Origin of the sequence: Streptomyces noursei ATCC 11455, assembly GCF_001704275.1 — a bacterium.
Classification (GTDB): Bacteria; Actinomycetota; Actinomycetes; order Streptomycetales; family Streptomycetaceae; genus Streptomyces; species Streptomyces noursei.
This window is the reverse complement of record NZ_CP011533.1, coordinates 570,088-626,125: the sequence shown is the minus strand read 5'-3', so window position 1 is coordinate 626,125 and position 56,038 is coordinate 570,088. Positions and strand designations below refer to the sequence as shown.

Annotated in this window: 52 protein-coding genes and 4 pseudogenes (1 of these 56 cut by a window edge); 20 read left to right on the top strand and 36 right to left on the bottom strand. The window is 71.2% G+C overall.

Going from position 1 to position 56,038, the window contains the following annotated elements; translation table 11 throughout:
* Positions 1–1,009: the 3' portion of an alpha-keto acid decarboxylase family protein gene (locus tag SNOUR_RS02725; RefSeq protein ID WP_067357606.1), read on the top strand. 683 nt of this gene lie to the left of the window's left edge; 1,009 of the gene's 1,692 nt are visible here — the last part of the coding sequence; its start codon lies beyond the left edge, outside the window; its stop codon occupies positions 1,007–1,009.
* Positions 1,010–1,040: 31 nt separating this feature from the next.
* On the opposite strand, the gene SNOUR_RS02720 is transcribed toward SNOUR_RS02725, so the two are convergent.
* Positions 1,041–2,633 (bottom strand): glycosyltransferase family 39 protein, encoded by a 1,593-nt coding sequence (locus SNOUR_RS02720; RefSeq protein WP_312631756.1) that lies wholly within the window; start codon positions 2,631–2,633, stop codon positions 1,041–1,043.
* Positions 2,634–2,953: 320 nt separating this feature from the next.
* Positions 2,954–3,835 (bottom strand): helix-turn-helix transcriptional regulator, encoded by an 882-nt coding sequence (locus SNOUR_RS02715; RefSeq protein ID WP_067343514.1) that lies wholly within the window; start codon positions 3,833–3,835, stop codon positions 2,954–2,956.
* 287 nt (positions 3,836–4,122) lie between these two features.
* Between SNOUR_RS02715 and SNOUR_RS02710 the strand changes: the two genes are divergently transcribed.
* Positions 4,123–4,419, top strand: coding sequence for a putative quinol monooxygenase (locus SNOUR_RS02710; RefSeq protein ID WP_067343512.1), 297 nt, complete (start codon positions 4,123–4,125; stop codon positions 4,417–4,419).
* A gap of 95 nt (positions 4,420–4,514) precedes the next feature.
* Positions 4,515–4,988, top strand: coding sequence for a carboxymuconolactone decarboxylase family protein (locus SNOUR_RS02705; protein WP_067343510.1), 474 nt, complete (start codon positions 4,515–4,517; stop codon positions 4,986–4,988).
* A gap of 187 nt (positions 4,989–5,175) precedes the next feature.
* Here the strand turns inward: SNOUR_RS02705 and SNOUR_RS02700 are convergent, their stop codons facing one another.
* Entirely contained in the window at positions 5,176–6,600 is a 1,425-nt protein-coding gene (locus SNOUR_RS02700; protein WP_079142113.1) for a lamin tail domain-containing protein, read from the bottom strand.
* A gap of 403 nt (positions 6,601–7,003) precedes the next feature.
* Between SNOUR_RS02700 and SNOUR_RS02695 the strand changes: the two genes are divergently transcribed.
* The 4 genes from SNOUR_RS02695 (at position 7,004) to SNOUR_RS02680 (ending at position 12,644) form a co-directional block, all read left to right on the top strand.
* Positions 7,004–7,876 (top strand): protein kinase family protein, encoded by an 873-nt coding sequence (locus tag SNOUR_RS02695; protein WP_067343505.1) that lies wholly within the window; start codon positions 7,004–7,006, stop codon positions 7,874–7,876.
* 4 nt (positions 7,877–7,880) lie between these two features.
* Positions 7,881–10,061 (top strand): serine/threonine-protein kinase, encoded by a 2,181-nt coding sequence (locus tag SNOUR_RS02690; protein WP_067343503.1) that lies wholly within the window; start codon positions 7,881–7,883, stop codon positions 10,059–10,061.
* Between the two features lie 36 nt (positions 10,062–10,097).
* Positions 10,098–12,185 carry a serine/threonine-protein kinase gene (locus SNOUR_RS02685; RefSeq protein WP_067343501.1) on the top strand — a complete coding sequence of 696 codons (2,088 nt, stop codon included), beginning with the start codon at positions 10,098–10,100 and terminating at the stop codon, positions 12,183–12,185.
* A gap of 135 nt (positions 12,186–12,320) precedes the next feature.
* Positions 12,321–12,644, top strand: coding sequence for a hypothetical protein (locus SNOUR_RS02680; RefSeq protein ID WP_067343499.1), 324 nt, complete (start codon positions 12,321–12,323; stop codon positions 12,642–12,644).
* 366 nt (positions 12,645–13,010) lie between these two features.
* On the opposite strand, the pseudogene SNOUR_RS47890 reads toward SNOUR_RS02680, so the two are convergent.
* Both SNOUR_RS47890 and SNOUR_RS02670 read right to left on the bottom strand, forming a co-directional pair.
* Positions 13,011–13,234, bottom strand: a pseudogene (locus SNOUR_RS47890) (IS5/IS1182 family transposase); the annotation flags it as partial.
* A 39-nt stretch (positions 13,235–13,273) separates the two neighbouring features.
* Complete coding sequence (locus SNOUR_RS02670) at positions 13,274–14,125, bottom strand: oxidoreductase (protein ID WP_067343497.1); 852 nt, start codon at positions 14,123–14,125, stop codon at positions 13,274–13,276.
* Between the two features lie 205 nt (positions 14,126–14,330).
* On the opposite strand from SNOUR_RS02670, the gene SNOUR_RS02665 reads away from it, so the two are divergent.
* The gene (locus SNOUR_RS02665) at positions 14,331–15,203 is read left to right on the top strand and encodes a helix-turn-helix domain-containing protein (RefSeq protein WP_067343495.1); all 873 of its coding nucleotides are present in this window, start codon (positions 14,331–14,333) and stop codon (positions 15,201–15,203) included.
* On the opposite strand, the gene SNOUR_RS42420 is transcribed toward SNOUR_RS02665, so the two are convergent.
* Positions 15,200–16,161, bottom strand: a protein-coding gene (locus SNOUR_RS42420; protein WP_376738493.1) for an IS5 family transposase whose coding sequence is annotated in 2 segments (ribosomal slippage) — positions 15,200–15,768 and positions 15,768–16,161 — 963 coding nt in all. Because the reading frame shifts where the segments join, the coding sequence is not laid out codon by codon here. The genes SNOUR_RS02665 and SNOUR_RS42420 overlap by 4 nt on opposite strands.
* Before the next feature lie 126 nt (positions 16,162–16,287).
* Between SNOUR_RS42420 and SNOUR_RS02650 the strand changes: the two genes are divergently transcribed.
* Positions 16,288–16,479, top strand: a complete 192-nt coding sequence (locus SNOUR_RS02650) for a hypothetical protein (protein ID WP_067343492.1) — start codon at positions 16,288–16,290, stop codon at positions 16,477–16,479.
* A 3-nt stretch (positions 16,480–16,482) separates the two neighbouring features.
* Here the strand turns inward: SNOUR_RS02650 and SNOUR_RS02645 are convergent, their stop codons facing one another.
* From SNOUR_RS02645 to SNOUR_RS02635, 3 genes and pseudogenes are all read right to left on the bottom strand, one after another.
* The gene (locus SNOUR_RS02645) at positions 16,483–17,220 is read right to left on the bottom strand and encodes a MerR family transcriptional regulator (protein ID WP_067343490.1); all 738 of its coding nucleotides are present in this window, start codon (positions 17,218–17,220) and stop codon (positions 16,483–16,485) included.
* A 46-nt stretch (positions 17,221–17,266) separates the two neighbouring features.
* Positions 17,267–18,178, bottom strand: coding sequence for an alpha/beta fold hydrolase (locus SNOUR_RS02640; RefSeq protein ID WP_067343488.1), 912 nt, complete (start codon positions 18,176–18,178; stop codon positions 17,267–17,269).
* Positions 18,179–18,305: 127 nt separating this feature from the next.
* Positions 18,306–22,630, bottom strand: a pseudogene (locus tag SNOUR_RS02635) (bifunctional nitrate reductase/sulfite reductase flavoprotein subunit alpha).
* 413 nt (positions 22,631–23,043) lie between these two features.
* On the opposite strand from SNOUR_RS02635, the gene SNOUR_RS02630 reads away from it, so the two are divergent.
* Positions 23,044–23,742, top strand: a complete 699-nt coding sequence (locus tag SNOUR_RS02630; protein WP_067343486.1) for an SDR family oxidoreductase — start codon at positions 23,044–23,046, stop codon at positions 23,740–23,742.
* 148 nt (positions 23,743–23,890) lie between these two features.
* On the opposite strand, the gene SNOUR_RS02625 is transcribed toward SNOUR_RS02630, so the two are convergent.
* Together SNOUR_RS02625 and SNOUR_RS02620 are read right to left on the bottom strand one after the other, a co-directional pair.
* On the bottom strand, positions 23,891–24,370 hold the full coding sequence (locus SNOUR_RS02625) for a hypothetical protein (RefSeq protein WP_067343484.1): 480 nt from the start codon (positions 24,368–24,370) through the stop codon (positions 23,891–23,893).
* Between the two features lie 740 nt (positions 24,371–25,110).
* Complete coding sequence (locus SNOUR_RS02620; protein ID WP_312631754.1) at positions 25,111–26,172, bottom strand: serine hydrolase domain-containing protein; 1,062 nt, start codon at positions 26,170–26,172, stop codon at positions 25,111–25,113.
* 247 nt (positions 26,173–26,419) lie between these two features.
* Here SNOUR_RS02620 and SNOUR_RS42415 point away from each other — a divergent pair.
* The 3 genes and pseudogenes from SNOUR_RS42415 to SNOUR_RS02610 all read left to right on the top strand — a co-directional run.
* Positions 26,420–26,590 (top strand): annotated as a pseudogene (locus SNOUR_RS42415) (integrase core domain-containing protein); the annotation flags it as partial.
* Positions 26,591–26,830: 240 nt separating this feature from the next.
* On the top strand, positions 26,831–27,655 hold the full coding sequence (locus tag SNOUR_RS02615; protein ID WP_067343480.1) for a polysaccharide deacetylase family protein: 825 nt from the start codon (positions 26,831–26,833) through the stop codon (positions 27,653–27,655).
* Positions 27,652–28,578 carry an NmrA family NAD(P)-binding protein gene (locus SNOUR_RS02610; RefSeq protein WP_067343478.1) on the top strand — a complete coding sequence of 309 codons (927 nt, stop codon included), beginning with the start codon at positions 27,652–27,654 and terminating at the stop codon, positions 28,576–28,578. The genes SNOUR_RS02615 and SNOUR_RS02610 overlap by 4 nt, the downstream gene beginning before the upstream one ends.
* 329 nt (positions 28,579–28,907) lie before the next feature.
* Here the strand turns inward: SNOUR_RS02610 and SNOUR_RS02605 are convergent, their stop codons facing one another.
* The 7 genes from SNOUR_RS02605 to SNOUR_RS02570 form a co-directional block, all read right to left on the bottom strand.
* Positions 28,908–29,141: a hypothetical protein gene (locus tag SNOUR_RS02605; protein WP_067343476.1), complete on the bottom strand. Its 234-nt coding sequence runs from the start codon at positions 29,139–29,141 to the stop codon at positions 28,908–28,910.
* An 84-nt stretch (positions 29,142–29,225) separates the two neighbouring features.
* Positions 29,226–29,909, bottom strand: a complete 684-nt coding sequence (locus SNOUR_RS02600) for a DUF998 domain-containing protein (protein WP_067343474.1) — start codon at positions 29,907–29,909, stop codon at positions 29,226–29,228.
* Between the two features lie 246 nt (positions 29,910–30,155).
* Positions 30,156–31,130 carry a polyprenyl synthetase family protein gene (locus tag SNOUR_RS02590; protein ID WP_067343470.1) on the bottom strand — a complete coding sequence of 325 codons (975 nt, stop codon included), beginning with the start codon at positions 31,128–31,130 and terminating at the stop codon, positions 30,156–30,158.
* 16 nt (positions 31,131–31,146) lie between these two features.
* The gene (locus SNOUR_RS02585; protein WP_067343468.1) at positions 31,147–32,043 is read right to left on the bottom strand and encodes a phytoene/squalene synthase family protein; all 897 of its coding nucleotides are present in this window, start codon (positions 32,041–32,043) and stop codon (positions 31,147–31,149) included.
* 53 nt (positions 32,044–32,096) lie between these two features.
* Positions 32,097–32,912: a hypothetical protein gene (locus SNOUR_RS02580; protein ID WP_067343466.1), complete on the bottom strand. Its 816-nt coding sequence runs from the start codon at positions 32,910–32,912 to the stop codon at positions 32,097–32,099.
* The gene (locus tag SNOUR_RS02575; protein WP_067343464.1) at positions 32,909–33,514 is read right to left on the bottom strand and encodes an ATP-binding cassette domain-containing protein; all 606 of its coding nucleotides are present in this window, start codon (positions 33,512–33,514) and stop codon (positions 32,909–32,911) included. The genes SNOUR_RS02580 and SNOUR_RS02575 overlap by 4 nt, the downstream gene beginning before the upstream one ends.
* A 276-nt stretch (positions 33,515–33,790) precedes the next feature.
* Positions 33,791–34,183: a nuclear transport factor 2 family protein gene (locus SNOUR_RS02570; RefSeq protein WP_067343462.1), complete on the bottom strand. Its 393-nt coding sequence runs from the start codon at positions 34,181–34,183 to the stop codon at positions 33,791–33,793.
* Between the two features lie 223 nt (positions 34,184–34,406).
* Between SNOUR_RS02570 and SNOUR_RS02565 the strand changes: the two genes are divergently transcribed.
* The gene (locus SNOUR_RS02565) at positions 34,407–36,332 is read left to right on the top strand and encodes an asparagine synthase-related protein (protein WP_067343460.1); all 1,926 of its coding nucleotides are present in this window, start codon (positions 34,407–34,409) and stop codon (positions 36,330–36,332) included.
* Positions 36,333–36,367: 35 nt separating this feature from the next.
* On the opposite strand, the gene SNOUR_RS02560 is transcribed toward SNOUR_RS02565, so the two are convergent.
* From SNOUR_RS02560 to SNOUR_RS02545, 4 genes are all read right to left on the bottom strand, one after another.
* A complete protein-coding gene (locus SNOUR_RS02560; protein ID WP_067343458.1) occupies positions 36,368–37,330 on the bottom strand; it encodes an NAD(P)H-dependent flavin oxidoreductase in 963 nt (320 codons plus the stop codon).
* A gap of 23 nt (positions 37,331–37,353) precedes the next feature.
* The gene (locus SNOUR_RS02555) at positions 37,354–37,764 is read right to left on the bottom strand and encodes a class I SAM-dependent methyltransferase (RefSeq protein WP_312631753.1); all 411 of its coding nucleotides are present in this window, start codon (positions 37,762–37,764) and stop codon (positions 37,354–37,356) included.
* Between the two features lie 186 nt (positions 37,765–37,950).
* Complete coding sequence (locus SNOUR_RS02550; protein WP_067343456.1) at positions 37,951–38,136, bottom strand: hypothetical protein; 186 nt, start codon at positions 38,134–38,136, stop codon at positions 37,951–37,953.
* Positions 38,137–38,401: 265 nt separating this feature from the next.
* On the bottom strand, positions 38,402–39,655 hold the full coding sequence (locus SNOUR_RS02545; protein WP_067343454.1) for a hypothetical protein: 1,254 nt from the start codon (positions 39,653–39,655) through the stop codon (positions 38,402–38,404).
* Positions 39,656–39,888: 233 nt separating this feature from the next.
* Here SNOUR_RS02545 and SNOUR_RS02540 point away from each other — a divergent pair, with 233 nt between their 5' ends.
* Positions 39,889–41,115: a NucA/NucB deoxyribonuclease domain-containing protein gene (locus SNOUR_RS02540; protein ID WP_067343452.1), complete on the top strand. Its 1,227-nt coding sequence runs from the start codon at positions 39,889–39,891 to the stop codon at positions 41,113–41,115.
* 51 nt (positions 41,116–41,166) lie between these two features.
* Here SNOUR_RS02540 and SNOUR_RS02535 read toward each other — a convergent pair whose 3' ends face one another.
* Complete coding sequence (locus tag SNOUR_RS02535; RefSeq protein WP_067343450.1) at positions 41,167–41,514, bottom strand: asparagine synthase-related protein; 348 nt, start codon at positions 41,512–41,514, stop codon at positions 41,167–41,169.
* Between the two features lie 85 nt (positions 41,515–41,599).
* On the opposite strand from SNOUR_RS02535, the gene SNOUR_RS02530 reads away from it, so the two are divergent.
* On the top strand, positions 41,600–41,893 hold the full coding sequence (locus SNOUR_RS02530) for a hypothetical protein (RefSeq protein ID WP_067343448.1): 294 nt from the start codon (positions 41,600–41,602) through the stop codon (positions 41,891–41,893).
* A gap of 213 nt (positions 41,894–42,106) precedes the next feature.
* Here the strand turns inward: SNOUR_RS02530 and SNOUR_RS02525 are convergent, their stop codons facing one another.
* The 4 genes and pseudogenes from SNOUR_RS02525 to SNOUR_RS02510 form a co-directional block, all read right to left on the bottom strand.
* Positions 42,107–43,669, bottom strand: a complete 1,563-nt coding sequence (locus SNOUR_RS02525) for an FAD-dependent monooxygenase (RefSeq protein ID WP_067343447.1) — start codon at positions 43,667–43,669, stop codon at positions 42,107–42,109.
* A 107-nt stretch (positions 43,670–43,776) separates the two neighbouring features.
* Positions 43,777–43,995 (bottom strand): annotated as a pseudogene (locus SNOUR_RS02520) (site-specific integrase); the annotation flags it as partial.
* A gap of 285 nt (positions 43,996–44,280) precedes the next feature.
* Positions 44,281–44,532 carry a GlcG/HbpS family heme-binding protein gene (locus tag SNOUR_RS02515; RefSeq protein WP_079142105.1) on the bottom strand — a complete coding sequence of 84 codons (252 nt, stop codon included), beginning with the start codon at positions 44,530–44,532 and terminating at the stop codon, positions 44,281–44,283.
* Between the two features lie 30 nt (positions 44,533–44,562).
* Positions 44,563–44,853, bottom strand: coding sequence for a zinc-binding dehydrogenase (locus tag SNOUR_RS02510; protein ID WP_312631752.1), 291 nt, complete (start codon positions 44,851–44,853; stop codon positions 44,563–44,565).
* Between SNOUR_RS02510 and SNOUR_RS42410 the strand changes: the two genes are divergently transcribed.
* Together SNOUR_RS42410 and SNOUR_RS02505 are read left to right on the top strand one after the other, a co-directional pair.
* A complete protein-coding gene (locus tag SNOUR_RS42410; protein WP_312631751.1) occupies positions 44,738–45,145 on the top strand; it encodes a winged helix-turn-helix transcriptional regulator in 408 nt (135 codons plus the stop codon). The two genes, SNOUR_RS02510 and SNOUR_RS42410, sit on opposite strands and share 116 nt — an antisense overlap.
* 164 nt (positions 45,146–45,309) lie before the next feature.
* A complete protein-coding gene (locus tag SNOUR_RS02505) occupies positions 45,310–46,515 on the top strand; it encodes an NAD(P)/FAD-dependent oxidoreductase (protein ID WP_067343443.1) in 1,206 nt (401 codons plus the stop codon).
* 166 nt (positions 46,516–46,681) lie between these two features.
* On the opposite strand, the gene SNOUR_RS02500 is transcribed toward SNOUR_RS02505, so the two are convergent.
* The 6 genes from SNOUR_RS02500 to SNOUR_RS02475 form a co-directional block, all read right to left on the bottom strand.
* Complete coding sequence (locus tag SNOUR_RS02500; protein WP_067343441.1) at positions 46,682–47,056, bottom strand: hypothetical protein; 375 nt, start codon at positions 47,054–47,056, stop codon at positions 46,682–46,684.
* A 279-nt stretch (positions 47,057–47,335) separates the two neighbouring features.
* Positions 47,336–47,866 (bottom strand): IclR family transcriptional regulator domain-containing protein, encoded by a 531-nt coding sequence (locus tag SNOUR_RS02495; protein ID WP_067343439.1) that lies wholly within the window; start codon positions 47,864–47,866, stop codon positions 47,336–47,338.
* Between the two features lie 244 nt (positions 47,867–48,110).
* Positions 48,111–49,118, bottom strand: coding sequence for an FUSC family protein (locus SNOUR_RS02490; protein ID WP_159425782.1), 1,008 nt, complete (start codon positions 49,116–49,118; stop codon positions 48,111–48,113).
* A gap of 170 nt (positions 49,119–49,288) precedes the next feature.
* Complete coding sequence (locus SNOUR_RS02485; protein ID WP_067343435.1) at positions 49,289–49,846, bottom strand: MFS transporter; 558 nt, start codon at positions 49,844–49,846, stop codon at positions 49,289–49,291.
* A complete protein-coding gene (locus SNOUR_RS02480) occupies positions 49,846–50,112 on the bottom strand; it encodes an MFS transporter (RefSeq protein ID WP_067343433.1) in 267 nt (88 codons plus the stop codon). The genes SNOUR_RS02485 and SNOUR_RS02480 overlap by 1 nt, the downstream gene beginning before the upstream one ends.
* Before the next feature lie 81 nt (positions 50,113–50,193).
* Positions 50,194–50,844 carry a response regulator transcription factor gene (locus tag SNOUR_RS02475; protein WP_067343431.1) on the bottom strand — a complete coding sequence of 217 codons (651 nt, stop codon included), beginning with the start codon at positions 50,842–50,844 and terminating at the stop codon, positions 50,194–50,196.
* 193 nt (positions 50,845–51,037) lie between these two features.
* Here SNOUR_RS02475 and SNOUR_RS02470 point away from each other — a divergent pair, with 193 nt between their 5' ends.
* Positions 51,038–51,526 carry a universal stress protein gene (locus SNOUR_RS02470; RefSeq protein WP_159425781.1) on the top strand — a complete coding sequence of 163 codons (489 nt, stop codon included), beginning with the start codon at positions 51,038–51,040 and terminating at the stop codon, positions 51,524–51,526.
* A gap of 19 nt (positions 51,527–51,545) precedes the next feature.
* On the opposite strand, the gene SNOUR_RS02465 is transcribed toward SNOUR_RS02470, so the two are convergent.
* From SNOUR_RS02465 to SNOUR_RS02455, 3 genes are all read right to left on the bottom strand, one after another.
* Positions 51,546–52,766, bottom strand: a complete 1,221-nt coding sequence (locus tag SNOUR_RS02465) for a sensor histidine kinase (RefSeq protein WP_174717832.1) — start codon at positions 52,764–52,766, stop codon at positions 51,546–51,548.
* Positions 52,767–52,851: 85 nt separating this feature from the next.
* Positions 52,852–54,030, bottom strand: coding sequence for a PP2C family protein-serine/threonine phosphatase (locus SNOUR_RS02460; RefSeq protein WP_159425780.1), 1,179 nt, complete (start codon positions 54,028–54,030; stop codon positions 52,852–52,854).
* A gap of 182 nt (positions 54,031–54,212) precedes the next feature.
* Positions 54,213–54,674, bottom strand: coding sequence for a universal stress protein (locus SNOUR_RS02455; RefSeq protein WP_067343429.1), 462 nt, complete (start codon positions 54,672–54,674; stop codon positions 54,213–54,215).
* 283 nt (positions 54,675–54,957) lie between these two features.
* Here SNOUR_RS02455 and SNOUR_RS02450 point away from each other — a divergent pair, with 283 nt between their 5' ends.
* The gene (locus tag SNOUR_RS02450; protein WP_067343427.1) at positions 54,958–56,016 is read left to right on the top strand and encodes an MMPL family transporter; all 1,059 of its coding nucleotides are present in this window, start codon (positions 54,958–54,960) and stop codon (positions 56,014–56,016) included.
* The last annotated feature ends 22 nt before the right edge of the window (positions 56,017–56,038 follow it).

The following is a 56,038-nucleotide window of genomic DNA, read 5'->3' as shown; positions in this document are numbered from 1 at the left end:
CGCCGAACTGCTCGCCGCCGCCCCGGTGCGCGCCGCCGTGTACTCCACCGGGAAGGGTCTGGTGGACGAGGGCGCACCGGGCTTCGCGGGTGTCTACACCGGCGAGTTCAGCACCAAGTCGGCGCGGACGGCGGTGGAGGAGGCCGACTGCCTCATCCTGACCGGTGCGCCCGTGACCGACACCGTGACCGGCGGGTTCACCCACCACTTCCCCGCCGGCCGCACCATCGAACTGCGCCCGGGGCGGGCCACCGTCCGTGGCGCGGAGTTCGCGGGCGTGACGATGGCCGATGCCCTCGCGACACTGACCGCACTGGTCCGGGAACTGCGGCTGCCCGAGCCCGCGGGCCACGGCACGTCGGCGGCGCCCACCACGGCACCGGTGGCCGGGCCGAACCGCGGAGCGGCGGACGGCCCGCTCACCCAGGACGCGCTCTGGGCGGCCGTGGGCGCCTTCCTCCCACCGGCCGGCGTGCTCGTCGCCGAGCAGGGCACCGCGTTCTTCGGCGCCCAGGAACTTCCGCTGCCGCGCGACGCGCGCTTCGTCGGGCAGCCGATGTGGGGCTCGATCGGCTACACCCTCCCGGCCACCCTCGGCACCCAACTCGCCGCTCCCGACCGGCGGTCGGTGCTCGTCATCGGCGACGGCTCCCTGCAGCTGACCGCCCAGGAACTGGGCACACTGGCCCGCTACGGTCTGTCGCCCGTGGTCGTCGTCATCAACAACGACGGCTACACCGTCGAGCGCGCCATCCACGGTGCCACCGCGCCGTACAACGACATCGCCGCCTGGGACTACACGGCGCTACCGGCCGCGTTCGGCGCCGGCGACCGCTGCGTCACCCGGCGCGTGACGACCCCCGCGGAGCTGGCGGACGCGTTCCGCCTGGCCACCGACACCCCGGACCGGCTGGTACTGATCGAGGCCGTGCTGCCGCGCGACGACGCGCCCGAGCTGCTCACGGCCCTGGCGGGGAGGTTCGCCGAGCAGAACGACTACGGCAACTGAGCGGAGCGACGCGGCCCCGGGGACGTGCGGGTCACCGGGGCCGCTCGTTGCGTTCGTACGTCGCCACCCGGCGCCCGCCGGCATCGTCGGACGACGTGAGCGTGAAGTGATGGGCGAGGGTGGAGAGTTTGGCCAGGTCCTGGGGTGTTTCGGCCTGGGGGGAGGAGCCGCTGTCGCTGACGACGACGAGGCGTTTGCGGGTCAGCATGGCGGCCTGGATCTCCGCGGGATCGACCTCGACACCGTAGAGGGTCCCCGAGGTGGTGGGGGACTTGGCCAGCGCGAGGTCGTCGAGACCGCCGAACGGCATGGGATCGACGAGCGCCATGTCGCGCCGCTGGGCGGGAAGGAAGACGATGCCGTCGCCCGGGCGGGCCAGCGTGGTGACCTCGCGCGTCGCCGCCCGTACGTCGTCGGTCCGGCTCAGGGGGGTGCGCAGGCTCAACTCCAGGGGGAGCAGCGCGAGGAAGGCGACTGCCACCACTGCGCCGAGCAGGGCTTCGGCGCGAGGCCGTCCGCGGTGGTGGCGGGTCCGGATGCGCGCGGCGACCGTCCGCGCCGACCAGGCAAGGGCGGGGCCGACGAGGAGCGACAACCCGAGGGAGGCGTAGAGCACATAGCGGTCGACGTAGAGCGGCTTGACGAGCCAGGAGGCCAGGAGCAGGCCGAGGTGCGGGACGGCGAGCAGCGGCAGTCCCACCGAGGCCGGCGACAGGCGGGTGCGTTGCCGGTCCGGTGTCGGCGGCACCCGGGTGCACGCCAGGGCGACGATCAACATGGCCGTCACCCCCAGCAGACTCGCGACCGAGGGAGGCTGGATCCAGGCCACCAACCGTGTCTGGCGGCTGCTGGCGACGATGAGCGGCAGCGTCCCGGCCACCACGATCACCGCAGTCACCAACCACCGTGACAGCAGGCGGCGTTGGCCCTCGCGCCTGGTGAGCAGGACGGTGATGCCGTGGGCGGTCAGGGCGAAGAGCGAGAGCCAGTTGAGCAGCGCGGTGGCGAGCATGACCGTCGCGTAGGCGCACCAGAGCCAGAGCCCCGCGGTCCGGTTCCGGTGCTCGTCGCGCCGGGCGGAAGTTCCCACCGGCCCGGCCGGGCCCAGCACACCGGTCAGCAGCCATGTCCCGACCGCCACCCCCGCGGCCACCAGCGCGAAGGAGCGCCCTTCCTGCGTGTACCGCTGCATCACCGGCAGCAGGGCCAGTGCCAGGCCCGCCGCGACGCCCCCCAGGGGGCCGGCGAGCCTGCGTCCCGTCGCCGCGGTGACCGCCGCGGCGACCACACCACCCAGCACCGACGGCAGTCGCAAGGCCGTCAGGTTCGCTCCGAAGACCTCGAAGAGGGCGTGCACCAGCAGGTAGTAGAGGGTATGGACGACGTCCATGTTCGCGATCATGTGCCAGATCTCGGATGCGGACCGCTGGGCAACCTCCCATGTCGCGGCCTCGTCCCGCCATATCGCTCCCTGCCGGTGCAGCCCCCACAGGCCCAGCGCGAGGGCCAGCGAGGCCGGCAGGCCCGGAACCAGCCAGGCCCGCCACCTGTGCGCACCGACGGGTGCCGGGTCGGCTATTCGTCCGGTGGTGGCGGGGGCCAGGGAGGCGGAAGGGACAGACATAACGTGAACTGTACCCGTAATCCCCACAGCGGCTGAGGGAAGTCGCAAGGCTGCGCATTACCGCCGGGATTCCTTACCCGGAACCGCAATTCTCCCGGAGAGTAAGGGGACTGCGCCTGCACTTATTGCCTATGCCCATGTCCATGTCCATGTCGACCTTTCGCGAATTCCTTCGCTTTCGCATTTCTCCCGGCGCCGCCGAGTGGACGGAATGATCAGTAGCGGTGTTTGTGGCGACTCCTGGAAAGGGCGCACCGGGTGAACTCCGCGCGATCGTGGCCGAGGGCGCATGCGAGGAGTTCGAAGGAGAGCGGCCGGTCTCAGCGTTCGGCGCCCATCGGCAGCGTTTCGCGCGCCCAGTTGGCCAGCAGCCGCAGTGCCGTCTCCGACGGGGTTCCCTCGTCGACGGTGTGGGCGATGAGTGCCTGGTCCGGATCGTCGGGCAGCCGCAGCGTCTCGAAACCCAGGTCCAGCTCGCCCACGACGGGATGACGGTAGACGTACCGGCCGTGCGTCTTGTCCTTGAGCCGGTGCTCCGCCCATGCCGCACGGAACTCCGTGCTGCCCGCGGCGAGTTCGTCCAGCAGCTCGGCGGTGTGCGGGTCGTCCGGGTGGCGTCCGGCGTCCAGGCGGAGGTAGGCCGCCACATCGCCGGCCTTGCCGCGCCAGTCGGCGTAGAGGTTGCGCATGCCCTCGTCCAGGAACACCAGGCGGGCCAGATTGCGTTGCCGGGGCGGCAGCGCTCCGAAGTCGGTGATCAGCGCCGCGGCGAGCCGGTTCCAGGCCAGGACGTCGGTGTTCCGGCCGACGATGTACGCCGGGACGTCGGGCGTGGAGTCCAACAGCCGGCGCAACCCCGGCCGCACCTGCTGACGTTGGTCCTGCTCGCCTTCGCCGTCGAAGGCTCCCGTCTCCGGCCAGGGGCGGGCCAGGCGGTAGAGGTGCGCGCGCTCCACCGCGTCCAGGCGCAGGGCCCGGGCGACGGCGTCCAGCACCGCTTCCGAGAAGTGCAGTGTACGACCCTGCTCCAGCCGCACGTAGTGGTCGACGCTCACTCCGGCCAATTGCGCCAGCTCTTCCCGTCGCAGGCCCGGCACCCTGCGGCGTCCTCCGTATGCCGGCAACCCCAGCTCCTCCGGCCGCAGGCGGGCCCGGCGGGAGCGGAGGAACTCACCCAGTTCTGCACGTCGTTCCAATGCCATGCCGAAAGTATCGCCTCTTCGGTGCTCGGTGTCGCGGGCTCAGCCTGGTCGTGCCGTGCCCAGGCACCGGCTGCCACTGGGGAAGCCGCCGCCGGGCGGTCACAGTGGTGTGCGCCGCCGGAGGCCCTCGGTCCGTCACGGGACGGCTGGGTCGGTGCCGGCTCGGTCCGGCCGGCGCCGGCCGACCCGGCGGAGACCGCCGCGGTTCTCACCGGGACGGGCGCCGGCACGGGCCCGGCCCGCCCCTGAAAGCCAACGTTCCCGCACACAGGAGGATCCACAACACCATGTCCCTGACCGTCATCGCCGAATGCCTGGCCGCCCCCGGGTGCGAGGACCGGCTCCGCACCGCACTGGAAGCCATGATCGAACCGTCCGTGGAGGAGCCCGGCTGCCTGGCCTACCACCCCTACGCCGATCCCAACGAACCGGCCCGCATGGTGGTCGTCGAGGAGTGGGCCGATGCACAGGCCCTCGACGCGCACTTCACCACCGCCCACTTCCACCACGTCCGTCAGGTCCTGGAACGGGTCCTCGCCGAGCCGATGACGATACGGAAACTGGTGGCCGCACCCGGCGCCTGAGGCGGGCGGCGGGACCCCTCCGGCCGTCCGTGTCACAGGGCGTCGGGCCATCTCGTCTCCAGGGTGTAGCCATTGACGACCACGAAGGAACAGCCATGAACGCACGACTGAACCTCATCGCCGACCCGACCGCCGGCAAGGCCCTCAAGCACTTCATGGCGGCGGGCAGGACGCTGAAGGACTCGCCGCTGCCGGCCTCGACACAGGAGCTGGTGGCGCTGCGGGTGAGCCAGATCAACGGCTGTGCCTTCTGCATCGACATGCACACCAAGGACGCCGCGGCCGCCGGTGAGTCGTCTGTGCGGCTGAACCTGGTGGTGGCGTGGCGGGAGGCCACGGTCTTCAGCGACGCCGAGCGGGCCGCGCTGGCACTGGCGGAGGAAGGAACCCGGGTCGCGGATGCCGGCGAGGGGGTCAGCGACGAGGTGTGGGAGCTGGCCGCCAAGCACTACGACGAGGAGCAGCTCGCCACCCTGGTGACCCTGGTGTCCTTCATGAACGCGGCGAACCGGCTGAACATCATCAACCAGCAGCCGGCCGGCGACTACCAGGTCGGACAGTTCCACTGAGCGACCGCGGCCGGTGACAGCGGATCGGCCTCGGCGTCGGTATCGGCGTCAGCGTCGGTATCGGCGTTGGCGTCGGCGTCGGCAAGGGGCTCGGGGTTCGGCTGCGGGCCCCGAGCCTCTGCCAACTGTCCAACGGATAGCGGGTGTTTACCCGCTGTCCGGTCATCGGTGTGGGACGCCGTGGGTGTCAGCAGGTGATGCTGCCCTTGCGCAGTGCGTGACCGCCGTCGTTGCTGTCGTCGGCCCAGTACACCGGCTTGGAGCCGCTGACGCAGGCGTCGGCCCCGGAGACGGAGAACCCCTCGTTGTTGAGGTTGGGCATGCCGCTCGGCCGGTCGTAGACGGCCGTGGTGGCGAAGGTGCCGGAGGCGTTGACCTTCATGGTCCGGTGCTGGCCGTCGCAGGTGTCGTCGCAGACCACCCACAGACGCGAGGCCTGCGGCTCCCACTGCAGTTCCATCACGCCTGCCATGCCGCTGTCGATGGACGCGACGCGGGTGTAGGCGCCGGAGTCCTGCAGGACGTACCCGTAGACCTTGCCGGTGCCCTCGACGCCGACGAAGAAGACCCCACCGGTGTGGCCGCCGTACCGGTTCGGGTCGTAGGCCGAGCCGGTCGACTCGTCCTTGAAGCCGGATGAGGTCAGGTAGGTGTCGGGGATCCAGGTGATGCCCTCGAAGCCGAGGTTGGAACCCACCGACGGCAGGTCGGAGGTCAGGTTCCACTCCCTGGTGGCCGCCAGGGTGGTGCCGCTACCGCTGACGTCGTACCTGAGGACGGACAGACGACTGATCCCGGACGCGTCGCCGTTGCGCTCGCTGGCGACGAACACGCCGCCCGGGGAGCCGGCGCCGGTGAGCGTGACGCCCTCACTGTCCGGGGTGCCGGAACCGCCGGAGAAGCGGAGCGACTTGCCGGCCGTCCACCCGTTCGCGGCGTCCGGCTTCCAACCGCCGGAACCGTCCGGGACCAGCCGCCAGAGCTTGCCGGAGTTCTGCGCGCCCCACATCACGTCCTTCTCCTGGTACAGGCCGCTGAGGTCCTGCCCGAAGACGTCGGCGGCGTCCGCGGTCGTGACGGAACTGCCGCCGGGCCAGGCCGCAGGTGTGGTGCCGCCGTTGTCGCCGCCGCAGGCGTTGGCGGTGCCCAGGGTCACCGGGGCCGCGCCGAACGCGCCGGTGCCGTCGGGACAGCGCGACCAGGAGGGGTTGGAGTGGCTGCTGCAGCCGAAGCTGTCGACCAGGATGGTGTCGTCGGGGAGGTAGAGGCGGGCCTTGTCGGCGGAGCCCAGGCCGAACGCGTTGTGCACGTCGAAGGCACGGAACGCGCCGGGGGCCAGCGTCGTGCCGGCGGCGATCGCGTACTTCGAGCCGTCGTTGTCGTCCTTGAGGATCCAGCCCGAGACGTCGACGGCGACGGGGCCCTCGTTGTACAGCTCGATCGAGTCGTTGACGCTGCCGGTGGTCACCACCTCGTTGATGCGGATGTCGTCCGCCGGGGCGGCGTGGGCCGAAGGCGCCAGCACCGTGCCGACGACCAGCGTGGGGCCGGCGACGGCGGCGGAGAGGAAGGCGAGGCGACGGCGCCGACGGGGAGCGGGTACTTCGGGCACGATGTCCGTCCTCCAGAGCGTGGTGACAGGGCGACAAGAGATTTCCGGTGCCTGTCGAACGACTGCCAGCGGGCGGGGGTTGGTCCTGTGAACGCCGGCCGAAATGCGGTGTGCGGACGAACACGCGCCGCTGTGCCCCGGAGTGCGGCGCGGGGGAACACTTCCGGCCGCTCCGTGTCCGCGCGTCGGGACGCCGGAGATGGCCGCGGCGGTCTGTGCGGTGAGCGGTCGGGCCCGTCCTCGCGACGCTCTTCTCGCTCCTCCCGCCGGGCAAAATGCGCACTTCGCACGCCGGGCGGGCGCCGGTGGGCACCCGTCGCCCCGGATGCGGCCCCGATGCCCAGGCGGGTCCGCGCCGTATATAGGCTCATGGCCGAAACGAGCCTGATGGGGGAGAAGCCGAGTGGACAGGCTGCGGCAGGACGATCCTGCGCGGATCGGGGATTTTTTGACGTTGGCCCGTCTCGACGCCGACGGCAGTCGGGGCGTTCCCGAACGTCGCTATCTGGCCCGCAGCGCCGAGGGCGGGCACACCGTGGTGGCGTGCCTGCCGCCGCCCGGCGGCGACCCGGCGCGGTGGGCGGCCGAGGCCCAACAGGCCGCCCGGTTGACCCAGCCCGGGTTCTGGCCGGTCGCCCAGCTCGGCGGGACGGCGGGATTCCCCTGGCACGCCGCGCCCTACCGGCCCGCCCTGCCACTGCCGGCCGTCCTCGCCGCGCACGGCGGCCCGCTGCCGGAACCGCTCGTCCGCACGCTCGGCGGCACCCTGGCCGAAGCTCTGGCCTCGGCCCACGTCCTGGGCATCGTGCACGGCGGCGTGTGCCCGGCGGGCGTGCTGCTGACCGCCTGCGGCCCGCTCCTGGCGTGCTTCGGCGCGACCCGCGCGCACCCGATGACCGACACCTCGTCCGCTCGCCCGACCGGGCCGGACACCGGCTGCCTGGCTCCCGAACTGGCCGCGGGCGGCCCGGTGGAGCGGGCTGCGGACGTCTACGCCCTGGGTGCGGTGCTGGCGTACGCGGCGACCGGGCACACGGTGCCCGAGCGGCAGGAGATCCCCGCCGGCCTGCGGGACATCGTCACCGCGTGCCGCTCGCGCGACCCACAGGGCCGACCCGAACCGGCAAGGGTGCTGGCGGAGTTGCTGCCGGGCGCGGCGTACGGCGGACTGGCCGGCGCCACCGAGCCGCTGTCGCTGCCCGGCCGGGTCGTCGAGGCGCTGTCCCGTCAGTCGGCGGAGGTCCTCGCCGCCGCACTTCCCACCCACGAGCGGTGAGGCCATGATCTCCCCACTTCTGCACGACGACCCGTACACCGTCGGGCCGTTCCGGATCCTCGCCCGCCTCGGCGGAGGCGGCATGGGCACCGTCTACCTGGCCCGTTCGGCAGGCGGCCGCACGGTCGCGGTGAAGACGCTGCACACCCGCCTCGCCGCGGACACCACACTGCGCACCCGTTTCCGGCTGGAGACGGACGCGGCTCGCGTCGTCGGCTCCGAACACGGGGCCCTGGTCGTCGACGCCGACCCCCAGGCACCGACCCCGTGGATGGCGACCGAGTACGTCCTCGGCCCGCCGCTGGACACCGCCGTCGAGGCCGGCGGACCGCTGCCCGAGCCGGCCGTGCGCGCCCTCGGCGCGTCCCTCGCCGCCGGGTTGGAGCAGCTGCACCGGTCCGAGGTGGTGCACCGCGACCTGAAGCCGTCCAACGTGCTGGTGACGGCGCAGGGCCCGCGGATCATCGACTTCGGCATCGCCCGGGCCTTCGGCGACGAACACCTGACGAACGTCGGCAACGCCGTGGGCACGCCCGCGTTCATGTCGCCCGAGCAGGCGGCGGGACTGGAACACGCGGCGGCGGGCGATGTGTTCGCCCTGGCCGGGGTGCTGGTCTTTGCCGCCACCGGCCGCGGCCCGTTCGGCGGCGGGGCCCCCACCGACCTGCTGTACCGCGTCCGGTTCGGCGAGCCGGACCTCGGAGGGGTCCCCGAGTCGCTGCTGCCCCTGCTCGCCCGTTGCCTGGCCAAGGACCCCGCGCAGCGCCCGTCCACCACCGAGCTGCGCACCGCGCTGGGCGGGGCCCCGTACGCCCCGGGCGACCGCGGCGGCTTCGCGGACCTGCTGCCCGACGCGGTGCTGCGGGAGATCTCCCGGCGCAGCGACGAGGTGTGGCACGAGCCGCCGCACCGCCTGCCGCCGCCGGCGCCCGTCGAGGCGCCGCGGGCCGAGGCCGCCCCCGCAGCGGGTGTCTCGCGGCGGCGGCTGCTGGCCGTGGCCGGCGGTGCCCTCCTGGGCGGCGGCCTCCTCGGCGGCGGTGGCTGGGCCCTCTTCGGGGGCTCCGACGACACCGGCGGCGGCACCGCCAAGAAGGACGCCGTCGACCGGCCCAAGCCTCCGGCGCCGCTGTGGAGCGCCCCCCTGTGGTGCCCGGAGACCGGCGGCGAGGTGATGCGGGTGGGCCACAACCTGGCCATGCGCGCGGGCATCGTACTGTGCGGCATCAACGCCGAGTCCGGCCAGTCGACTTGGCAGGCCAACATCGAGGACATCTGGCGCTCGGCCACCGACGGAACCCGGGTGTACGCCCTGCGGGGGTACCAGGAGGCGGCGTCGCTGGCGGTGTGCGAGGTCGCGCAGACCAGCGGAGAACTGGGCAAGCCGCTGGTGGAACTCTCCGCGTTCGCCGGCAAGGAGCAGTACAACCAACTGCTGTGCGTAGTAGACGGCACCGCCTACCTGGTGGCCCGGGCCGCCACCGGCAAGGGTTGGTACCTGGTCGCGGCCGACCTGCGCACCGGCAAGGAACACTGGCGCAGCCCGGTGGACGACCCGCCGGCCGCGAACGTCCCGCCGGCGCTGTTCGGTGGCGTGGTGGGATCCCGGGTGGTGCTGTGCGGCAGCCCGGACAAGGACTCCAAGTTCATCCACCTCTCCGTGCACGGCAAGGCCGACGGCCACCAACTGTGGCAGCTCGCCGAGACGTTCGCGGGCACCCCGCCGACCCGGCTGGTCGCCGACGACCGCAACCTGTACCTGGGCGCGGAGACCCTCACCGCCCGCCGCCTGTCCGACGGCGGGTTGGAGTGGATGTTCGGCAACGGGCGCGACGTCGGCGACAGCGCGGGCGAGGAACGGCGGTACGGCACGCCCACTGTCCAGGACGGAGTGGTCTACTGCACCGAGGGCGACCGGGGTCTGATCTCCGTGGACGCCCTCTCCGGCACGCTCAACTGGCAGGAACAGGGGCTGTCCGGCCGCAAGAGCAAGCGCGAGGTGGCCCCGGCCGTCGGCAAGCAGTACGCCTACTGCGCCGACGACACGGGCGTCCGCGCAGTCGACCTGCGCACCCGCAAGGCCGTCTGGACCTACCAGTCCGAGCCCGTGGTCCTGACCGGCGACCCCGACGGCGGCCGGCTGTACCTCCGCCTGGAGAAGCGGACCATCGCCCTCCCGTTCGCCTGACCCCCGCCCCCTTCTCGATCCAGGAGACGACCACCTGTGAAACCCCTCGGCCAGGGAGACCCGCTGCGCCTGGGCCCCTACCGCCTGCACGGCGTCCTCGGCGAGGGCGGCATGGGCAAGGTGTACTTCGGCGCGGACGCCGCCGGACGCCCCGCCGCGGTGAAGGTGCTGCTGCCGGAGCTCGCCCACGACGGGCACCTGGCCGATCGCTTCCTCCGGGAGGCGCGGACCGCGCAGGCGGTGACCAGCGAGGGCGTGGCGCGCGTCCTGGCCGCCGAGTTGGAGGGCGGCAGGCCGTGGATCGCCACGGAGTTCCTGGCCGGTCCGACGCTGGACGACGCCGTCGAGCGCTTCGGACCGCTGGACGACGCCGCCGTGCGGGAACTGGCCCGGTCGCTGGCCCGAACGCTCCAGGACGTGCACGCCACGGGGCTGGTCCACCGGGACGTCAAACCCCCCAACGTCGTCCTCACCTCGCGCGGCCCGCGCCTGATCGACTTCGGCATCGCCCGTCCCGAACACGGCCTGACCCTCACCCGCACCGGGCAGATCCCGGTCACCCCCGGCTACGGCGCGCCGGAACAGGTCCTGGGACGGCGCGTCGGACCGGCGGCCGACGTCTTCTCCCTCGGCGCGGTCCTCGCCTTCGCCGCGGGCGGCCGGCCGGTGTACACCGGCGCCGAGATCACGGCCGTCCTGTACGAGGTCGTGCACGGGGAACCCGACCTGGAGGCCGTTCCCGAGGGCCTGCGGTACCTCGTCGTGCCCTGCTTCGCCAAGGACCCGGCGGCGCGTCCGCTGCCCAGTCAGGTCGCCGACGCCGCCGCGGCGCCGCGGCAGCCCGAACGGCTCTGGAAGGCCGCTCGGTTGGGCGACGAGATCCGGCAACGGGAGGCCGCAGCACGCCGCCTGATGGCCCGTCCGACCGGCCCCTCGCCCGCCCTCGGGGACGGCACCGCCGGCGGCAACCTCCGCCTCACCCGGCGGCGGCTGCTGCTCGCCGCCGGCGGCGGGGCGCTGCTGGCCGCGGGCGGCGGCGGCACCGCCTGGTGGCTCAGCCGCGGTGACGCCCCGTCCGACCCCTTCGACATCCCGCCGCCGGCGAAGGTGCAGGCGGCGCAGCTCGGCTCCGCCGAAGGCTCCCCGACCCCGCTGTGGGGCCCCGTCGAGGACGTGGCCGACGCCGGGTCACCGGCTCCGCTGCCGATACGCGATGTGGTGGTGTTCGCGGCCTCCGGCGGCGGCATCGCGGCGCGCCGGGTCGTCGACGGCCGGGAGCGGTGGCGGGTCGGCGACGCGAAGGCGGAGGCCGGCTACCTCTCGATCGGGGACCGCCTGGTGGCCACCGCCGACGGTGAGGGGACCCTGCGCACCTGGGTGGCCGCCACCGGATCCCCCCGGTGGACGGTGGACGCCCAGGTGGGCGCCCTCCTGGCCGCGGACGCCCACGCCGTCTACCTGCTGACCTCCGACGGCCGGCTGCGCTGCGTGGGGACCGACGGAAAGGTGCGGTGGACCCAGCAGCCGCCGTTGGCGCTGTCCGGCGGCCACCCCGTCGCGGCCCTCGGCGCCGGCCACCTGGTGCTGTGCACGGAGACCGGCGACATGGCCGCGGTCCGCGCGCAGGACGGTTCCCGTGCCTGGGTCCGCAAGGGACAGGCCGAAGGACCGTTGCGGCCCGCCGTCGACGGCGGAACCGCCTACCTCGGCGGCCGCACTCTGACCGCGGTGCGGATCACCGACGGCCACGAGTTGTGGTCCCAGAACCCGCTACGGCCGCCCAGGCGGGGCACCTACGGTTGGGGCCCGCCCGCGGTGGCCGGCGGGGTGGTCTATGCCTTGGACTGCGACGCGCTGCGGTCGCTGCACTCCGACGGCAGCCAGGCCGCCGACCCGGTGATGATCGGCGGTGTCACCCCGCCGTGGCGACCACCGGTCGTCCAGGGCAACGGCGTCTGGATCGTGGAGAGCGAGGACACCGGGGTGAGCGGCCTGCCGCGCTCCGGAGGCAACCAGCGCCAGACCTACGCCCTCACCGGCGGCCAGTCCCGCTCCATCGCCGCCAGCGGCAACCGCCTCTTCGTCCTCAACCGCACGTCACTGCTGGCGCTGCCGGTGTACTAGGCCGGTGTCCGGCGCATCCCTCCAGGGGGCTCAGCACCGCGGCGCGGTGTCATTCGGCGCTCACCGGTGGCGATGCGCCATGGCGTGCGGTGTGCTGCCAGGGGAAGGACCCGTCCCCGTACCTCTGGAGAGACCGTGACCATCGCCCTCGACAAGCTGACCGAGCCGGCCGTGCGCGCCTTCGTGGGCGCGCTCAACGCCGGCGACCGCGCGGCCTTCGCCGCCGCCCTCACGCCCGGGGCCACCATGTCCGACGACGGCTCGGACCGCGACGTCGCGGACTGGACCGAGCGCGAGATCTTCTCCTCGGGCGGCCACATGGACATCGAGACGCAGACGCACGACGGACTCGGCCTGGTCGCCAACTACCGCAACGACACCTGGGGCGAGATGCGCACCGCCTGGCGCTTCACGGTCGACGGCGGAAAGGTCAGCCGATTCGAAACCGGGCAAGCCTAGCCCGAGGTGTGCCCGGCGAGCCACGGACAACGCCCCGATCGACAGCCCGCATGCACCCGATCTCAACCCGCCTCCCTGGCGCGCATGGATCGTTGAACGCGCGGGACAGCCGTGGCCGTCCAGGACTGCCCCCTCGAAGGAATTCCTGTGCAGCGAGGAGTTCTTAGGGCCGCACACGGCCACCGCGCTGCACCTTCTCACCGTGACGGGCCCGCCCCCGGTCCGAGCAGGCGGTCGAGCTCGGCCGTCGTTGCCTCACGCATGCCGGAGGGCCGGTTGAGGAAACACAGCTGAGTGACGACGGTCCCGGAGCCGACGAGTTGGCGAACCGGATGCAGGAAGCCCGCTCAGCCCGCTGTCTGCTCTGCGCCAGTTGCCGTCGGCCGCGAGGTGGATCTTTGTGGTCGGTCCACCGTGGGACCGGCCGATGGCATGGTCGTCGGGCTCACCGGCCGGGGCCCCTTCTTGCGGGCCCCGGCCGCGTGCCGGTGAGCGCGCACGATCGTGGAGTCCACCGAGACGGCCCAGTCCAGGTCCTCGTCCGCGTCGGCCTGGGCCATGAGCGCGGTGAACACCCGCTCCCAGGTGCCGCGGTGTGAACGGCTCCGCGGGCCCGACAGCGAGTGACCTCAGACGGACCGGCTGACGTCGTCGAAGTCGGTGGAGGCCGACAGCTCGGACCATGCCAGCATGTCGCGTTCGAAGGCGTCGCGTCCGGCCTGGACGAGCCGAAGCGCGTCGGTGCCGAGCAGCAGGCGCGTCGGCGGCTGGTCGGCAGCCACGATGCGAAGCACCGCGGCCGCGGCCTTGTCCGGGTCGCCGGGCTGGTGCCCGCTGCCGTGGATGCGCCGGGCGCGCAGCGGCTCGAACAGCTCGTCGTAGTCGGCGATCACACGGGGTGCGCGGATCATCGAGCGGCCGGCCCAGTCGGTCCGGAAGCTGCCCGGCTCGACGGCGGTGACATGGATGCCGAAATCGGCGACCTCCTTGCCGAGCGTTTCGAGGATGCCCTCCACCGCGAACTTGCTGCCGTGGTAGAAGCTGAGGCCCGGCATGGTGATCAGCCCGCCCATCGAGGTGACGGCGATGATGTGGCCGCAGCGGCGCTCCCGCATGCGCGGCAGCACGGCCTTGATCACCGCCACGGTTCCGTAGACGTTCACCTCGAACTGACGGCGAAGGTCATCCATCGACGACTCCTCGAAGAGGCCGTCATGGCCGTACCCGGCGTTGGCGACGAGTACGTCGACCGGGCCCAGGTCGCGCTCGGTCTCGTCCACGACCGTGTCCACCGCGTCATGGTCGGTCACGTCCAGGATGCGGGCGTGCGCGTCGCCGTCGAGCGCCTCAAAGGCCCGTGCGTCGGCGGGCGTGCGCACCGTGCCCACCACCCGGTGGCCCGCGGCCAACGCCGCGCGCGCGAGTGCGCGGCCCAGGCCGGTGCTGACGCCGGTGATCAGGAATGTCTTGGTGTCCGACACAGGAGTTCCCTTCGTGCGATGCGAACAGGGGCCGGCCGGGGCGATTGGGCCCCGGCCGGTCTGGACGCGTTCCACTTCAGCACCCGAATCGGCTGCTGATCGGTTTGTGGGGGGTCTGCTTCGTCCCGGGGACAGCCGGACCGGGGGACTGCCAGTCCCCCCTTCGCGGGCCGTCGGGGCGATCTCGGGCCCTATCGTGAACGGCATGGACCGCAACACAGCTCTCGGTGAGTTCCTCCGCTCTCGGCGGGCACGAATCACCCCGCGCCAGGCGGGCCTGTCCGACGACGGCGGCTCTCGGCGGGTGCCAGGACTGCGCCGTGAAGAGGTCGCGCAACTGGCGGGCGTGAGCGTCGACTACTACGTACGCCTGGAACGCGGACGCCGACTGAATGTCTCCAAGACCGTGCTGGACGCCATCTCCCGCGCGCTACGCCTCGATCCCGTCGAACGCACCCATCTGTTCCAGCTCGCCAAACCCGCCGCAGGCAGGCCCCGCCGAACGGCGACGCGTCCGCAGCCGGTCCGCCCGGGGCTGCGCGACCTGCTCCGGATCCTCGAGCACACCCCCGCACTCGTGCTGGGGCGGCGACTGGACGTACTCGCGTCCAACCAGATGGCACGTGCGCTGCTCACCGACTTCGATGCGCTGCCGCACCGCGAGCGAAACCTGGTGCGGTTCATGTTCTGCGACGAGACCGCCCGCTCGCTGTACACCCACTGGGACACCCACGCCCAGGACATCGTCGCCTCGCTCCGGCGCGACGCCGGACGCCATCGCCACGATCCACTGCTGGCCGAACTCGTCGGCGAACTCTCGATCAGGGATGAGGACTTCCGTCGCTGGTGGGCCGACCAGAACGTGTATCGGCACACGCATGGCAGCAAACACTTCCACCACCCGATCGTCGGCCCGCTCACCCTCAATTACGAGTCCCTCACCCTGCCCGCCGACCCGGACCAGCGGCTGAGTGTCTACACCGCCGAGGAAGGCTCCAGCTCCGAAGGGGCGCTTCGGCTACTGGCCGCGTGGATACGGCAGCCCGAGACCTCGTACGAGCGGCACGCAGATCATTAGGGCGCTTCTGATGGCTCTTGGACGGTGTCGCGGAGCCAGATGACGATCGCTGCAACGGTCAGGGTGCCGTTGAAGATGTAGTCACGTTTGTCGTACCTGCTGGCCACTGCGCGGTGCTGCTTCCACTTGCTGACGCATCGCTCGACAGCGCTGCGGTGGCGGTACTGGGTCTTGTCGAATGCCGGAGGTCGTCCGCCGGCCTGGCCTTTGCGCCGGCGGTTGGCCCGTTGGTCATCGGGCTGGGCGATGGTCGCCTTGATGCCCCGTCGTCGTAGGTAAGCACGGTTGTCGTAGCTGGAGTACGCCTTGTCACCGCGGACGCGATCCGGCCGGCTACGAGGCCGACCCGACCCGCGCCGTCGGATGCGTAGGCCCTCCAGCACGGGGATGAACATGGGGCTGTCGCCCCGTTGGCCTGGAGAGGTCTGCCAGGTCAACGGGCGGGCCCGGTCATCGGCCAGCAGATGGACTTTGCTGGTCAGTCCGCCTCTTGAACGCCCCAGCGCCTCACGCCCATCGTCTTCCACACGCGCACCGCCCCCTTTTGCGGAAAGTCCCGCGGCGGCCGGCGGCGGGCACCGGCCGCGTGCTGGTGTGCGCGGCAGGACGTGGAGTCGATGTTCACCGCCCACTCCCGCCGGCGCTGCACGCTTTCCTTCTCGACGTCTTTGGCCAGGGTCCCGTCGGGGTCGGTGGCGTCAGCCTCGATCTGTAACTCGGTCAGGATCTGCTGCCAGGTACCGTCAGCTGACCAGCGGCGGTGCCGTTCATAAACGGTCTGCCAGGGGCCATATCGTTCGGGAAGGTCCGGCCAGGGAACGCCGGTACGGGCCCGGAACAGCACCCCGTTGATCACCGTGCGGTGATCGGCCCATTGCCCGCCGGGCTTGCCGTTGGCGGGCAGTAAAGCCTCGATCTTCTGCCACTGCGCGTCCGTGAGCTCATGTCGCCGCACCATAAGACGCAACTGCCCAGCCGGAGCACTGATCCACCACCACCCCGGCAAGAGCCATCAGAAGCGCCCTAGACGCCCGTCGGTCCGCGAGGAGCGGTCGGCCATAGTGGCTGCGTCCCATGGGCCGGGATGGGCGTTACGGAACACCGGCAGACCTTGCGCCCCACCGCCGGTGTCCCGAAACCCTCGTCGAGGGGGAAGGACCTGGACTCGATCGACACGTATGCCGCCTTCACTGCGGACCTCACGCTGTTGTCCGAGGAGCAGGGCAGTACGGACGTGGTCGTCGGCTCCGGCATCGTGACGCGACTCCCGCACTGAGCCTCAGCTGTCGTGCCGGGCGGTTCGGCGCCGCTCTGCGCGGTGGGCGAGCGCATCGAGGATGCGTTGCCATGCCGGCGATGCCTCGGAGATCCGGGAAGAGACCAGCTCCCGGGACCCTGCCCGGTGGCTGTCCCGTTCGTGCTTGATGTGCCATGCGTCCAGGTCGTCGATGAGCCGGTCCAGGCGTGGATCGTGCGGATCCCAGTCGACTGCTTGATCACAGGCGAGGTACAGGCGCGTCGTCTCCGGGTCGTCGAAGCCGGCGTTCTTCTCCCGTATCCGCTGCGGCATGGCGTGCGGGTCCAGTGCCTGCATCAGGATCCATGAGTCGCGCTCCAGCCGCACCCGCAGTTCGCTGACCCCGAGACCGCGCATCCGGTCCAGGATGGCGACCACCTCCGCGGGCAGGAAGAGCCTTTCGCCGGCGGCCAGTTCGGCGATCCTGCGGCGGTACTCGGTGAGCTGGTCGATCTTGCGCTGCAACGCGGCGTCGATGTCGGTGACGGCCGCGTCGAATGCGGCCGGCTGGGCATGCAGCAGCGCGTCGATACGGGCCAGCGGCACCCCCGCGTCGGCGAGGGTCCTGATCCGGATGAGATCCACCGCCGCCTGCGCGCTGTAGCGGCGGTAGCCGGAGGCATCGCGCTCGGGCTCGGGCAACAGCCCGACGTGGTGGTAGTGGCGAACGGTGCGCACGGTCACGCCGGCGGTTGCCGCGAGCTGGCCGATGGTGAGCACCGTCCTCCTCGGGTCCTCGTAAAAAACGTGGTCCGGCCGAGTCTAATCAGGCGCGGGCTCGGGCGACGACATCGCGGATCGCCTGGACCACGGCATCGGGGCGGTCGAAGCAGAGCCGGTGGTGGCTGGTGTCGGAGATGATGCGTTGTTCCCCGTGCGAGACCGCGCTCACCAGGGCCGCGTCCATTCTCATGTGACCCTCGTGCATCTCCCGCAGCGTCCGCTCCGACGTCACCGCCTGTTGGGCGGGGTCGGCGCCGACCACGGTGAGCGCAACCACCGGGACGTCGGGGATGTTCGGCCCGGCCCGCAGTTCGGCGGCGAGTTCGGCCAACTTGGTGCGCTCGGCGATGCCGATGTGGGCCCAGGCGTCACTCACCTTGGCATCGACCAGCGCTTGCCGCAGGCGCTCGGGGTAGTCCGCGAGCAACTCCGCGAACATCTCGCGCAGGGCCGGACGCAGCTGTTCCAACTGCTCCCGACCAGGCGCCATCCGCTCGACCGCGGCCAGCCGCGCCGTGGGCGGCATGAATTCGTCCCAGTCGCGGTGGAAGGCGTCCAACCAGACCAGCCCGGCCACGTCCTGCGGGTACAGCTGCGCGAACCGGTGCGCGTAGAAGCCGCCGAGGGAGTGCGGCACCAGCACGTAGGGGGCGGCGATGTGCTGGGCGTGCAGCAGGTCGTGCAGTTCCGTGGCGACCGCGGCGGCGGTGCGCGGCAGCGGCAGGGGATCGCTGTAGCCCGTGCCGCCGCGGTCGTACACCACGGTGGTGGTGAACTGCGAAACCTGCTGCTGGACACCGAAGTAGTCCAGGCCGACCGCGCTGGCGCCGGGCAGGAACACCACGGCCGGTCCGCCGTTGCCCGACCGCCGCACGAAGACGCGGCGGCCGTCGATCTCCTGGAACCCTCCGATCGGCGGAGCGGGCCGAACCGGGGAAGTGCTGTTGTTCGTCATGCGACCAGCCTTCAACCCTGACGCACGGTCAAGGTCAAGCCCGTCCCCTGCGGTTGGCGTCCCCTGACGGCTGCACCTCGGCTGGAGTCTCCTGGCTGGTGTGCGTCGCGGGTGGACGCGCGGCCGATCAGTAGACGTCGCGGACGTAGCGTTTGTCGGCGGCGAGGCGTCTGACGTAGGCGGTGGCCTCGTCGGCGTCCATGCCGCCGTGCGTGGCGGCGATCTCCTTGAGTGCCTGGTCCACGTCCTTGGCCATGCGGCCGGCGTCGCCGCAGACGGAGAAGTGGGCGCCGTCCTGGAGCCACTGCCACAGGCGGGCGCCGTTCTCACGCATCCGGTCCTGGACGTAGATCTTGTTGCGCTGGTCGCGGGAGAAGGCGAGGTCGAGGCGGTCGAGGTGGCCGGATGCCTGGAACCCCGCCAGTTCCTCGCGGTAGTAGAAGTCGGTGGCCTGGCGCTGTTCGCCGAAGAAGAGCCAGTTGGGGCCGGTGTGACTGCGGGCCCGGCGGTCTTCGAGGAAGCCGACGAAGGGGGCCACGCCGGTTCCCGGGCCGACCATGACCATGGGGGTGGTGGGGTCGGCGGGCGGACGGAAATGCGGTGAGCGCTGCACGAAGACCCGCACCGGGCCGTCGTCGGCACAGTCCGCCAGATAGGTCGAGCAGGTGCCCTTGCGGTCGCGGCCGAGGTCGTTGGTGTAGCGGACGACGGAGACGGTGAGCCGCACCTCGCTGGGGTGGGCCAGGGGACTGGAGGAGATGGAGTACAGGCGGGGCTGCAGGCGCTTGAGCACGGCGGACCATTCCGGGGCGGACGCGCGTACGGGGAACACGCCGACGACGTCGGCTGCCTGGCGACCCCAACTCCACCTTGCCAGGGCGTCCTTGTTGTCGGGCCGCAGCAGCCGCTTCAGGTCCTGGCTGCCGGTGCGCTCCACCACGAACTTGAGCAGGTCGGTGGTGAGGCGGGTGATGTCCAGGCGGGTGCGCAGCGCCTCCTCGAAGGTGAGGCGAGCACCGTCACCGAGCTCGACGGGCTCGTCGGCGTCCGCTCCGGTCAGGGTGAGCCATTCGGCGACGAGGCCGGCACCGTTGACCGGCCACACCCCGAGGGCGTCACCGGCGTCGTAGGCGAGTTCGTGGTCACGGGTGTCGAAGGCGAACTGCCGCACCTCCTTCTGGGAACCGGGCAGGCTCAACAGCCGGTTGCCGATGAGGAGGGTGCTGAACGGCGATGCCTTGGTGTGGCCGACGGGTTCCGGAGCGGGCGGTGCGGAGGCGGCGGTGGGTGTGGTGGCGGTGGGTGTGGTGGCGGCGGTGGGTGTGGTCGTGGGCGCCGCGGTGACGGCGGGGCCGGGAGCGGGCGCCCCGAGCCCGCCCGCGGCCGTGGAGTGACTGTCGTCGGGGGTGGCCAGGGCGGTGACCACCTGTCCGAGCCACTGCTCGGCACTCGCCTCGAAGTCGGGCTCGCAGTCGGTGCGGCCGACGAGGCGGGTGGCCCCGAGCGCGTCGAACCGTTCGTCGAGCCGGCGGCCGTGGCCGCAGAAGTCGTCGTAGGTGGAGTCGCCCAGGGCGAGCACCGCGTACCGGATGCCTTCCAGCGGGCCGATGGTGGGGGCGGACAGCGCCTGCCAGAAGTCGGCGCCGTTGTCGGGGGCGTCGCCGTCGCCGAAGGTACTGGTGATGAGCAACAGATCGGTGTCCGGGACGAGTTGAGCAGGCGTCAGATCCGTCATGGGCAGCAGATCGGGGGTGCGGCCCGCCGCCGTGAGGTGGGCCGCGGCGGTGGTGGCGAACTCCTCGGCGTTGCCGGTCTGCGAGGCCCACAGGATGACCAGTCGCCGGGTCGGTACGGCGGCGTCGGCTGCCGGTGCCGCGGTCCGCGCGGGCCCGGGTTCGGACTCGCGAGTGGCGGGTGCCTGGGCGACGGGCGCGGCGGAGCGGGAGAACATGCCGGCGAGGGCGCCGCCGACCCAGAGCGCGGAACCGGGGGAGAGGGGCGCGTCGGGTGGCAGCACGGGGACATCCCCGTCGGGCGGGTTCAGGGCGAGGCCGGCGAGATAGCCGGAGAGGTAGCGGCGCTCCGGCTCGACCAGTGGTGCGGGGGACAGGTCGGTGATGCCGAACATCCCGGCGAGCGCATGGACGGCGGCGTCCGACCGGGCTGTCGCGCCACCCTGGTCGGGGACGGCATGCACCGGCTCGTCTTCGTGCGGCGCGGCGGCCGGCGTGGCCTCGGGGCGGGTGTCCGACCGTGCCTCCGGAACGGGCGCTGCCGTCTTGGTGAGGGTGACGGCGCAGACCTTGAACTCGGGTTGGAAGGAGATCGGGTCGACGGCGTCGTTGGTGACGGCGTTGATGCTGAGGTACTCGCCGAACAGGTCGTTCCAGTGGAAGGGGGCGAAGCACGTGCCGGGTCGCACCCGGTCGGTGACCACCGCGGGAAGCACGGCACGCCCACGGCGCGAGGCGATCTCCACATGGTCGCCCGCCGCGATCCCGAGCGCCCCGGCGTCCTCGGGGTGTACCTCCACGAACGGACCGGAGTCGAGCTTGGTGAGCTTGGCGACCTTGCCGGTCTTGGTCATGGTGTGGCACTGGTGCTGGAGGCGGCCCGTGGTGAGCATGAACGGGTAGTCGTCATCGGGGAGTTCGGCCGCAGGTAGATGCGGCCGGGCGTAGAACCGGGCGCGTCCGCTCGGGGTGGGGAAGGCCAGCCGGGGGAGCGTGCCGTTCTCGCGTTCCACCAGTGTCTGGCTGACGCCGTCGTTGAGGTAGCGGATCGGGTTGCGGTCCGGGCCGTCCGCGGTCGGCGCCGGCCACTGGACCGGTGTGGTGCGCAGCCGCTCGTAGGTCACCCCGCGCAGGTCCCAGCCGGTCGTGGGATTCCATGCCTGCTTGAGTTCCTCGAACACCTCCTCGGCGGAGGTGTGGCCGAAGCCCTCGACGAATCCCATCTCGCGGGCCACCCTGGCGATCAGCTGCCAGTCGGGCAGTGCCTGTCCGGGCGGGTCGACGACGCCTGGCACCAGGGTGAGGTTCCGCTCGGAGTTGACCATGACGCCGTCGGACTCCGCCCACAGCGTCGCGGGCAGGACGACATCGGCGTACGCGTTGGTCTCGGTCTCGGCGAAGACGTCCTGCGTGATGACGAGTTCGGCGGCCTCCAGACCGGCGATGACGGTCTTGCGGTTGGCGACCGAGGCGACCGGGTTGGTGCAGATGATCCAACATGCCTTGATGGCGCCGGCGGCCAGTTCCTGGAACATCTCGACGGTGCCGCGCCCGACGTCGGTACGCAGCGAGCCCTCGGGGATCTGCCACAGGCGCTCGACGAAGGCCCGCTCGGAGTCGACGAGCACGGACCGCTGACCGGGCAGCCCGGGCCCCATGTACCCATCTCCCGGCCGCCCATGGCGTTGGGTTGGCCGGTCAGCGAGAACGGTCCCGATCCCGGGCGGCAGATGGCGCCGGTCGCCAGGTGCAGGTTGACCAGGGCGTTGGTGTTCCAGGTGCCGTGGGTGGACTGGTTCAGGCCCATGGTCCAGCAGCTCATCCAGTCACCGGCCTCGCCGATCCACTGCGCGGCCCGGCGGATGTCGTTCTCGGCGAGGCCGGTGATCTCCGCTACCCGTTCGGGCGGGTAGTCCGCGAGGAAGGCGGGTATCTCCTCCCACCCCTCGGTGAACTCGGCGATGAACTCCTCGTCGGTGTGGCCGTTCGCCACCAGCAGGTGCAACAGGCCGTTCAGCAGGGCGAGGTCGGTGCCGGGCCTGATCTGCAGGAAGAGGTCGGCCTTCTCGGCGGTGGCGTTGCGGCGCGGGTCGACGACGACCCATTTGGCGCCTGCCTTGACCCGGTCCATCATGCGCAGGAAGAGGATCGGATGGCAGTCGGCCATGTTCGCGCCGATGACGAAGAACACGTCCGCGCGATCGAAGTCCTGATACGAGCCGGGTGGGCCGTCCGCGCCCAGCGACAGCTTGTATCCGGAGCCTGCCGAGGCCATGCACAGGCGGGAGTTCGACTCGATCTGGTTGGTGCGCACGAAGCCCTTGGCCAGCTTGTTCGCCAGGTACTGCGCCTCCAGGGACATCTGCCCGGACACGTAGAAGGACAACGCGTCCGGCCCGTGCTCGTCCAGGATCGCCCGCAGTCGCCCGGCGACCGACGCGATGGCCTCGTCCACCTCCGTCTCGACGGGCTGGGCGCCGCGCTCGGCACGCACCAGCGCCTTCGCCAGACGCCCCGGCGCGGCCATCATGTCCGCGCTGGTCGCCCCCTTCGTGCACAGGCGGCCGGAGTTGGTGGGATGCGCCTTGTCCCCGGACGCCCTGGCCACGCGGCGCCGGCCGTCGGCCGGGTACCGCACCACGTCCAGGACGATCCCGCAGCCGACCCCGCAGTACGAGCAGACCGTGCGGACACTGCCGTCCTTCGAGCCAGATGCCACCGAAACCCCACTCCGCGGTGCGTGTACCTTCCCGAGCCAGAACCGCCCCACCGGCGGCGGGCACGACCTACGACCAGCACCGTAGGGAGGGCGAATTTCCGGCCCGTCACATGACTGGAGCGCCCGAGGTTACGCCTCCCGCACACGCCGCAACCGCACGATGTGAGGCATGTGGTCCCGTCCACGGCGGCGCGCCTCGCACCGGCAAAGGGCCGGGCCCCGTACCAGGCACCAGTCACGCGGGGCCCGTACCAGGCACGGGGCCGGGTCCGACGACGGGACGCGCCCTAGCCAACTCCTGATCCACAGTCAGGAGCGGAGCCGTCGGAGAAAGCCGGGAGCGAGCGTCGAAGATCGCTGGGTATAGTGCAGGCGCTTTGCCCCGATGACCCCGTCGCCGAGGAGGCCGTCCCATGGAACCCGTCACGCTGATCACCGGTGGCTCGACCGGAATCGGCGCCGCCACCGCACGCGCCCTGCTCAAGCAGGGCCACCGCGTGGCCGTTACCGGACGCGACGTGGGCAAGCTGGCCGCCTTCGCCGCCACCGCGGGGGCGGGCGAGCGGCTGCTGACGATCACCGGCGACGCCGGCGAAGCAGATGACGTCGCCGCCGCCGTCCGCCAAGTGCTGGACACCTGGGGTCGGCTGGAAAACGTCATAGCCAACGCTGGTTTCTCCCTGCCCGGCAACCTGGAGACCCACGCCTCTGAGGACATGCGCGCCATGATCCTCACCAACGTCCTGGGCCCCGCCCTGCTGATCCAGGAGACCCTGCCCCACCTGAGGACATCCAAGGGCCGAATCGTGATCATCGGCTCGGTCGCCGGCGTCCGCCACACCCCCGGCAACCTCTACTCCGTCACCAAGTGGGCCGCCCACGCCCTCGCCGAGAACACCCGCCTCCTGGTCGGCCAGGACGGAGTCGGCGTCACCGTTGTCGCCCCCGGCATCGTGGACACCCCCTTCTGGCACGCCCGCGGCGGCACCCCCGAGGCAGCCGCCACGATGACCGCCGAGCAGATCGCGGACACCATTGTGTTCGCCGTCAACCAGCCCGCGGGCGTGGACATCAACCACATCACGGTGCGGCCGACGGGGCAGGTTGGCTGAGGTAGAACTCCCAAGGGTCGTACGGGGAGGCGCCTTTGGCTCCGCCAAGCATGGTGTGGCGCGGGCCGGGGCGTCTTCGGATCTGGGCCGCCACCCCGCGGCGTTCCTCAGCACCGTCACCGCCGTTGCCTTGATCATCAACAAAGCACTACTGGTCGCGGCTCGCGCCAGCCGGCCACACAATCCGTACAGGCGTGCCCGTTCGGCGGGCGTATGCAACGACGTCGGCGGTGCCTCCATAGCCGCGAGCGGGTTTGCCGTCCCAGACCGCGACCAACTCATCGACGAGGCCGACGAGTACCTCACTGCCCGCCATGTGCGCCGCCTCGTCCGATTCGGTCATGCCGGTGCGATGGACATCCCATGCGCGTCGCAACAGCTCGTCGTAGACCTCGTGATGCCACTCCGGAAGACCTTCCCGGTACTTCTCGGCTGGGATGACCACCTCCAGGCGGGCGCTGCATCCGAGTGCCGACTCCGCCGCCCAGGCGTCGGGACCGTCGGCGATGCACGACACCACGACCAGTTCGTCGTCGGCGTAGCTTTGGCGGGCTTCATCCAGAAGTGCTCGTACGTGCCGTTCCACGTCCTTGTTAAGACCTCGGTGACCAGTGATTCCTACACGCATGTGATGTGCTCCTCAGAGGTAGACGCCGTGAAGTCGTTCGTCGAATTGCATCGCCTGGGCACTCTCCCGCCACTCCACGGAGGCAGTTCAGCTCGCCAATACCTGGTGGCCGACTCACCCGAGGGCCGGACTGTGAAGAAGAAGGCCAAGTCGTCCTGGACCGAGCTACCCACGACGCGCGAGTGCACGCCCAAAAGGCTTGCCGCCGACCACAAGTTGGGGCACGGGCGCATACCTGACCCCAACGACCGCACCGCGATCCTCACCGCACTGGGCCTACGGGAAGAACCGTCGTAGCACCCGCGATGGCCTCCGTGCTCCGCCAGCGGCCGGGATGGATCGGAGTTCCCCGCTCCTTCGCAAGGAGTGGGTCCGGCTGGAGCCACACTTGCCGAAGAATGAGCGTGGTTCGGTGCGCCCCAACACCTGAGCATGTGCCACCGCGTGACCTCCCAGAAGCGGATAGGTCCTGCTGGCGCGACTATTCAGACTACGCACGGTGATGATCGTGTCGGCGAGGTCGAAGAAGGCGCCGATGACGGTGATGCGCCGCTCACAGCAGCGGGTGAGGTGGTGGCAGGCATTCGGCCAAGCATGGGTGCGATACGTCCGCGCAGGCCGCGTTCGCTGAGCAGCGCGTGGGTCTTGCGCTGCACGCCCCGCCGCCGGGGCCGTCGGTCAGCAGACGGCCCCGGCGGCGGGATGTCAGGTTCATCGGGCAGTGAGCCGCGCAGTCCCGCTCACTTCTCGCACAGCGCCGTGTCGAGCAGTTTGTACATCGGCACGACGGGGTTACTGAGAGGAGTGAGCGCATTGGTCACCACGGCGGCGTGGCGCCCGTCCTCGGTGACCATGGTCTCCGTGTAGTAGCCCGTTACCTCGCCGTCGTGTCCCCAGGCCACACCGCCGCAGGGCAGAGGGTGCTTGATCAGCCCGAGTCCGTAGCCGAGGCCCGGGCTGATGTCCCTCGCCTTCTTCATCTCGGTCAGACTCGCCGGTGACACGACCCTGCCGCCGATCAGTGCCTGGTAGAAGGTGCTGATGTCCTGTTCCGTGGAGAGCATCGCGCCTGCGGTGCTGTAGACGGACGGCTCGAATTCCGCCAGTACGTCCGTCCAGAAGAACAACGGGCCGATACGTACGCCGTTGTACCCGTGCACGGCCGGCTCGGCCACGGCGCGGTTGCCCGCGGCGGGGAACGTGGTCTGGGTGAGATGGAGCGGCTGGATGATCCGGCTCGTGATCACCTGCGCCACCGGCGAACCCGTGACCTTCTCGATGAGAAGGCCGAGGATTTCGTAATTGGTGTTGGAGTAGTGCCACTCCGCGCCCGGCGCTGCGGCCGGGGGATACTTGAGCCCGTCCCGGACCAGTGCGGCCAGGGTGTAGGTGCCGTCCGGGTTGGCCTCCGGGACCGTCCGCGTGTTGGTCGGGATTCCGCTGGTGTGCTGCAGCAGTTGCCGCACCGTGATGGTGTTCCCGTCGTAGCCGTTGCCGTCGACCACTTGGGGAAGGTACTTCTCGATCGGTGCGTCGAGGGAGATCTTGCCCTCGTCGACGAGCTGCATCACCACCGCCGCGGTGAAGGTCTTGGTCTGGCTCCCGATGCGGTAGTGGTCGGCCGACCGGATGGGCGTGTTCGTGTTGATGACGGCCGTACCAGCGGAGTAGGTCCAGGAGTCGGTGCCACTGCCGGCGAGGATCCCGGCTCCGGGACCCCCGGCCGCCTGGAACTCGCTCAACGCCGCCCGCGTGGCGGCATGGTCACCGGCCGGCTGGGCGGACGCCGAAGACGAAAGCATCAACGCTGCCGCCGCCACCGCGCCCAACACGGCCGTCAGTCTTCTCGCGCGCAACATCCCTGTCACAGCCCCCCTTGGTAGATCCCGGTACACAGGCACGAACACGCGGAATCCTCACCGTCTTGACGCCTACGCCGGAAGTAGGCTGTCGGCCAAACACTTTCGGTCAGAGGGATATGAGGGACTCCGGTTCCCCAGCGCCCGTGCCGTCGCGCCCTCGTACAGCGACATCCCGCTGTTGCCCCAGCGCACCCTGCTCGACGAACGGGCCTACCAACAGCCCTACACCTCAGACGCCGAACGACAGGCAGCCTTCCCCGACTGGCTGGACTGGTACAACTACCGCCGACCCCACACCGGAATCAGCGGCCACACCCCAGCCAGCCGCGTCCCCAACCTCACAGGGCAATACACCTAGGGCGCTTCTGATGGATCTCCGCGGCGTCGCGGCGCCTGGCACGCACGCTCGCCGCGTTGCCGAGATGCCCCCATAGCTCCGCTATGAAGACATCCCGGCGCCTTGCGATCGCACACACCAGGCGCCGCTCCTTCTTCCACGGAGATCCATCAGAAGCGCCCTAGCCCGCTGCCAGGTACCTGGAGGTACCCACCGCCTCATTAGCGTCCCCAGCGGAAGCTACCGAAACAGGGGAAACGCATGAGTACAGAGATCGACTGGCCGGGCGGGAAGAAGGTCGCCGCGCTGGTCACAGTCGCGTTGGAGCTGTGGTCACCAGGGCACGGGCCCGCCTACGCGCCGATGGCCGCGGCGTGGCCACTGCCCGGCGTCGACGACACGCACAGCGCCTCCTGGGTGGACTACGGCGTCACCACCGGCATCTGGCGGCTACTCGACATCCTCGGTGACCTGCCCGCCACCGTCGGCATCAACGGCCTCGTCGCCGAGCGGTACCCCGACACGGTGGCGGCCGTGCACCAGGCGGGGCACGAGATCGCCGGGCACTCCTGGGCTCAGGACGTCGTACCCGCGCTGCTCGACGTGGACACCGAGCGGGACAACATCCGCCGCTGCACCGACGTTCTCCAGCGAGTCACCGGCGTTCGCCCCACCGGGTGGATGAGCCCGCGGGCCACCGGCTCGAAGCACACCTGCGATCTCCTCACCGAGGCCGGCTACCGCTGGACCGGCGACCACAGCGACCACGACCTCCCGCAGGTCCTGCCCACCGCTCACGGTCCCCTGGTCTCCCTCATGCACAGCGACCACTCCGACGTCCGCAGCGCCGCGGCAGGCCCGTACGCCTACCGTGACCTGCACCAGGCGCTACTGGACCAACTGCGCGCCGCCCCCGGCCCAGGCGTCTTCCACTTGACCGTCCATGCCCACGTCGGAGGCCGACCGCTCCTCGCGGGCATGGTCGCCCAGATCCTCGACCACATCCGTGCGTTCGGCGACGTCTGGGTCGCCACGCATGCCCAGGTGGCCGAACACGTCCTCGCCCACCAGGGAGTTACGCGATGACCCACGTCCTCGTCGTCGGCGGCACCGGAGCCATGGGCAGCCACGTGATCCGGCACCTGCTCGCCACCACCGACGCCACCATCACCGTCCCCACCCGCCACCCGGAGTCCGCTCACGCCACCGAACTCGCCGCCACCGCGCCCCACCGCCTGCAACTGGTCCGCTCCGACCCGGCCGCCCTCGACGCCCTCATGGGGCAGGCCGACCACGTGTTTGCCAACACCGACTTCTTCGCGACGGGCAGCGCCGTGGGCGAGTACCGGCAGGGCCTGGACCTGCTGACCGCCGCGGAGCGGGCCGGCGTGGAGCGTTTCATCTGGTCCTCATTGGACAGCGCGGTGTCACTGACCGGCCGCCCCGTCCCGCACTTCGACAGCAAGGCCGCCGTCGCCGCGCACATCGACCTGATGCGGTCAGAGGAAATGCTCCGCAAGGAGACCGACGGCTGGTACACGAACCACGTCTCGGTACTGACCACGGCGCCGTACTTCGAGAATCTGCGCGACCGGCTCACCCCTCGACCGGACGGTCGGGGCGGCCTGGCCTTCAGGCTCCCCCTCGGCGCCGCCCACTACCCGCTTGTCGCGCTCGACGACATCGCCTGGTTCGTCGGCCACGCGTGGGAGAACTGGCAGTCCTGGGGCGCCCGCGACCTCGCGTTGATCGGCGACAGCCTCACCGGCGACGAGATCGCCGCCACCTTCACGCAGGTCACGGGCATCCCCAGCAACTACCTCCCGATGTCGCACGACGAACTGCACGCCGCCGTCCCCGACTTCGGCCACGACTACGCAGCGATGTTCCAGTTCTTCGCCGACCGTGATCTCTACCACCGAGACCGGGACGTCACCCTTCTCCGCCGCCTGCACCCCGGCTTGATGACCTTCGAGGACTGGCTGCATCACACCGGTTGGACGGGGTGACCACCCACGGTCGTGCTCGTCGCTCCGACCGGCGGCGTCCGTCTCCTGCGTGACGTCGGTCCTTGCTTGCCGGCTTCGTGGCACATACGTCGCCGGCGTTCCTCGGACCGCTGGGTGACCCGCAGTTCTTCGCGATGTGCGAGTTCTTCACACCGCGGGCGAAGCGGCCGGCAGCCTTCAGCCGGATCTGTTCGGGGGCCTGCCGCTGTTCGGCGTTCGGGCCGAGGAAGGGACAGCGGCCGCCCAACGCCTCGAAGCCCAGGCCGGGAACCGGCTGCCTGCCTGCGTGCTTGAACGGGCAGGCAGGCAGGCACGCCGGCCGGCCGGCTTCAGGCGCGAGGTGGGCGGACCTCGATGACAGTGGCCGTGCCGACCGCGGGCCGGCCCTCGTGCATGGTGATCACGTCACCGGGCTTCAGATGCCGCCACTGCTCGGGGCTCAGGGGAGCAAGCCGGAGCCCGATGGCCTCGCGCGCATCCTCGACCGTCATGCCGCACTCTGCCGCGGCGTTCCCGGGCAGGAGGCCGGCGACCTGCCGGAGGAGAGTGAACGCGTCATCCATGTGCGCGATTGTCGCCCGACCTCGCATGCCGTGTCATGGAGGCCCCTTCGGGGCCGGGCCGGAGCGGTCGAACGGCGCGCTGACTCATCGGCGGAGCGGCTGTGCGAGGCGCTGTGCCGACATCGCCTCGGGTCGGCTGTCCGGCCGGCGGACGAGGCCATGAACGCCGACTGCCAGTGCCCACACCAGGAGGGGGAAGACCGCGACGCGCTCCATGCCTCCCATGCCGAGGCCGAGGTAGTGGCCGGTCAGGAACAGCCCGTGGGCCGTGATCGCTGCGGTGCCCAGCAGGCCGGTGCCCCAGCGCGGTGCACCCGCAAGACGATCCGTCAGGCGGAATGCGGCCAGTAGGAGTCCGATGTTGCCCGTCCCCATGATGAGCAGGGCGCCCAGGACGTGCTGGTTCTCGTTGACGTCAGCGGGGGCCAGCCCGACCAGCACGAATCCCACGCCGGCGCCGGCCAGCAACAGCCGGGACCCGGCCGCGAGCGGTCCTCTGCGCCACACAACGCCACCGGCCAGGGCGATGCCGACGACGAGCAGCACTCCCAGAGTGATGAACGAGGCGTTCATCAGGCCGTGTTCGGGAGAGCAGATGTAGCGCGGCTCGGGATCCGGCTGCAGTGCACAGAGCGCGTTGCCCAAGTCGCTGATGTTGTTCCGTGCCCAGCTGTACGGTCTCGCCCAGGCCGACTCGACCACGACGTGGACGGCGAAGAACTGCCCCACCCCCACGATCCAGGCGCAGTACCCGATCCGACTCTTCACCCGTCCACCTTCCGTCACACGAATCCTGTGCGGCCAGCGCATCATGCTGCGCCGGTCTCAGGCACTCCGACAGGCCCCCTGGAACGGGGTGGGGAAGTCCCTACCTCGGCCGTGGCGCCGCGGAGGGAAATGCGTTCGCGGCCCCAGCTGGACGAGTGTCGACGCGAGTTCCGCCACCAGCTCCGCCACCAGCTCCGCCACCAGCTCCGTTGCCATCCCCGGCACCAGCTCCGGCACCAGCTCCGTTCAGTGGTGGCGGTCGGCGGCGGAGTCCGCCAGCCAGGCGAGTCGCCCGGTGGCCGACAGGCCGCCGAGGGCGGCGCGTGCCTGGGCGGCGCAGGCACGCGCCTGGCGTGCCGCCTCGGCGAGGGCGCCGGTCCGGGCCAGCACGTCGAGCAGGGCACGGTGGGCCGTGGCGAGATCGACATTGCCATGGAAGATCTCGGTGAGGTGTCGGCGGTCGTGGTCGTCCGCGGACTCGTAGGCGAGCAGGACGGGCAGTGTCGGCTGGCGGTTGGCGACATCGCTGACGGCGGCCTTGCCGGTCAGTGCGTCGTCGGCGGTGTACGGCAACAGGTCGTCGCGGATCTGGAAGGCCATGCCGAGCTGTTCCCCGTAGTGGTGCAGGGCGTCGATCTGCTCCGGGGTCGCGCCGGCCAGGATCGCGCCCGCACGGCAGGCGGCGCCGGTCAGCGCGGCGGTCTTGCCACGGATCACCTCCAGTACGGCCGACCGCCCGCAGGTCAGGTCCTCACGGATCTCGATCTCGCGCATGCTGGCGCGGCACATGGCGTGGACCGCCTCGACGATCGCCCGGGACGCCGCCAGGACACGATCGGCCGGGCCGCCGCGGAGCATGGCCGCCCACCCCGCGGTGAACAGCCCGTCTCCGGCCAGCAGGGCCTCGGCGATACCGAACCGTTCGGCGGTGGACGCCCGCCCGCGGCGCACCGGGTCCTGGTCGACGATGTCGTCGTGGACGAGGCTGGCCACGTGCAGACATTCGATGGCCGCCGCGAAGGACAGCACCGACTCGGCCCGGCCGCCCACCGCCCGCGCCGATTCCACGCACAGCGTGGGGCGCAGCAGTTTGCCGCCGGGGAACAGGGCGTCCAGGCATGCCGTTTCCAACAGGTCTTCGCCACTGCCGACCGAGCGGATCAGCTCGGCTTCGATGAGCGGGATCAGGGGGTCGGGAGGCCGGGAGGCGGTGGCGGTCATGCGGTGCCTTTCGGGTTCAGCAGGGGATGACGGTGCGCCACTGGTGTTGCCACACGTCGAACAGCGCGGAGACGGGCGGGCGTACGGGCCGGTGCAGCAGGTCGGCGCCGGCGGCGTGCACGAGGTCCAGCAGCAGCGTGCAGTGCCGGCCCATGGCGTCTGCCCAGGCACTGGCGGGACTGCCGTCCAAGGTGGTGACCAGGGAGGGGAGGCGGTGTCGGACGCGATCGGCTTCGAAGGCGATGAGTTCCGCCGTGGCCGGAGTCCAGTGTCCGGCCAGGAGGTCCTGGGCGCGGACGCCGAATCGGTCGAGGTCGTCCGCCGGCAGGTACAGCCGCCGGTCGGCCAGGTCGTCGGCCAGGTCGCAGAGCACGTCGGTCAGTTGGAACAGCTCGCCGAGCTCACGCACCAGCGGTTCCCAGGGGCCGATGCGGTCGGACCGCAGGACGAGCATGAGCACGACGAACGGAGTACCGGCGATCCCCGTCGCCCAGTGCCGCCATTCCTCATACGTCGCGGGTTGGCGCATGTCGATTTCGTGGTGCATCGCGGTGAGCATGTCCTCCGCCAGCGATCTGGGCAGGTCGAAGGCGCGGAAGGTGTGTGCCATGGCATGCAGGATCGGGTCGGCGGAACCGCCCGACTGGATCGCGGCGAAGCTCGCTTTGCCATACGCGTCCAGACGGCGCTTCCGCTCCTCGACGGGCCCGGTGTCGGCGTACGCGTCGGCCTTGTAGCCGTGGGTGACGATCGCCGCGACGTGCGGCCGGAGGGCCGCCGGCGCCGCCCGCAGCCCCCACCAACCGGCCCTCCCCTCATCACACTTGTGGAGGTCACGGATGCACACCGTGTAGCACTGCCGCAGGACCGGGTCATGGATCCCCGCCGCGTCGAGCCATCGTCGCAACAGCACTGCAGGGCACTCCCCTCAACTCGTCTCCGCCCGGCGCGGGCCGGGAAGTGTGCTCATCGCGTACCGTGTGCCGGCCGGCGGCGGGTCGGCGTCCGAAGGTGCTGGGTCCTCGGGAAGGCGCTGCGGGTGCGGCGGTGGAACGCCAGCAGGGCCAGCAGCGCGGCACCGGCGAACCACAGCGCCTGGACGGCCAGGCAACTCGCCATCGTGCCGTTGGTGAACCCTGCTCCGGTGGCGGCCTGCATGCTCCCGTAGGACGGCAGCAGCCGGACCAGTGGGCTGTTGGCGCCGGTGTTGGCGATGGGGTTCTGCAGCGCGACGTCGATGACGCTGGTCATCACCATCGCGAACATGCCCTCGACCTCCCGTCGCAGTACGCACCCGAAGAGCACGCCGAGCGCGCCGTAGGTCATGGCGTCGCAGAACAGCGCGGCGGCCAGCAGCGCCGGCTGGCGCGGGATCCAGGCCGCGCGGGTGACGGCGGTGGCGTAGACCGACACAGCGGCGCAGGCGAGCGCCAGCGAGGTGGTCTTGGCCAGGGCGAGGTGGATGCGCGGATGGCCTGCCATGGCCAGTCGTCGGTCGAACCGTCCACCGTTGAAGGTGGCGGCGAACATCATGAACCCGGCGATCAGGGTGACGGCGTTGAGGGCGCCGGTGATCTGGGAGAGCTGGTCGCCGGGTGGGGAGAGGAACTCGCCGGTGGAGTTGAGTCGGATGGGCGCGGGTTTGTCGGGCAGTGCCGCATGGGCGAGGGTCACCCACGCCGGGACGTAGAGGACGACCAGGAACATGGCGAACCGGTTGCGGGCGTGCACGACCAGGTCGTACCGGGCAGCCGTCACGAAGAAGGTCAGGTGCCGCCTCATGCCGTCGCCTCCGCCCGCGGGCGCAGCACTCCGCCCTCCAGGTACCACAGCTCGTCGAGGCGGCTGGTGTCGTAGGCGAGGTGGGACACGACCAACACGGACCGGCCGGCCTCGCGCAGTCCGGCCGCGAGGTCCCAGAACCGCCGGTAGGTGTCCCAGTCGAAGCCCTGGTAGGGCTCGTCCAGCAGTAGCACCTGGGGATCGTGCATCAGGGCGAGGGTGAGGTTCAGCTTCTGGCGGGTGCCGCCGCTGAGCACTCCGGCGCGTTCGTCGGCGTACTCGGAGAACCGCAGCACCTCCATGAGCCCCTCGGCGCGGCACAGATCCGGGAGGCCGAAGGCGGTCATGAAGAACTTCAGGTGCTGACGGACGGTGAGGGCGTCGTTGAGGACCACGTCCTGCGGGCAGTACCCGAAGCGGCCGCGGTGGAGGACGACGCCGCGCTGCGGACGCAGCTCACCGGCGAGGATCTTCAACAGAGTGGACTTGCCCGCGCCGTTCTCTCCCACGATGCCGGCCACCACGCCCCGCCGAAGGCTGATATCGATCCCGCGCAGCACCACACGACGCCCATAAGCATGGTGCACACCTTTGACGTCCAACGCACTTCCCGCCCCCACCCCACAGCGACAGCCCCACATCAACAGCGTCACATGCCCAACGAGTGGCGGCCGCTCGCAGCCCTGTCATGCGGGGCTCGGCAGCCCAATGTCCCCATGAATACCCGGCGATGAACAGACATAATCGGAATTCGAGGAGATGCGAACTCCTCCCCGGCGGGGGAGGCAACTTGAGAGGCAGGCACGGAGGCGTAGGTGGTTTTCAGGTGGCGACATATTCTCCTGTGTCTGCTGGGAATTGAGGGAACCCCTCACCCGTCATGCATCTTGGACGAGGGTGCCCTGATGGTAGACGGTGCGCCACCCGTCGCTCACCTGCTGCCAGATCGTTGACCTGCGGGTTCTCCGCCCGTTGAGCACCAGGGTGTAGGTCAGGAGATACAGATCGGCGGCCAACTCCCGGCAATGGAACTCGGAGGTCTCCCACTCCTCGACGGGCGGTTCCTGAGAGCGCTCCTCAAGGACATCGAGCACATACGCGCGGCAGTAGCGTTGCCCCGAGGCGCCCGTTTCCCAGAAGTCGGGCGCCGTCATGGCCTCGAAATCAGCTCGCGACGTCCCGAACTCCGCTCTGTGGAACAGTGGTTCCCTGCGCATGAGTTCGGCGAGTATGCCATGTAGCCGTTCATCGGTGACGCGATCGGGTTCCATCCTCAATTGCTAACAGACCGCAGTCGGTCCGGCATGTGATTTCGAGAAGCGTCCCCGCGTGGACGACTCCCAGGCATGTGCCGTGGAGCCCTCGCTCTCGGCCCACGTCGAGACGCTGTCCACGAGGACCGCGTCATGACCGCGTACTTGATGTCGTGGATGTAGGCGAGGAAGGGGCCTTGAGTGCCCAGTTGCCGGTAGTCGGCTCGGCGACAACGCCTCGGTGCGCCCGGACCGACTGGCCGCGGCCGGAGGCTTCGACGAGCGGTTCCGCGGCTGGGGCCTGGAGGACGCCGAGTTGGGCTACCGACTCGTCCGGGACGGCGTCCGGATGCGCTACAGCACCCGGGCCGCCGTCTACCACGAACACCGCTCCCCGGCCTCCGCGTCGATGTACCGCGAATGGCGGGAGAACCTCGGCCACTTCGCCCGCAAGCACCCCGACCCGGCGGTGCGGCTCCAGGAGATGTTCGCGCCCGCCATCGATCCGGCCGCCCCGGCGGCGGAAGCCTGGGTCGACACCGCCGTCGACGACGCCCGCCAGCCGATGTTCGACCGCGAACGGGCCCTGGTGATGGTCGGCAACGGCGAGGTGCTCAACTACCGTGAACTCAGCCGCCGGTTGCCCGATCACCGGCGCCACCGCATGCCCCCCCGGCGACCTCCAAGTGGCCCTGGAACTCTGCGCCGAACGCGGCACCCCGCCTTCGAGGACCTGCGCGGGCTCTTCGCGCTCGCCGTCTGGGACAGCACCGCGCACCACCTCACCCTGGTCCGGGACCGGCTCGGAGAACGCCCCCTCTACTACTACGACTCTCCCGAACTCTTCGCCTTCGCCTCGGAGATCCGCTGCCTGTCCGCCTGCCTGCGCGGCGAGGACCTCCCCCTCGACCCGGTCGACGCACTCGCGTTCCTCGGTCTGGGTCGCCTGACGGACAACCGGACCCTGTACCGGGACATCCACTCCGTACCTGCGGGCGGAGTGCTCCGGATCGGTCCCGGCCACGCCGGTCCACGGTTGGCCGCCTCCCTCACCCCGGTGTCCGGACTGCGGACAACCCCCGCCGACGAGGCCGAGATCGGGCACCTCATCGACCAGGCGCACCGCCGCGCCCTGGTGGCCGACCGGCCGGTCGCCGTCGGCTTCTCCGGCGGCATGGACTCTTCCACGGTCCTCCAGGCCGCGCTCGCGCATGCCGAACCCGCGGCGGCCGTCACGGTGTTCTCCGCCCGGCACCCCGACGAGGACGAAAACCTGCGGCGGGCCCGCGCCCTGGCCCGGAAGTTCGGCGTGGACCTGCACGAGGTGCCGTTCCGCATCCCCTCGCTCGACGCCACGGTGGACCTGCTGAACGGCACGCTCGACGCGCCCGCCGCCGAGCCGCTGGTCCTGCACAACGACGCCCTGCACCGCGCCGCCCGCGACCACTCCGCCGTCCTCCTCGGCGGTCACGGCGCCGACGAGGTGTTCGGCGGCTACGTCCGCTACGCCGCGCTGCGCGCGGACGCCGTGGGCTCCACCACCGAGGAGTGGATGGCCACATCACTGTGGGAACGCTGGAACCGCACCGCCGGCTGGGGCAAGTTCGTCACCGACTTCGGCCGCGACGCCATCGCCGCCCGCACCGCCGCACTCGGCGACACCCTGGACCGCCCCTTCCCCTACTCGACGGCCGAACACACCGACCCGGTGCTGTTCGGACAGGCCCTCGACCTGTTCCGGCTCATGGCGTACGACAACTTCCGCGCGACGGACGAGAACGGCATCGCACGCGGTGTGGAGGTGCGCTCCCCGTTCTTCGACATCGACCTCGTGGCCGGCGTCTTCAGCCTGCCCGTGGAGCGCCGCATCCGGCCCGGCGCTCCCAAGCACCTGCTCCGCGGCGTCTTCAGCGGCACCCCGCTCGCCGAGGAATTCACCGAGCCCAAGGTGGGCTTCGACGACCACTTCTCGTACGCGGACTGGACGACGGACAACTGGCCCGACTTCTCCGCCACCATCACCGAAGGCCCCCTGAACGACCTGGAATCCTGCGCGACGGTGCCTTCACCGACCTGGAGAAGTTCGACTGGCGCCTGCTGTGGCGGCTCTTCAGCCTCTCCACCTGGCTGGATCGCGAAGGCCGCCCCCCCGGTCGCCCACGGCTGAAGCGACCGGGTGCGGCGCGCCCTGCGCAGTTCCGGTCAGGCGCGTCCCGCCCGGGCCAGGGCCCTACCGGCCTCGGCGGCCAGGGCGGGGACGAGATCGGCCGCCGGCGGCAGGTCGGTGACGAGGTCGATGGCCTCGCTCGCCCAGACGGGCAAGGGGGTCACGGCGCCGCGCGTGACATCGTCCTCGTAGGCGAGGCGGGCCGCCGACGGGTCCGCCGCGAGTTCCGCTTCCCGGCCCCGCCATTGGTCGAGGTGCGGGTGACCCAGTGTGCGAGCCGTGTACTTCGCGGGCCAGCGGGAGCTGCGGGCGATGTCGAGGATGCGGTTGCGTTCCGTGTCCTGTCCGCGTCCCCGGACCAGTGCCTCGGCGATCGAGGGGTCGACCAGCGCCTCGGCCGTTGCCTGGAAGCGGGTGCCGATGAGCGCCCCGGCGGCGCCGAGGACCAGTGCGGCGGCCACGCCGCGGCCGTCCGCGATCCCGCCGGCCGCCAGTACCGGCACGCCGTCCGCCAGATCCACCACGACCGGCACGAAGGGCAGCGTGGACCGCCCGTGCCGGGCGCCGTGCCCACCGCTCTCGGTGCCCTGCGCCACGATGACGTCGGCGCCCAGGTCCACCGCCTGCCTGGCCTCCTCCAGGTCGGTGACCTGCAGCAGCACCGCCGCACCGGCCGCACGGACACGCTCGACGTAGGGGGTCGGATCCCCGAAGGAGAACATCACCGCTCGGGGGCCGTACTCCAGCGCCTGCTCGATCGCCGCGACGCTGGTCGCCCAGGTCTGGAAGCCGACACCCCAGGGCTTCCCGGCCCCGGCCGCGATCGGCAGCTCGCGCGCCAACCACTCCGACTCCCCGCCCTCGGCGCCCAACAACCCGAGCCCGCCACCGCGCGAGACGGCCGCCGCCAGCTCACCGCCGGCCGATCCGCCCATCGGAGCCAGCACGATCGGGTGCCGCACACCGAACAACGTGGTGAACGCCGTGGACAACGTCATGACTGTCATGATCACCTTTCCCGTCAGGAGGAGGAGACCGGCGCGATGGCGCCGGGTGTGTCAGGCGTGCCGGACGCGGGGACCGCCGCTCGATCCGTGCCGTGCTGCGGTTCACACTCTCGGAGATGCGTCGGGTCCCAGGTGAAGGCGACCTGGCGGCGGGCGACCCGCCGCAGTTCGCTCGGCCCACGGCGCAGATCGGGCCAGTGGTGCACCGCCATCACGGTCACCACCGCCATCGCGACGTCGAACGCACCGTCCACGAAGGGGAGTTCCTCCGCGCCCGCGAGAACCTTCCGCGAGCCAGGAGGCCGGTCGAGCATGACCTGCGAGGGGTCCACCGGGGTCACCTCCGCGTCCGTCGGCTCGTAGGAACCGGCACCCGCACCGACACCGACGACCGTACGCGCCCCGGCCAGGGCATCGCGGATCAACGCGGCCAGACGCGGGTCCGGTTGCCGCCCCGACGGTAGCCGATGCCGATGCGGTCGTACGTCGCCGTGGCCGGACTTCCGCCGGCAGCAGAAGCAGTCATGCCCTCGATCCCACCAGACATCCGGCAGCTCGCCAGTCGTCCTGGCCACACCACTGGTCAGCCTGGTCCGCGAGCTTGTTGCGACTCACGGGTCCCAGCCGGAGGCGTCGAGCTTGTTCAGCTCGATGAACCGGTCGGTGGCCTTGCCCGCGCCGGGGCCGGTGATGCCACGCGGGGAGTGGCGCAGCCGATCCGGCTTGGAGATGCGGCGGCTGCCTTCGACCGGCAGCAACCCCGTCAGGGCGTTCAGGAAGGTGCCCAGGCACCGCATTGTGGCCCCTGCGCCGTCAGGGCAACTTCATATCTCAGGGGACAAGGGCCTGTTGGTTACTCGGCTGGTTGAAGCGGCCGCCGCTGCTGGTGCCCGGTTCCGTCTCGCGAGGCAGACCAGATTGAGGCGTGGAAGGTGCGCGTGGAACGGGAGCGGGCAGCCTTGTCCGAATGTGCACTCCCGGTTCACAGGCAGGTCGGGCGGGCGCGGCCGCCGAAGGCCCCGGGCGGGCAACAGGCGTGGCCCGTCCCGGGGTTGCTGTCGGTCAGACCTGCAGGAGGTCGAACGTGCCGGAGCCGTCCTGCCTGCCGCTGGAGTACTGGCGCAGGAAATCGCCGTCGGCGTAGCGGTCATAGCCGATCATGGAGCCGGTGTACTTGTTCTGAATGCCGATCTTCCCGGAGCCGGGGACGTCGCGGTAGATGGAGAACCGCTGGAGGTCGTCCTCCGCGCAGGGGGCTGTCTTCAGGGCCGCCTGTTCGGTGGCCGCGGTCTGCTCGGGGACGGTCGCGCACCCGCCGTTGCCCCAGTTCCACAGGGACGCCTCGAGGACTCCGTTGGACTCGGTAACGTTGCACAGGCGCCAGTTGTCCAGGTGGGCGCTGAAGATCGTCGATTCGCGCAGGCGGATCCCGTCGTTGGCCAGGAGCGGTGCGCTCCAGTTCAGGGGTCTGCCGGGGACGGCGATCTTGTAGGCGGCCGATTGGCAGTTCAGGGCGGCCCGCATGCTGGGGGCCCGGCTCCTGGTGGTCTTCTTGGCGTCCGGCTGCCCGTGCGTGTCGGTGGCGGCCTTCTGGGCGGCCTTGAAGGCGTCGGCCTTCGCCGAGGGGACCGGACCGGCCTCGTGCTTGGCGGCCGCGGTGGCGGAGCCGCAGTCGAGGAGGCCTTGTGCCTTGGCCATGATGCTGTTTGCGGGGACCTTGTCCTCGCAGCGCACCGCACCTTCCTCAAGGGTGGTGTAGGTGGTGTAGCTGCCGGTGTCGGCGCTCTTGATCCACTTCAGGGCCCAGGAGCCGTCGTCCTGCTTGACACGGTTGCAGTTGAGGCTGCCGTAGGTGCCGGTGACTTTCTTGGTGCCCTTGTAGAGGCCGTAGTAGCCGGGCTGGTGGAAGTTCCAGGTGACGGAGTCCGAAACGCTGCTGGTGGAGGTGTAGTTGACCTGCACGTTCAGGCCCAGGCTCGCGCCGACTTTGCCGAGCGTCTCGATGGCGAAACTGCCTTCGACATTGCCCGTGAGGCCGACGGAGACCGAGATGGTGGTCTGGGTGTTGGTGTTGACCGTATGCGTGCCGGTGGTGCCCTCGGTGACGTACCAGCCCTTGAAGTGGGTGATCGTCGGGGACACCTCGGAGCTCTTGATGTACGGGTGGCGCGTGCCGAGGTCAGCCGCGGTACAGGACTGACCGGCCTCGGGCCCGTCCCCCGCGGCGGCGGCCGTTGTGGCGGGTGCGGCGGCGGCCGGTGAGGCCGTGAGGCCCGCCGCGGTGAGCACGCACGCTGCGGAGGCGGTGGCGGCCATGAGCGTTCTGCCTATGCGGCCGACTGGTCTTCTGGGGCGCATTGTTGCCCTTCCCCCTTGGTGGTTGCTGATCTGACAGGGGGTGAATGTAGCGGCCAACGGGGGTGGTGGTGTGAGCCTGGAACTGGTCAAAAATGACCATAGAGGGGCTTATTCCGCCCCTGTGCGCGCGGGCGTCGGGCCGGTTCGATGCCAGGTGGACCCGTACACCACCGATTGAGGAGAACCACCCTTTGAAACGCGTCAGACACCTGCTCGCGGCCGTAGCCGCACTCGCCGTCACCGCGGCCCTGCTCGCCCTGGGCGTCTCACCGGCGGCCGCCGCACCCGCCGGGAGCCGGGCGACACCCCCCAAGGGCCACGGCACATGCAAGGCCACCGTCCCGGACTCCCAGGCGCGTCGCCGGGGCACCGGCTGGACCTGCACCAAGGCGGTGCCCGTCGCCGCCCCGGCCACTGTCACCGCACGCAGCATGCTCGGCGACTCGGATGGTCCGTGCGCCAACGGCCGGAACTCCGACCGGCACAACTACTGCTGGGGCGAGAAGTTCACGAACTCGGCCTTCGACACCAACGGCAAGGAGATAGGCCGCGCCGTCGTCGTGGCCGTGAGCTTCGCTCGCCTGAGCTCCTCCAGCGGGAAGTGGACGGAGAACATCGCCGTCAAGGCCACCGAGATGACGGGCAACGCGAAGACCGTGTCGATGGATCTGTCCGCCACCTGCAGCGGCCTGTGTACCGTGGACGCACCGGCCTGGGGCGGCGCGCCCGTCGAACTGGCGCTGGGCGATGAGAAGACCGGGAACTTGTCCTTCACCTCCACTGTCACCAAAGGCAATTACTCGTTCATCTCCCCCACCTACACATCGTTCGGGGAGATCCTTGACGCGGGCGGCGGCCCTGCGAACCCGGTGACCTGGAACGGCCACGATCTGCGCTGTGACGCGCAGGTCGGTAGCACCCCCGGCTGCGTTGTGATGGGACACATGGCCAACGTGACCATCCGCGAATCCGCCTACGGGGCCGCCGCCATCGCCTACGGGTGGGCGCAGAGCAACCTCAAGGGCGGCAACTTCGGCACCAAGACGAAGCCGCTGCAGCGTAATGCCGGTGGGAAGAAGGCGGCGGCCCAGAAGCGCAGGCAGTCGTGCACGGCGGCCCCGGACCCGTTCAAGAAGGACCCCAGCGTCCCGGACGACTCCTGTGAAGAGTTTCCCTTCGCCAGCTCCGTGCAGGGTGGCACGAACGGCTCGGAGTGTACGGAGATCATCCCCAGGAAGACCGGCGGGGTGTGGCACGTCGACGTCGTACGGGCCAGTCCTCACGGTGATTTCTCGCCCTGTATCCGGGCTCATGTGCCCAAGCCCGAGAACACGGGGGCGGGGGGTGAACTCGGCCGGGCCGTCGTCGCGGACCGCATCCTCGAGATGGAGTGGTACGAGGTGATCATCGCGCCGTGACGGGCGGCCGTTCGGCCGCCGGCTCGGGGAGCTTGGCGCGATTTCCAGACATCAGCACGTGACGATCAGCTGGTGCAGGTCAGCGATCGACGTGGCGCTCTGGCCCCGGGCCGCCTGCGCGAGAGCGGCGCGGACGGCGACGGGGTCGATCAGCCCGCCGTCCGCGAGCGGACTCGACGCGATCAACTCGCCGGGCAAGGACTGGTGGCGGGCGAGGCCGGCGATGCGCTGGGCGGTGAACGAGCCTTTCGAGCGGCGGGAGGTCAGCCAGTCCGGGATACCGGGCAGCGAGGCCCGCAGCAGCGGCTTGCAGGCCACGAGCCCGCGCCGGGCGAGGGCCGGGACGGCGAACGCGGCCCGCACGGCCTCGTTGTCCAAGTTCGGGTACACCGGCGTCACGCCGAGCGCGTACCCGTACGGGCTTCATCTGGCCTGCTCGGGCCTCGCGCCCTGGCCCGTGAAGCGAAGAACGTACGACACCGCTGTGGGGCTCCCCGGCCTGCACGGGCCGCTGTTCAAGGGCCTGCTGGCCGGCTACCACGATGTATACGGCGAGTTGGAGCCGACGGCCGCACTGGCCCTCCTCGCGCGACTGCAACTCCCGGCGGACACCCCGCATCTTGCGGAACTCCGGTCCGTGCTCGCCGCAGGACACCGGAACCACCACCGCAGCCCCCACGCCTGGGACGACGCGGTGCGGGCCTCGATGGACTGCGTCCTCGTCATCGGGGATGGACGGCCATCTCGGTGTGCCTGGATGAGCCCGGGGTATGCCTGACGGGCCGGATACGCCCACCTTCGACCCGCCGGACACGCCGTCACACCGGCGGAGGGCGTGGCGGCTGTGCGCGGCGGGTGCGGTAGGCGGCCGGTGACAGCTCCGGGCTGCTGCTGGGCCGGGACCGGGGTGCGGGCGGCCGCCACACCGGGTGGGTGCGGCGGCCGTGGGTGGGATCGGCTCGTGGTTCGAGTCAGTCAGCAGAGCGACGGATCACCCCGGCGTCACCGCACCCTCTGGCACTCCGAACCACTCCTCCAGCGCCTCCGCCAGCCCGGCCGTCGACGTCGGCGCCTGCGCCCCCGCGTCGGCTGCCCAGGCCGTGAAGCCGTCCGGACGGACGAGGACCGCCGCCAGTTCCGGGCGGGACGGGCAGCCGGCCGTCAAGGTGTCGACGCGGCCGGCATACCCCGCAGCGAGGGCCCGGAGCTCCGGGTCGTCGGTGAGGTCGAGCAGGAGTGCCCGGCCGCCGTGGAGGTGGTCCGCGAGGCGGCCGCCGTCGGTGAGTTCGAGGTCCGGGGTGCTGCGGCCGGTCAGCGGGTGCTCGCCCGGCAGCTCGTACCGCACCCCGCCACCGTTGAGCCGCGCGGTGAGGTACGTGGTGCCCACGACCGTCCCCGCCAGGTCGCTGACGATCTCGCGCAGGGCCCGGGACTGCGGGTCCGGGCGCATGGCCGCGACCTGGGACCGGGTCCAGTCCAGGACCCACGCACCGACCGGGTGCCGCTCGGAGGTGTACGTGTCCAACAGCCCCTTCGGCGCCCGGCCGGCAATCACCGCGGCGAGCTTCCAGCCGAGGTTCATCGCGTCCCCGATACCCAGGCTCAGCCCCTGGCTGCCGAACGCGGAGTGCACGTGCGCCGCGTCGCCCGCCAGCAGCACCCGGCCCTTGCGGTAGTCGGTGACCTGACGGGCGTGGTCGGTGAAGCGGGTCGCGGTGCGCACTTCGGTGATCGTGACGTCCACGCCGGAAACGCGACGCAGCCGCGCCTGGAGGTCCTCGGTGGTGACCGGCGCGTCCCGGTCGGCCGGCGGGCCGTCGAACTCCACGGTGACGACGCGGCCCGGCATCGGCCCGTGGGCGTACACCCCGGTGTCCGTGGCGGTCCAGCCGACCTTCAGATCCTCGGCGCCGGTCATCTCCACGACCGCCTGGTGACAGGTGATCTCCGGGTCCGTACCGGGAAATTCGAACCCGCCGAGCTTGCGGACCGTGCTGCGGCCGCCGTCGCAGCCCACGAGCCAGCCGGCGCGTATGGCCCCGTGGCTGGTCCGCACGGTGACGGCCTCGTCGTCCGCGTCGAAGCCGGTCAGCTCCACTCCTCGGCGCACGTCGACGCCGAGTTCGTCCGCCCGCCCGCCGAGCAGCCGCTCGATGTCCTGCTGCGCCACGAAAGCGATCTCGGCGGCGGGTCCGGCGTCGCCGAGGCCCGGCTCCGTACGGTCGACCAGGTCGGCGCGCAGCATGATTCCGGCGAAGTGCCCGACGATCCCGAGCCCTTGGCCCGCGGCCCCGCCTCCGTCCCCGCCGTTCCGTTCGCGCATGAATGCCTGGAAGCGGTCCATCGCCTGCCGCTGCACCTCGGCCAGCGCGGGCAGCATGCCTCGGCGGTAGAGCGCCTCGGCGCTGGGCGTGGTGATCGCCCCGCCCTTGATCGTCGGGTTCACTTCGGTGAGGCGCTCCAGGACGGCCACCCGCGCGCCTCCGAGCCGGAGTTCGCAGGCCAGCATCAGTCCGACCGGGCCGCCTCCGGCCACCACTACGTCATAGTCCATGGCGCCGACTATGACCGAGGGCCGAATAAGCCAAAAAGCCGCAGCGGTGTCAAGGGACCGACCCCGCGAGGAAAACGATCAAGGAACGAGGCTCAACGGCCGCTATCGCCGGGAGCCAGCCCGGGCCCGGGGCGGCGGTGGGTGACGAACACCGGCCCTCGGGTACGGTCGCGCAGCAGTCGGGGCAGGCGCCGGGCGGTCCCGGCGTTCCGGTAAACGGTCTCCAGCACGAAGTCCTCCCGGGCCTGCCCGCGGCGGCGGGCCTTGCTCCGGGCATCCTTGGCCTTCACAGGCCAGCGGCGTGCGGCGAGGTCAAGGTCCGGCACCTGGTCGTGCTGACTGACGCGAGGCGGCGACGACTGCGCGCCGCGTCATCCGCTCAGCAGGAAGTGGAGGACGAGCTCCTGCATTCACTGCACGACTCCCAACACTCGCAGCTCGCGCGAATCCTTGCCCTGATTCGAGTCGACCTGATGGGCGGCACCGAGCGCTGCGGCACGCCTACCTCCCTCGACGGGAAGACACCATGGAGCGAGCCGGTCTCCCCAAGGCTTCGACGAAGAGAGCGTGCCCGCGGAGTCGGACACTCGGGTGGCGGCATCCGACGTGGGTCAGTGAGCGGGCACCTCGAACCCGAGGGCGGCCAGGGCCTCTTCGGCGGTCTGCCGGTCCTGCTCGTAGCTGCCGCCGGAGATTCCGAGGCCGCCGACGCACTGTCCGTCGTCGATGATCGGGTAGCCGCCGCCGACCGCCATAAGACGCGGGTGGCCGGCCAGCGGTGCGACGCGCACGTTGGCCAGGTAGTCGTTCCATTCCTCGCGGCGCCCGGGCCGGGCCTGGTACCGACGGACCTCGTAGTACACGGTGCTACTCCAAAGTGCCTTCTGGAGCGGTCAGTTGGCGACGGTGAGGACGTTGCCGCGGGTGCGGCCGGCCTCGCCGCGGGCGTGGGCCACGTCGGCCTGCTCCAGCGGGAAGGTCTTCTCCACCTCGACGGCGACGTGGCCGGCGTCGATCAGGTCGGCGATCGTCGCCAGGGCCGCGCCGTCCGGCTCGACCAGGAACGGGGTGGCTCGCACGTCGGCCGCCTCGGCGGCCTGGGCCAGCTCGGGGGAGACGCCGGCCGGGATCGCGACCAGCAGGCCGCCGGGGCGTTGCCGCGCCCTGCTCGACCTTCTCGCCAACAAGTGGTCCGCGCTGGCCATCGGCGCCCTCGAAGGGGGTCCCCAGCGGTTCGGCGAACTTCAGCGCACACTCCAGGGCGTCAGCCCCAAGGTCCTCACCCAGACGCTGCGCCGCCTTGAGGACTTCGGCATCCTCGACCGCACGATCTACCCCGCCGTCCCCCTGCACGTCGAGTACTCCCTCACCCCCCTCGGCCAGAGCGCCGCGATCCCGCTCAACGCACTCTGCGCCTGGGGGACGGTGGTCGGACCGCTCTTCGCAGTTCGCGGGGCCGACGCCGAGAGCGACTGACGGCGCCGCCTCGGTTCGCCGTGCGCGGTGCGTCGCGTCACCGCGCGAATCCATCGGGCCCGCGGGTCGGGTCCACGCTCATGAGGTGAGCCGCGTCACATGCTGTCACAGTCGTCGACCCCACGGTGTCTTGAGGCCGGAACTCTGGAAACGAAGGAGACACCATGACCGGGAAAACCGAGGTGGTCGTGATCGGCGGCGGTTACGCCGGAGTCATGGCGGCCAACCGCCTGACGCAGCGCAACGACGCGACGGTGACACTGATCAACCCGCGCCCGACCTTCGTCGAGCGGATCCGCCTGCACCAGGTGGTGGCCGGCAACCACGACGCGGTCGTCGACTACCGGGAGATCCTGCCCGACGGCGTACGCCTGGTGGTCGACACCGTGACCCGGATCGACGCGGGCGGGCGCAGCCTGACGCTGGCGGCCGGCGACCCGATCGGCTACGACTTCCTGATCTACGCGGTGGGCAGTGGCAGTGCCGATCCGCGCGTGCCCGGGGCCGCCGAGTTCGCCCACCCGATCGCCAGTCTGGAGGAGGCGCGGCGGCTGCGGCCGGTCCTCGCCGCCGCGCCCGTGAAGGCCCCGGTGACGGTCGTCGGAGCCGGTCCGACCGGCATCGAGACCGCCGCCGAACTGGCCGAGTCCGGCCGCTCCGTGACCTTGGTCTGCGGCCGGGTCCTCGGTCCCTACCTGCACCCCAGCGGTCGGCGCTCGGTCGCCGGGCGACTGGCCCGACTCGGGGTCAAGGTCGTCGACGGCCCCGACGCGAAGGTGACGGCGGTGACCCGCGACGTCGTGCGGCTCGGTGACGGCCGCACGCTGCCGAGCGAGGTGACCATCTGGACCGCCGGATTCGGCGTGCCCGACCTGGCCGACCGCAGCGGGCTGAGCACTGATGCCCTGGGGCGACTGCTCACCGACGAGACGTTGACCAGCGTGGACGACGCAAGGATCGTCGCGGCCGGGGATTCGGCGGCGCCGTCGGACCTGCCGTTCCGGATGAGCTGTCAGGCCGCTGGGCCGCTGGGCGCCCACGCCGCCGACACGGTGCTCAGCCGGATCGCGGGGGAGCGGCCCGCGACCCTCACCGTGGGGTTCGCCGGCCAGTGCATCAGCCTGGGGCGTCGGGTGGGTATCTTCCAGTTCGCCAGCAAGGAGGACGTCGCGAAGAAGTACTACCTGGGCGGCCGAGCGGGCGCGAAGCTCAAGGAGTTCATCTGCGCGGGCACCGTCAAGCAACTGGTGGACGAGGGACGCAAGCCCGGTTCCTACCGCCTGCACAGGATGTTCAAGGAGGGCAAGCGCCAGGAACTGCTGCGGGCCGGGCGCGGCGGGATGCCCGTCACCGCTGAACGCGGCGCCTAGCCAGGCATGGTGGCCGGCCCGTTCGACGGCCGACGGTCCGGGGCGGGCCGTGCACGTCCGAGCTCCTCGTGATCGGACCCGGGGTACGCAGGGAAGGAGTTCGGGCCGGTCCCCGGGGGGGCGGCCCGAACGCACGACGCCTGCGGCGCCGGGCTGTTGCTACGGGCTACGGGCGGACCAGGAGGATCGAGTTGATCGGCGTCAGGTCCTTGTCCACGTAGTAGCCGACGCCGAGGTAGCCCTGGCAGTCGCCGGTTCCGTCGGCGCCGGTGCAGGTGCGGGCCGTCGCGCCGCCCGTCTGGTTGTTCAGGACGTAGTGCTGCCCGAACTGGTTGTGGAGGTTGTGGGCCCCGTAGCTGTAGAAGGCGAGCGACGGGCGGTCGCCGTTCCACCCGGCGTTCTGCGGGTAGACGCACACCGCGCCGGACGGGCAGCCGTGCAGACTGCCCGCGGCCGGTGCGGCCTCGGCGCCGGTCGCTCCGACCAAGGCGAGCGCCGCCACGGCACCCGCCAGCGCGCCGGCCCTGATGATCTTTCGCATGTTCTTCCCCCTTGCGGTCCGGTGGCGCGATCGCCCGACTCACCGCCCGCAGGCGGCGTGAGGAGGCGCATCGCGGCCGCAACATCGCTGTTGCACAACGGATTCTGCACGAAATGCCGCGCAGCGCGCTATTCACTCTTTAGGGTGAATGTGGGGATGGGTGATGATGGGTGGTGATGAGAGGGCGGCAGGTCGGGCGCCCGGAGGTGGGGGGCGGATGGATCAACGGCTCTGCCCTGGCGGCGAGTTGGCGATCAGGGCCGGGTGATGCGGGCGCGGTCAGGCCCGGGTGGGCGTTCCGGCGGTCAGGCTCGCCCGGATCGACGCCGCGGTGTGGCACAGCAGGTAGCGAGTGCGGATGGACGCCGCGAGTACGGGGTTCAACAGGTCGTCGGGACCGGTCACGCTCAGCGCGACGGCGCGCTCCGGCGCTTCCGGGCACGGCACGACGGTCGCCAACTCGGCGGTGTGCGCGTCCGGCTTCGGAGCGAACACACAGCGACCGTCGTGCGGCAGGGCCAGTGCCTGCGCCGCCGCGCAGGCGTGCGGCAGTACGTCACCGGTCGCAAGTCGCTGCGGGCTGTTGTCGGGCCGGAACACATGGTGGATGACCTGGGCGCCGTGCGGATGGGCCACGGCGAGCCGGACGCTCATTCCGCTGCGCGCGGCCAGTTCGTCGGTCCAGATCATGGCCGCGGCCCGCAGGCAGTTGTAGTCCTGTGGCGGGGCGGCGGCCCGGTCGTCGAGGTGCTGCGCGGCCAGCCGCAGGGTCGAGACGGCGCGGCGCAGCACGGTGGTTGTGCGGTCCATGGTGAACGGCTCCTCACCTGGGTTCGATGCGGATCCGGTCGTCGACCGGTCCCTCGGTCCCTTCCGCCACCGTAGGAGCCGGGCCCGCGTCGTGGTGTCGGCCGTCCGGGGGGACGGGAGGTGGACGCGAGGGGGGCCGGTCGGTGGAGGGCCGTGCACCGATCGGTGGACGGAGGCGTCCACCGACGACGTGCCGTCGAGGACCCGAACAACTCGGCCGCGAGACGCCGGCTTCGGGCCGTCGTCATCCCTCTCGGTCGTTGGCGGGCCACAGCCAGCGGTGCGCCAGCACGGTGATCAGCCCGCCGAGGAGGTTGAGCGCCACCCGGACCACGGCCGCGTACCAGGGCACCGACTCGTCGAAGTCGCTCAGCAGCAGGAGCAGCACGGGCGAGGCCAGGGCCCAGTAGGCGTAGTTGGCAGGGCGGAAGGCGTAGGAAGCGGCGCCGGAGACGCCCACCACGGTCGCTACCGCGTACGCGCCCGGGCGGGCCAGCAGCAGCCCGGCGGCGACCACCCCGCCCACGCTGTTGCCCAGCACCCGCTTCGCGGACTTGGTGCGCGTGCCCTCGGGGGTGGGTTGGAGCGTCAACAGCAGGGACGTGACCAGCCAGTGGCCCTCGCCCCACAGGGAGCCCTGCCAACCGGTGGCCACCGTGGCGGCCCCGCTGAGCAGCGCCAGTCGGCCGGCATGGCGCACGGGGGCGGTCGAGGAGCCGGCCGTACGCGCCCGGCCCGGTGTGTCGCCCGGAGTCGTGGCGGGCCGCAGCGGCAGCAGCAGGGCGGCCGTCCACAGACAGCCCACCAGTTGGGCAAGGCCAGGCAGCACCAGGGGATGCGCACCGTCGCCGGTGATGCCCACCAGCAGCACGGCGAGGGCGGCGGTGGTCCCCATCCGGTGCAGCAGTGCGCCGATGAACGCCGCCACCGCCACCCCCGGCGCCAGGGCCGCCACCCCGCTGCCCGCCAGGGCGACGAAGACTCCGGCCGCGGTCACACCCAGCGTGCGGACCGCCAGGCAGCGGGCCCGTTCGGCTCGGCCCGCACCGCTCGGGAAGGGCATCGCCACCAGCACCGCGGGCATGGCGACCGACGCTCCGGTGGCCGGATGCCCGGCCCAGGCGCCCACCACCAGTGGCGCGGCCAACGCCACCCCGGCCGCGACGCCGTCGGCGTACCGGGGTTGTCCCTCGGGCCGCAGCAGGGCGGTGACCGTGTCCGACACCACGCGAACCTTCGAGCGGATCACCACGGCACCACGGTACGGGCTCAGTTGCGGCATCACGTGAGGGCGCGCTTCCTCCGGCGGAGTAGGGGCGTCGGCGGTTCGGGCGCTGTCGACGAGGTGTCGTCGGGGGCCGGGCGCGCCCGGAAGGGGCGGCGTGCCCGAGTCGGCGGGGGCGGCATCGGGTGGGCCGTGGTTCACCGCCGTTCGGACACCGGATGGTGTTGCCGGGCCCGTCCGGCCTCGGAGCGGGCGCTGAGCCGCAGGTCGCTCAGGCTGGCCAGGAGGGTGACCAGCACCGCGACGCAGGCTCCGGTCAGGAAGAGGACGGAGTACTCGCCGCGGTCGGCCGGGCCCGTCGCCAGGGCCGGGGCGACCCCGCCGCCGACGAACATGCCCGTTACGTACAGTGACACCATCGTGCCGCGCACCTGCGGTAGCACGGTGGCCGCCCGGGAGGCGAGCGAGGAGTTGGTGAACATCCACCCACCACCGAGCAGGGCGGCGGCCACCACCACGGTGGACAGCCGGCCCCCGGTCGCGGCGACCAGCAGAGCGGCGGTCGCCAGGACACCCCCGATGCCGGTCAGTCCCCACCGGGGCACGTACGGGGTCAGCATGCTGTACACCAGGGACCACCCCAGCCCGGCGATCCCGAAGACCGCCGAGATCAGGCCGGCAACCGAGGCCGAGGCGCCGTGGTGTTGCAGCAGGGCGGGCAGGAACGTCACACAGCCCAGCACCACGGCACCCATCAGGAACCCGCACAGGATCGGCCGAACCGGTCCGAGAGCACGCCCCAGACAGGTTGCAGACAGCCGTAGGCCAGGAAATAGGCGCTGGCCACCGCGACCGCCGCGGACAGCTTGGTGTGAAAGCCGTCGGCGATGGCCACCAGCACCGTCGTCATGGCGAACCGGTCGAAGGCCGACCAGAATCCCGCCGTCACCAGCACGAACGGCATCCGGTCCGGTTGACCGGGCTGCCGCGCCCGCGGTGCCGCCTGCTGGGCCGGGGCCATGATTTCACCGTAGCGGCACCTGCCCGTGTGCTCATCTCCACGCCGGAACGGTGCGGGTGGCCACCGGCGCCGAGCGGGCCGTCACTCCAGCAGGCGCCGTCTCATCGCCTCGGCGACGGCGGCGGCCCGGTCCGAGACCCCCAGCTTCTCGTACAGCCGCTGGGTGTGGGTCTTGACCGTGCTCGCGCCCAGATACAGCTCCGCCGCCACCTGCGGGATGCTCTTGCCCTCGGCGAAGCCGCGCAGCACCTGCCGCTCGCGCTCGGAGAGCACGGGCGTGTCGCGATCGGCCCGCATCCTGATCTCCTCGGCCAGCCCGCCGGACGCGTCCTCCGAGATCACATGGCCACCCCGGGCGACCTTCAGCACCGCGTCCACGATCCGGGTACGCGGAGCGTCCTTGCCGAGATAGCCGTAGGCACCCTCCTCCACGGCCTGGTACACGACCGCGCTGTCCGTGGTGGCGGTCAGCAGGAGCGCCCGGGTCGGCAATCCGTCGCGGGTCATGGCGTGGATGACGGCGATGCCGTCCATCGACGGCAGCCGATAGTCGAGTACGGCGACCTGCGGGCCGAATTCGCGAACCGCCTGGAGCGCCGACTCGCCGTCCTCGCACTCCGCCACCACGTCGATCTGCCCGCTGAGCTGGAATCCCCGGCTGAGTCCCTGGCGGTAGACGGGATGGTCATCGGCGATCACCACGGTCACCGGCCTACCGGAATCGGTCTCCATGCCGCCACTCCCGTCAGGTGCGGAAACGGGAAACAAGCACCTGAAGCACAACGTAACCGTCGGCCATGGAGATCACAAAAGCTGGACGGGGGAGGGGGCGCCACCCGTCCGATGGTCCGTTCGGCCGATCCGCCCTGGGGTAGACCGCCCCTATCGTGAAATTCGAGGAGAAAGGGATGAGAAGAGGTTTCCCATGATGAACACGACGAATGCGGTGCGCCGCGTGGTGGTCGGCGTCAACGGCTCGGTCGGCAGCTCCCGCGCCCTGCGACGGGCCGCCGACGAGGCACGTCGCCACCACGCACAACTGTGCCCGGTGATGATCTACTCCTCCCCCCAGGGCGACTACATCGACATGCTCTGGCCGCCGGACGCGGAGACGGAACACGAACTCGCCAGCGACGCCCGGCGCCGCCTGGCCGGCATCTGCCACAGCGTCCTCGACGAGCAGAAGGACGGTCCGTGCTGCGCCCCCGTGGTGGCCCGCGGCCCGGTCGGTCCGCTGCTGGTGCGGGCCGCCGACCGCGACGGCGACCTGCTGGTCATCGGCGGCGGCTCACGGGGCGTGCTCAGCCGCTTGGTCAGTGGCTCGGTGGGGCGGTACTGCGTGCGGCACGCGGAGGGCCCGGTGCTGGTCGTGCCCGACGAGGACTCCGCGGACGAGGCGTTCGACGCCGCCTGAGGAGGGCCGGGAAGGTCGCTCAGGAGGGAAGCCGCACCTCGACCGTGGTCGGGCCGCCCGGCGCACTGTCCACCTGCCACTGTCCGCCCGCACTCTCCACCCGTGCGCAGTGGCTCGCCAGGCCGATATGGCCCTCGTGCAGCCGCTGTTGGGCAACGGCCGGGGTGAATCCCCGGCCGTTGTCGTGCACGGCGAGCACCGTTTCGCCGCACTCCGTGCGCAGGTACACGGAGACCTCGGTGGCCCGTGCGTGTTTGACGACGTTGGTCAGCAGCTCACGTGCCACGGAGTAGAGGAGTTCCTGGTGGGCGAGGTGCGCGGGTGACTGGATGTCGTACTCCACGCTGAACCCGCCGCGCTGGGCGCATCGTTGGCCCATGGCTTTCAGGGCCGGCCCCAGGCCCTTCGTGGACAGCGCCTCCGGGTGGAGATCGACGATGATGCCGCGGATCTCCCTGATGGTCGTGCGCAGCTCCGAGCGGATCCGGGTGAGCGGGTTGCCACCGGCCGGTTCGGGCACCTCGTCCAGGTCCTGCACCGCGACCGTCAGGGTCTGTACCGGCCCGTCGTGCAGCGCGTCCGCGAGGTCGCCGCGCTCGCGGCTCTCCGCCTGGAGGGCGTCCTCCAGGAGCAGTTCACGGGATCTGAGCAGGTCATCGATCCGTCGTGTGCGGCGGCTCAACAGCTTGGCGATGACGACGGAGGCCAGCACGGTCCACAGCAGGTACGTCTGGTCCGACATCACCGACCAGGTCCAGTCGGCGCGATGCGTCGGCAGGCCCGGAACGGACATCACGGTGTAACCGGCCACGCAGATGATGCCGAAGACCGCGGTCACCACGGGCAGCTGCCACAGGACGGTGGCCATCGGCCACATGAAGTAGGCATAGCGCACGGCTGAGTTCCGCCCACCCGACACGGCAGCCAGGGCAGTGATCAGCGTGAGGTCGACGACCAGTGCGGCCGCCGCGCCGCGCGCATCGGTCACCGGCCACCGGTACACCCACAGCAGGCGGCCTCCCGCCCACAGCGCATAGCCGGCCGCCAGCAGGCCGAAGGGGAGCGCCGCGACGGAACGGCCGGCCTGCAGCCCGGCCGGGACCAGCGGCACCAGCATCAACAGGCGGACCCACGCCACGTGCCGGGAGGTCTCCGCCGCCGTGTCACCTGCTGTTCCCCGGGACCACGGCGGCAGCGGAACGAGGCGTCCGTGGGGGCGGTCGCTTCTGCGACGGTGCATGGTGCGACATTACCGAACGTTTCGCCACCGGGCCGGTGATGACGGGCCGTCGGTTTCACCGCGGGCCCGTGCCGCCGCACGGCTTTCAGGGCTCGTAGCGCAGCAACAGCGCCGCGGCATCGTCGTCGAGCGAACCGCCCGTGTGCGCGCGGACATCCGCGTGGAGCCGGGACAGTACGTGCTCGGGGTCTCCGGCCTGCAACGTGGCCAGGCGCTCCGGCAGCGGATAGAACCGTCCCGCGCCGTCACGGGCTTCGGTGATGCCGTCGGTGTAGAGGAGCACCGCGTCGCCCTGCCGTACCGGGTGGTGCAGCACCGGCGGGTGGACGTCCTCCGGCGGCAGCACGCCCAGCGGCGGCACCGGGTCCGGGGGATCCAGCGGCACCGGCGCCCGACCCGGTCGGAGCAGCAGGGGGGCCGGATGCCCGCAGTTGACCACCTGGAGCGCGGCGGACGCGCTGCCGCACTGCGGTGTCGGCAGACACAGCACGGCCAGGGTCACGAACTCCTCCGTGCGGGGCGGCAGGCCGCGTCCGAGGGAGACGGCGATGCGGCGGACGACCTCCGCCGGGCAGCGTTCGTCATGGGCCGCCTCGCGGAAGGCGCCCAGCACCACGGAGGCGGCGGCCACCGCCGGCAGGCCCTTGCCGCACACATCGCCGATCAGCGCCCGCACACCCCACCGGGTCAGCACCACGTCGTACAGGTCCCCGCCGATCCGGGCACAGGCCGCCGCGGCGGAGTAGTCCACCGCGATCCGCGCCGGTCCCAGACGTGCCGGCAGCGGGCGCAGCAGGACCTGCTGGGCCACCTCGGCGGTGACGCGGACCTGGGCCAGCTCGCGGTCCTGGCGGGATCGCGCCCACACCGTGGCGCAGCCGATGACCGTGGTCAGGGAGACGGCGTCCAGCGTGGCGAGATGACTGGCGAGGAGGATGTCGTTGTTGCGGAAGGCGTCGATGAAGCTGGCGGCCGCGGTGACCACGCCGAGCTGTACCGGGTACCAGACCCGGCGTCCCACCGCCGCGGCCAGCGCAGGCACCGCCGCCAGTGCCGGCGCGATGACCACCCAGACCGGCAGCGCCGCGTCGACGGCCACCAGTACCACCAGCAGCGCCCAGGGCAGAAAGGGCGCCCACGCCCGGCGCGACAGCACCACGCCGCCCGCGGGGGCGTGGCGCGCAGGCGCGTCGCCGGTGCACAGCACGTCTCTCGGGTCGCCGGTGGACAGGTCATCGCTGAGGTACCGGGGCTGCCGGTTCATCGTGTACATCGCACCCTCGGGGGGAGTCGGTCGCTTGTCTCCCCCTCACGCTAGGAGCGCGCTGGCCTGTGGGGGATCGGCCGTCCGGACCACCGGTGGGCCGGCGGCGCCGGCCGATCGGTGGACTCGCGGGCCCGGTTGTCGGTCGTATCGGCGACCGGGGCCCGGTGTGCGGCGAACGCTCACGGGGCGTCGTCGGTGGAGTGCACCAGGAGCACCGGGCAGTGGGCGTGCCGCAGGCAGTAGCGGCTGACCGAACCGTGCAGCAGCCGGTGCAGCGGGCCGTGCCCGCCGTCGCCCACCACCAGCACGTCGGTGTCCCCGGCGGCGCAGGCCACCAGGGCCATCCCGGCCGGTGCGCGGACCGTCCGGAGCAGCATCCGCGCACCGTTGCCGACGGTTCCGAACGCCTCCTGGCAGGCCCGCACCAGCGTGGCATCGGCGTCGCGCTCCCAGTGCGCGCGCACGTCCGCCGGCGCGGGTTGGACGGCGTCCGCCGCCTCGCCGCCCGGGGGTGCCCAGGCGTGCACCGGGCACAGCAGCGCCTGATGGCGGGCGGCCTCCTGGGCGCCGCGTCGGAGCGCTGCGACGCTGCCGCGCGAGCCGTCCACTCCCACCACCACCCGCTTGACCATCGTCGACATCTCGACACGCCTCCTTCTTCGTCGTCCGGGGAGTTCCGAAGCTAGGAGGCGGTGCGGGGCGGCGGCATCGGTCGAACGGCTGAAACGGCGGAGGACAGGTGCCTCGACCGGCGCGGGCGAGGCCGGTGGTTGCCCGCTCACCCTTGGTTTGGAGGGTCCGTCACTCGCCGGGCGGGGTGGACGTCACTGGCCACCGATATGTACCTGCCGGCCCTGCCAGGCATGACGGGCGAGCTGCAGACCGACGCCTCCGGCGTCCAGCTGACCCTCACGGCCTTCCTGCATGGAACTCGGCTTGCCCTCCGGGGCCAGCTATCACCCCGACACCGCACAGCGTCAGAACTACCAGGAGGTCAACAGGGCATTCGGCCCCGGCTACGACGGACCGTTGATGGTCGTGGCGCGCTCCATGGACCCGGGACACCCGCTCGCCCCGCAGACCCTGGCAGCCGTCGCCCGCGACCTCAAGGCCACCAAGGGCACCGACTCGGTGAGCCTCGGCGCGCTGAACTCCACCGGCAGCACGGCAGTGTTCGGGCTCGTTCCGCGGGACGGCCCCCACGACGAGGGCACCAAGCAACTCGCCACCGCTGTGCGGGCGAAGAGCCGGGACATGAGCGCGGCACACGGCGTCACCCTGGGCATCACCGGCTTCACGGCACTGGCCATCGACGTCTCGGACCGCCTGGCCGACGTACTGCCCCTCTACCTGCTCACCGTCCTGGGGCCGTCGCTCGTCGTGCTCCTGCTGGTGTTCCGCTCCATACTCGTCCCGGTGCTGGCCACCGTGGGATTCCTGCTCAGCGTGGCGGCCACCTTCGGCGCCACCACCGCGGTCTTCCAATGGGGCTGGCTCCAGCCGCTGTTGGGGCTCGACGCGACCACCCCCGTGGTCAGCCTGCTGCCGGTCATCGTCACGGGGGTGTTGTACGGACTGGCCATGGACTACCAGATGTTCCTGGTCACCTCGATGTGCGAGGCGCGCGTGCACGGCGCGGACCCGGTGCAGGCCACAGTCCGCGGGTTCGCCCAGGCGGGTGCGGTGGTCGTCGCCGCGGCCACCATCATGGTGGCGGTGTTCTCCGGATTCGTCTTCAACGGTCAGTCCATGATCAAGCAGCTGGGCTTCGCCCTCGCCGTGGGGATCCTGATCGACGCGTTCGTCATCCGGATGACGTTCATCCCGGCGGCCATGGCGCTCGCCAAGGACAAGGCGTGGTGGCTACCCGCCTGGCTGGACCGGATCCTGCCCGACCTCGACGTCGAGGGTGAAAAGCTCGCCCAGCGACTCTCGTCGTCGCAGGCAAAGCCCCCGAGGCGCACCCACAGCGCCGTGCGCTGACCGAGGGCCCGAGCCTCTCACC

What these genes read in the sequence shown, in the direction of transcription:
- SNOUR_RS02605 (WP_067343476.1), bottom strand. Translation starts at nt 29,141, where the DNA reads ATGGATGACGCGTTCACTCTCCTCCGGCAGGTCGCCGGCCTCCTGCCC.
- SNOUR_RS02630 (WP_067343486.1), top strand. Translation starts at nt 23,044, where the DNA reads ATGGAACCCGTCACGCTGATCACCGGTGGCTCGACCGGAATCGGCGCC.
- SNOUR_RS02610 (WP_067343478.1), top strand. Translation starts at nt 27,652, where the DNA reads ATGACCCACGTCCTCGTCGTCGGCGGCACCGGAGCCATGGGCAGCCAC.
- SNOUR_RS02705 (WP_067343510.1), top strand. Translation starts at nt 4,515, where the DNA reads ATGAACGCACGACTGAACCTCATCGCCGACCCGACCGCCGGCAAGGCC.
- SNOUR_RS02495 (WP_067343439.1), bottom strand. Translation starts at nt 47,866, where the DNA reads ATGGACCGCACAACCACCGTGCTGCGCCGCGCCGTCTCGACCCTGCGG.
- SNOUR_RS02460 (WP_159425780.1), bottom strand. Translation starts at nt 54,030, where the DNA reads ATGAACCGGCAGCCCCGGTACCTCAGCGATGACCTGTCCACCGGCGAC.
- SNOUR_RS02570 (WP_067343462.1), bottom strand. Translation starts at nt 34,183, where the DNA reads ATGGAACCCGATCGCGTCACCGATGAACGGCTACATGGCATACTCGCC.
- SNOUR_RS02475 (WP_067343431.1), bottom strand. Translation starts at nt 50,844, where the DNA reads ATGGAGACCGATTCCGGTAGGCCGGTGACCGTGGTGATCGCCGATGAC.
- SNOUR_RS02480 (WP_067343433.1), bottom strand. Translation starts at nt 50,112, where the DNA reads ATGGCCCCGGCCCAGCAGGCGGCACCGCGGGCGCGGCAGCCCGGTCAA.
- SNOUR_RS02545 (WP_067343454.1), bottom strand. Translation starts at nt 39,655, where the DNA reads ATGGCCGCCACCGCCTCCGCAGCGTGCGTGCTCACCGCGGCGGGCCTC.
- SNOUR_RS02625 (WP_067343484.1), bottom strand. Translation starts at nt 24,370, where the DNA reads ATGCGTGTAGGAATCACTGGTCACCGAGGTCTTAACAAGGACGTGGAA.
- SNOUR_RS02500 (WP_067343441.1), bottom strand. Translation starts at nt 47,056, where the DNA reads ATGCGAAAGATCATCAGGGCCGGCGCGCTGGCGGGTGCCGTGGCGGCG.
- SNOUR_RS02590 (WP_067343470.1), bottom strand. Translation starts at nt 31,130, where the DNA reads ATGACCGCCACCGCCTCCCGGCCTCCCGACCCCCTGATCCCGCTCATC.
- SNOUR_RS02560 (WP_067343458.1), bottom strand. Translation starts at nt 37,330, where the DNA reads ATGACGTTGTCCACGGCGTTCACCACGTTGTTCGGTGTGCGGCACCCG.
- SNOUR_RS02640 (WP_067343488.1), bottom strand. Translation starts at nt 18,178, where the DNA reads ATGACGAACAACAGCACTTCCCCGGTTCGGCCCGCTCCGCCGATCGGA.
- SNOUR_RS02690 (WP_067343503.1), top strand. Translation starts at nt 7,881, where the DNA reads ATGATCTCCCCACTTCTGCACGACGACCCGTACACCGTCGGGCCGTTC.
- SNOUR_RS02720 (WP_312631756.1), bottom strand. Translation starts at nt 2,633, where the DNA reads ATGTCTGTCCCTTCCGCCTCCCTGGCCCCCGCCACCACCGGACGAATA.
- SNOUR_RS02465 (WP_174717832.1), bottom strand. Translation starts at nt 52,766, where the DNA reads ATGCACCGTCGCAGAAGCGACCGCCCCCACGGACGCCTCGTTCCGCTG.
- SNOUR_RS02525 (WP_067343447.1), bottom strand. Translation starts at nt 43,669, where the DNA reads ATGGACTATGACGTAGTGGTGGCCGGAGGCGGCCCGGTCGGACTGATG.
- SNOUR_RS02710 (WP_067343512.1), top strand. Translation starts at nt 4,123, where the DNA reads ATGTCCCTGACCGTCATCGCCGAATGCCTGGCCGCCCCCGGGTGCGAG.
- SNOUR_RS02580 (WP_067343466.1), bottom strand. Translation starts at nt 32,912, where the DNA reads ATGAGGCGGCACCTGACCTTCTTCGTGACGGCTGCCCGGTACGACCTG.
- SNOUR_RS02650 (WP_067343492.1), top strand. Translation starts at nt 16,288, where the DNA reads ATGGGCGTTACGGAACACCGGCAGACCTTGCGCCCCACCGCCGGTGTC.
- SNOUR_RS02485 (WP_067343435.1), bottom strand. Translation starts at nt 49,846, where the DNA reads ATGGGTGCCGTGGTGCTGGGCTGTGTGACGTTCCTGCCCGCCCTGCTG.
- SNOUR_RS02470 (WP_159425781.1), top strand. Translation starts at nt 51,038, where the DNA reads ATGATGAACACGACGAATGCGGTGCGCCGCGTGGTGGTCGGCGTCAAC.
- SNOUR_RS02450 (WP_067343427.1), top strand. Translation starts at nt 54,958, where the DNA reads ATGGAACTCGGCTTGCCCTCCGGGGCCAGCTATCACCCCGACACCGCA.
- SNOUR_RS02550 (WP_067343456.1), bottom strand. Translation starts at nt 38,136, where the DNA reads ATGCGGTGCCTGGGCACCTTCCTGAACGCCCTGACGGGGTTGCTGCCG.
- SNOUR_RS02615 (WP_067343480.1), top strand. Translation starts at nt 26,831, where the DNA reads ATGAGTACAGAGATCGACTGGCCGGGCGGGAAGAAGGTCGCCGCGCTG.
- SNOUR_RS02455 (WP_067343429.1), bottom strand. Translation starts at nt 54,674, where the DNA reads ATGTCGACGATGGTCAAGCGGGTGGTGGTGGGAGTGGACGGCTCGCGC.
- SNOUR_RS02715 (WP_067343514.1), bottom strand. Translation starts at nt 3,835, where the DNA reads ATGGCATTGGAACGACGTGCAGAACTGGGTGAGTTCCTCCGCTCCCGC.
- SNOUR_RS02505 (WP_067343443.1), top strand. Translation starts at nt 45,310, where the DNA reads ATGACCGGGAAAACCGAGGTGGTCGTGATCGGCGGCGGTTACGCCGGA.
- SNOUR_RS02620 (WP_312631754.1), bottom strand. Translation starts at nt 26,172, where the DNA reads ATGCTTTCGTCTTCGGCGTCCGCCCAGCCGGCCGGTGACCATGCCGCC.
- SNOUR_RS02665 (WP_067343495.1), top strand. Translation starts at nt 14,331, where the DNA reads ATGGACCGCAACACAGCTCTCGGTGAGTTCCTCCGCTCTCGGCGGGCA.